The organism is Sporosarcina sp. SAFN-010, from assembly GCF_059415065.1.
In genome coordinates this window covers 70504-128174 of record NZ_JBPFDS010000008.1, presented here as the reverse complement: position 1 = coordinate 128174, position 57671 = coordinate 70504, and the positions used below count along the sequence as shown (strand labels likewise).

The following is a 57671-nucleotide window of genomic DNA, read 5'->3' as shown; positions in this document are numbered from 1 at the left end:
ATCAGTTGTACGGAAGTAGAACTGTGGGCGGTAGTTTGAGAAGAATGGAGTGTGACGTCCACCCTCTTCTTTTGATAGAACATAAACTTCAGATTTGAAGTTTGTGTGTGGAGTGATAGTACCTGGCTTAGCAAGTACTTGTCCACGCTCGATGTCTTCACGTGCTACACCACGAAGCAATGCTCCGATGTTGTCGCCAGCTTCAGCGTAATCAAGAAGTTTACGGAACATTTCTACACCTGTAACAGTTGTAGCTTTAGGCTCTTCAGTCAAACCAATGATGTCAACAGTATCGCCGACTTTAACTACTCCACGCTCAACGCGTCCAGTAGCAACTGTACCACGTCCTGTGATTGAGAATACGTCCTCAACAGGCATCATGAATGGCTTATCAGTGTCGCGCTCTGGAGTTGGGATGTAGCTATCAACTGCGTCCATAAGCTCAACGATTTTTTCTTCCCATGCTTCTTCGCCTTCAAGTGCTTTAAGTGCTGAACCTTTGATAACAGGAATGTCATCGCCAGGGAAGTCGTATTCAGAAAGAAGATCACGAATTTCCATTTCAACAAGCTCAAGAAGCTCTTCGTCGTCTACCATGTCACATTTGTTCATGAAGACTACTAGGTAAGGTACACCAACTTGACGTGAAAGAAGGATGTGCTCACGAGTTTGTGGCATTGGGCCGTCAGCTGCAGATACAACTAGGATTCCGCCGTCCATTTGAGCAGCGCCTGTGATCATGTTTTTAACATAGTCAGCGTGACCTGGGCAGTCTACGTGTGCGTAGTGACGAGTTGCTGTTTCGTATTCAACGTGTGAAGTATTGATTGTGATACCGCGTTCTTTTTCTTCTGGTGCGTTATCAACGTCAGCGTATGAACGTGCTTCACCGCCGCCTTTTTTTGCAAGTACTGTTGCGATTGCAGCAGTCAAAGTTGTTTTACCGTGGTCAACGTGACCAATTGTACCAACGTTAGCGTGTGTTTTGGACCGATCGAATTTTTCTTTAGCCATTTTGGAGTTCCTCCTCTAAATTGAGTATGATTTTAGTTTTATAGATATGGAATGAAGGCCGCGCGACCTCCGTTCCATAGCTTACAAGGTAGTTATACTTGATTTATAGCCAAATTTCAATTATTGGCCTTTATTTTTCTTAATGACTTCTTCTGCAACTGATTTCGGCACTTCTTCGTAGTGGTCGAAAGTCATTGAGAAGACGCCGCGTCCTTGTGTGTTCGAACGGAGAGATGTCGCATAACCGAACATTTCTGCCAAAGGAACCATAGCACGAACGACTTGTGCATTACCACGTGCGTCCATTCCTTCTACGCGTCCACGACGAGAAGTGATGTCACCCATAATATCTCCCATGTATTCGTCTGGGATGATGACTTCAACTTTCATTGTTGGCTCAAGAAGTACTGGATCACATTTAGCTACTGCGTTTTTCAAAGCCATAGATGCTGCGATTTTGAAGGCCATTTCGTTTGAGTCAACATCATGGTAAGAACCGTCAAATAGACGAGCCTTAATGTCGATCAAAGGATAACCTGCAAGAACACCGTTATTAAGGGAGTCACGTACACCTGCTTCGATTGCTGGAATGTATTCACGAGGAACTACACCACCAACGATGTTGTTCTTGAATTCAAATCCTGCGCCCTCTTCGTTTGGTTCGAATTCGATCCAAACGTGTCCGAATTGTCCACGTCCACCAGACTGACGTACGAATTTACCTTCGACTTCAGCGCCCTTGCGGAACGTTTCACGGTACGATACTTGAGGAGCACCAACGTTTGCTTCCACTTTGAACTCACGACGCAGACGGTCAACGATGATATCCAAGTGGAGCTCACCCATACCAGCGATAATGACTTCACCAGTCTCCTGGTCAGTGTGTGCACGGAACGTTGGATCTTCTTCTTGAAGTTTACCTAGAGCTTGTCCCATTTTGTCTTGGTCAGCCTTTGTTTTCGGCTCGATCGCAACAGAGATAACTGGCTCAGGGAATTCCATAGATTCAAGAATGATCATAGCTTTGTCGTCACAAAGCGTATCGCCAGTTCCTGTATCTTTAAGTCCAACAGCAGCAGCAATTTCTCCTGCGTGAACTTCGGAAATTTCTTCACGGTGGTTAGCGTGCATTTGTAGGATACGACCTACACGCTCACGCTTGTCTTTTGAAGAGTTCTTGATATAAGAACCCGACTGCAAGACACCTGAGTAAACACGGAAGAATGTAAGTTTACCGACGTAAGGGTCAGTCATAACTTTGAACGCAAGTGCAGAGAAAGGTGCTTCATCGCTAGCTTTACGTTCTTCTTCTTGTTCAGTTTCAGGGTTGATCCCCATCATTGGTGGTAGATCAGTTGGAGCTGGCAAGTAGTCGATGACAGCATCTAGTACAAGTTGAACTCCTTTATTTTTGAAAGCAGTACCACAAACAACTGGGTAGAATTCTACAGCCAATGTTGCTTTACGGATTGCATTTTTAAGTTCTTCGACTGAGAGTTCTTCTCCGCCAAGGTATTTTTCCATGAGTACTTCATCGAAATCTACGATAGCTTCAACCAAACGCTCGCGAGCTTTTTCTGCATCCGCACGGTATTCTTCAGGAATTTCTTTGACTTCAACGTTCATACCAGTATCATCCGGATAGAAGTTAGCTTTCATTTCGACTAGGTCGATGATTGCTTCGAAGTCATCTTCCGCACCAATTGGTAATTGGATTGGGTGAGCATTCGCTTGAAGACGGTCATGGAGTGTGCCAACCGAGTAAAGGAAGTCAGCTCCAGTTTTGTCCATCTTGTTGACAAATACGAGACGTGGAACGCCGTATGTTGTCGCTTGACGCCAAACTGTTTCTGTCTGTGGTTCAACACCAGATTGTGCATCAAGAACCGTTACAGCACCATCAAGTACACGAAGTGAACGTTCAACTTCAACTGTGAAGTCTACGTGTCCTGGAGTATCGATGATGTTTACACGGTGGCCTTTCCAACTTGCTGTTGTCGCAGCCGAAGTGATTGTGATTCCACGCTCTTGCTCCTGCTCCATCCAGTCCATCTGAGACGCACCTTCGTGCGTTTCTCCGATTTTGTGGATACGACCTGTGTAATAAAGGATCCGCTCAGTCGTTGTTGTTTTACCAGCATCGATGTGAGCCATGATACCAATGTTACGAGTATTCTCTAAGGAGAACTCTCTACCCATTTTGTATTGCTCCTTCCATATAGGAATAACGAATTAATGAACGAATGGATTTTACCAGCGGTAGTGAGCGAATGCTTTGTTCGCTTCTGCCATCTTGTGCATTTCTTCACGACGCTTAACAGATGCGCCTGTGTTGTTTGATGCGTCAAGAATTTCGTTCGCAAGACGTTCTTCCATTGTCTTTTCACCGCGAGTACGTGAATAGTTCACAAGGTATCGAAGACCAAGAGTTGTACGTCGCTCTGGACGAACTTCAACTGGTACTTGATAGTTAGCTCCACCTACACGGCGTGCGCGAACTTCAAGAACTGGCATTACATTGTTAAGTGCTGCTTCAAATACTTCAATCGGATCATTTCCAGAACGTTCTTTAACAAGTTCGAACGCACCGTATAAAATTTTCTGAGAAGTACCTTTCTTACCGTCTACCATCATTTTGTTGATGAGGCGGCTGACAAGCTTCGAATTATAAATCGGATCTGGCAAAACGTCACGTTTTGCTACTGGACCTTTACGAGGCATGGTGTGTTCCTCCTTTCAAAATAGTTGCTAATTTATTATTTTTTCTCTTTTGGCTTTTTCGCACCGTAGTGTGAACGACTTTGCATACGGCCAGTTACACCAGCAGTATCAAGTGCTCCACGTACGATGTGGTAACGTACACCCGGTAAGTCTTTTACTTTACCTCCACGGATTAGAACAACACTGTGCTCTTGAAGGTTGTGACCTTCACCAGGGATATAAGCGTTAACTTCCAATGTGTTTGTCAAACGTACACGAGCATATTTACGAAGAGCCGAGTTTGGCTTCTTCGGAGTCATTGTGCCCACACGTGTGCAGACACCTCGTTTTTGTGGCGAGTTGACATTAGTCATTGACTTTTTGAAACTGTTATACGTTTTTCCAAGTGCCGGAGCTTTTGAACCGCTAGTATTCGACTGGCGAGGTTTGCGGACCAATTGGTTAATTGTAGGCATCGGTTTTTCCTCCTTCCAACTTCTTTTTAAGACCACACATCCAGGTGGTTCATTTTTTGGGTAAAAACAAAGGCTTTGCACATTTTTTGCGCAAAAACCGTTAATCAGTGATGACGACCACTGATGCAGCTACTTGAATGCCACATGCTTTTCCAAGTTCATTCCGAGAATCAACATATGATAATGGAACTCCTTGACGAGCTGCTTCTTCAATTACAGGAGTGGTTACCCGCTCTTCTGCATCTTGTGCAATGAAGACTTCATGCGCCTTATTCAGACGAATCGTTTTCACCGCTTGCTTTGTACCGATGATCAGCTTCTTTGCCTGAGTCACTTTATCATAAGACATGATGACATCCTCCAAAGTACAGACATTCAACTATCAACCTTTTGTATAGTACCATCTGTAAGAGTTCGTGTCAACAGTAAAAAGAAAAACGGGAGGAGTTATCCCCTCCCATTTTCAATTTCATTACTCAGCTGGTACTGCATCCTCTTCTACTTCGTCACGATCCATTTCAATCCCACGATAACGTTGCATACCAGTTCCTGCTGGAATGAGCTTACCGATGATAACATTCTCTTTCAAGCCGAGAAGATCATCAGTTTTACCTTTGATGGCAGCGTCCGTCAATACGCGTGTTGTTTCCTGGAACGATGCTGCAGAAAGGAATGATTCTGTTTCTAGCGATGCTTTTGTAATACCAAGGATTACAGGACGCGCTGTCGCTGGAAGTTTATGAGCTTTAAGAACTTTTCTGTTGGCATCCGCAAACTGATGGATGTCGAGTAATGAACCTGGTAGCAAGTCTGTGTCACCAGCTTCAATGACGCGAACTTTGCGCATCATTTGACGAACCATGACTTCAACGTGCTTATCCCCAATTTCAACACCCTGCATCCGGTATACTTTCTGTACTTCTTTAAGAAGGTATTCCTGAACAGTTGAAACGTCTTTAACAACGATCAATTCTTTAGGATCAATCGAACCTTCAGTCAATGCTTGACCGCGTTCGATCTCATCTCCAACATCAACTTTCAAACGACCATTGTATGGAGCAAGGTATTTACGTGTTTCCACGTCACCTTTAATTGTGATTTCTTTCTGCCCTTCACGAATCTCATCGATATCTGTAACGACACCTTTGATTTGTGAAATAACAGCTTGCCCTTTAGGATTACGTGATTCGAAGATCTCCTGGATACGCGGAAGACCTTGTGTAATATCGTCTCCTGCTACACCGCCTGTGTGGAACGTACGCATTGTAAGCTGTGTACCTGGTTCACCGATTGACTGAGCTGCAATAATTCCAACTGCCTCTCCAACTTCAACCTCTTCTCCAGTTGCCAAGTTAATGCCGTAACATTTCTTACACACACCGTGTTTAGTATTACATGTGAACGCCGAACGGATCGACATTGATGTAATGCCTGCACCGATGATTGCCTGGGAGATATCCGCTGTAATAAGCTGATCTCTTTCCACTAAGACTTCCCCTGTTTCAGGATGAAGTACTTTCTTCTTAGCATGACGACCTTCAATACGCTCATCAAGCGGTTCAATCATTTCAACACCTTCAGTGAGGGCTGAAATTTCAAGACCACGATCCGTGCCACAGTCGTCTTCACGAACAATGACATCTTGCGCCACATCAACTAGACGACGTGTAAGATATCCTGAGTCAGCAGTTTTAAGGGCTGTATCAGCAAGTCCTTTACGAGCACCGTGTGTGGAGATGAAGTATTCGAGTACTGTAAGTCCTTCACGGAACGATGACTTGATCGGCAATTCAATGATACGTCCTGCCGGGTTGGCCATCAGTCCGCGCATACCTGCGAGCTGTGTAAAGTTTGATGCGTTACCACGGGCTCCAGAGTCACTCATCATGAAGATTGGATTTGTGTTTTCCAAAGACTCCATCAGCTTGCCCTGGATGACATCTTTCGCATGGCTCCAGTAAGAAATAACACGATCGTAACGTTCTTCGTCTGTAATCAGGCCGCGACGGAACTGTTGTGTCACTTTATCTACTTTCGCTTGTGCGTCTTGCAAGATCTCATGCTTATCCGGAAGTACGACGATATCAGCGATACCAATTGTAATTCCTGCACGTGTCGAGTATTTGAATCCAAGATTCTTCATACGGTCAAGCATTTTTGAAGTTTCAGTAATGTGGAATCTACGGAAGATCTCAGCAATGATTTCACCAAGGATCGCCTTCTTGAATGGTGACACGATTTCTGCAGCTTGGACGTGTTTAGGAATATCCGTTGTGGCTGGCACAAAGTATTTAGCAGGTGTTTCAATTTGAAGATTGTTCATAGTTGGCTCATTAATATACGGGAATGATTCAGGAAGAATCTCGTTAAAGATTACTTTACCTACTGTCGTAATTAACAATTGGCTATTCTGTTCTTCTGTAAACGTAGGGTTTTTGAGAGAGCTCGCTGCAATCGCAATACGGGAGTGCAAGTGCACATGTCCATTTTGATACGCAATCAAAGCTTCGTTCATATTACTGAACGTTTTACCTTCTCCAACAACGCCTGGACGCTCAAGAGTTAAGTAATAGTTACCAAGTACCATATCCTGTGAAGGAGTTACAACCGGTTTACCATCCTTAGGGTTCAAGATGTTTTGTGCAGCTAGCATTAGAAGACGAGCTTCTGCTTGAGCTTCTGCTGAAAGAGGTACGTGTACAGCCATTTGGTCACCGTCGAAGTCAGCGTTATATGCTGTACATACGAGTGGGTGAAGCTGGATAGCGCGACCTTCAACAAGCATCGGTTCGAACGCCTGGATACCAAGACGGTGAAGCGTTGGGGCACGGTTCAAGAGAACTGGGTGCTCCTTAATTACTTCTTCCAAGACATCCCATACTTCCGAATGCAATCGCTCGATTTTACGCTTCGCGCTCTTAATGTTGTGCGCAAGACCGCGTTCAACGAGTTCTTTCATAACGAATGGTTTAAACAACTCAATCGCCATTTCTTTCGGAAGTCCACACTGATACATTTTCAAGTTAGGTCCTACGACGATAACTGAACGACCAGAGTAGTCAACACGTTTACCAAGTAAGTTTTGACGGAAACGTCCTTGCTTACCTTTCAACATGTGAGAAAGAGATTTCAATGGGCGGTTACCCGGTCCAGTTACAGGACGTCCACGACGGCCGTTGTCCACGAGAGCATCGACTGCTTCTTGAAGCATACGTTTCTCGTTTTGAACGATGATTCCTGGCGCACCAAGATCCAATAGACGCTTCAGACGGTTGTTCCGGTTAATCACTCGACGATACAGGTCATTCAGATCGGAAGTCGCAAAACGACCACCATCTAATTGAACCATCGGACGTAGTTCAGGCGGAACAACAGGAAGTACTTCAAGAACCATCCATTCAGGATGGTTTCCGGAGTTACGGAATGATTCCACAACTTCCAAACGACGGATCGCACGTGTGCGACGCTGTCCTTGAACTGTCTTAAGCTCTTCTTTCAAGCTCTCTGTTTCTTTATCTAAATCTATAGCAGATAAAAGTTGTTCAATAGCTTCAGCACCCATAAGTGCTTGGAACTTGGAGCCGTACTTTTCACGATACAACCGATACTCTTTTTCAGAGAGTAGTTGCTTGCGCTCAAGTGGCGTATCCGCTGGATCAACCACTACGTAAGAAGCAAAATAGATTACTTCTTCCAGTGCGCGTGGAGTCATATCCAGAATTAGTCCCATTCGGCTAGGGATACCTTTGAAGTACCAAATGTGTGTTACTGGTGCTGCAAGTTCGATGTGACCCATACGTTCACGGCGAACTTTCTGACGTGTGACTTCTACGCCACAACGGTCACAAACGACACCTTTATAACGAACACGCTTATACTTACCGCAATGACATTCCCAGTCCTTTGTAGGTCCGAAAATACGCTCACAGAACAACCCATCTTTTTCAGGCTTCAATGTACGATAATTGATTGTTTCAGGCTTCTTTACCTCACCATAAGACCAAGATCGGATCTTATCAGGAGAAGCTAGCCCTATTTTCATATACTCAAAATTATTAACATCTACCAAGGAGCCTACCTCCCTCTTGTCTAGTCGCTGACTTGCCGGCCCTGTTATACCATTTAAAAAAGGGGGACAGTGCCCCCATTTATTAACTTTCGCTTACGAATCAGACTGGCTGGTCTTCCTTCATAAGGTTTAACGCATCCGTTGGCTGCATATCATCGTCTTCTTCTAAGTCACGTAATTCAATTTCCTCGAAGTCTTCGGATAGCATTTTAACATCCAATCCAAGACTTTGAAGTTCTTTAATTAGAACTTTAAAGGATTCTGGTACGCCTGGTTGAGGAACGCTGTCGCCTTTTACAATTGCTTCATACGTTTTCACTCGACCTACAACGTCATCCGACTTCACTGTCAAGATTTCTTGAAGTGTATAAGCCGCACCATAAGCCTCGAGTGCCCAAACTTCCATCTCTCCGAAACGCTGTCCACCGAACTGTGCTTTACCGCCGAGTGGTTGTTGCGTAACCAATGAGTATGGTCCCGTAGAACGGGCGTGAAGTTTGTCATCAACCATGTGGGCAAGTTTGATCATGTACATGATTCCGACAGAAACACGGTTGTCGAACGCTTCACCAGAACGACCATCATAAAGAACAGTCTTTCCGTCGCGATCCATTCCCGCTTCTTCCATCGTATCCCATACATCTTGTTCGTTCGCACCATCAAATACAGGAGAAGCCATGTGAACGCCTAGCGCACGGCCAGCCATTCCAAGGTGCATCTCGAGTACCTGTCCGATGTTCATACGTGATGGTACACCTAGTGGGTTAAGCATGACATCTACTGGTGTTCCGTCAGGCATAAATGGCATATCAGATTCAGGTAGAATCCGTGAGATAACCCCTTTGTTACCATGACGTCCGGCCATCTTATCTCCAACAGAGATTTTACGTTTCTGAACGATGTAAACACGAACTAGTTGGTTTACGCCAGGTGCGAGTTCATCGCCATCTTCACGATTGAACACTTTCACATCAAGAACGATACCACCCGCTCCGTGAGGTACACGAAGTGATGTATCACGAACTTCACGCGCTTTCTCACCGAAGATTGCATGTAGAAGACGTTCTTCTGCAGTTAGTTCCGTTACACCCTTAGGCGTTACTTTACCAACCAAGATATCTCCATCATGAACTTCAGCACCAATACGGATAATTCCACGGTCATCTAAGTTGCGAAGTGCATCTTCACCGATGTTCGGAATATCACGTGTGATTTCTTCTGGTCCAAGTTTTGTATCACGAGCATCTGATTCATATTCTTCAATATGGACAGAAGTGAAGACGTCATCTTTAACAAGACGCTCACTCATGATGATTGCATCCTCGTAGTTGTAACCATCCCATGTCATGAAAGCAATAAGGATATTTTGACCAAGAGCCATTTCTCCATTTTCCATTGACGGACCGTCTGCGAGAATATCTTTCTTAGAAACCCGATCCCCAACACTGACGATTGGACGTTGGTTGTAACAAGTTCCTTGGTTTGAACGAATGAAGTTCGATAGACGGTAGACGTCAAGGTCACCCTTAACTTCTTTTCCTTCAATCGTGTTAATACGACGAACGCGGATTTCTTTCGCTTCAACGTGTTCAACGATTCCTTCGTGCTTCGATACAACGGCAGCTCCAGAGTCACGTGCTGATACGTGCTCCATTCCTGTACCTACGAAAGGTGCTTTCGGGTTCAGAAGTGGTACTGCTTGTCGTTGCATGTTCGCTCCCATAAGCGCACGGTTGGAGTCATCATTTTCCAAGAACGGAATACATGCTGTTGCCGCAGAGACAACCTGCTTTGGAGATACGTCCATGTAATCAATCTGATCACGCTTGAATACAGTGTTATCACCTTGGAAACGTCCTACTACTTCTTCATTAACAAATGAACCGTCTTCGTTCAGAAGTGCATTGGCTTGAGCAACTACATAGTTATCTTCCAAGTCAGCAGTTAGATAGTCGATACGTGATGTCACGCGTCCAGTATCCGGATCTACTTTCCGATAAGGAGTCTCAATAAATCCAAACTTATTTACTTTCGCAAATGTAGAAAGGGTATTAATAAGCCCGATATTCGGTCCCTCTGGCGTCTCGATTGGACACATACGACCGTAGTGGGAGTAGTGAACGTCACGTACTTCCATTCCAGCACGTTCACGTGTTAAACCACCGGGTCCTAGTGCAGATAGTCTACGCTTATGCGTCAGCTCTGCGAGTGGGTTTGTTTGGTCCATGAACTGGGATAACTGAGAGCTACCAAAGAACTCTTTAATAGACGCGATAACAGGTCTGATGTTAATCAGTTGTTGAGGTACAATCGATTGCGTGTCATTAATGGACATACGTTCCTTGACCACGCGTTCCATACGAGACAAACCGATACGGAATTGGTTTTGCAGAAGTTCCCCGACAGAACGGAGACGTCTGTTCCCTAGATGGTCGATGTCATCAGTTGCGCCTACTCCGTGTAGCAAGTTGAAGAAGAAGCTGATGGAAGCGATGATATCCGAAGGTGTAACATGCTTAATAGAATCGTCAATTACGCCATTAGAAATGACATTAATGATTTGTCCTTCTTCGCCTTTTGGAGCGTAGATTTTCACAGATTGAATGCGAATGTCGTCTTCTAACACGCCGCCCATCTGTTTCAAATCTTCTACTCCCACCCCTTTTTCAAAATAAGGAAGTAATTTATCCAACATACGACGATCAATTAGTTGTCCTTTTTCAATGAGAATTTCTCCTGTTTCAGGGTCCGCAAGAGTTTCTGCAATTGTTTGGTTGAACAAACGATTTTGAAGGTGTAGTTTTTTGTTCATTTTATAGCGACCGACATTTGCTAAATCATAACGTTTAGCGTCAAAGAAGCGAGAAAACAGTAAGTTTTTCGCGCTATCTAAAGTCGGTGGTTCACCCGGACGTAAACGCTCATAAATTTCAAGAAGTGCTTTCTCCGAGTTTTCCGTATTATCTTTTTCAAGAGAGTTTCGGAGGTATTCATTATCACCGATTAGATCGATAATCTCCTGATCACTTGAAAAACCAAGGGCACGTAAGAGGACAGTAATTGGCAGTTTGCGAGTGCGATCGATCCGAACATGAACAACATCTTTTGCGTCTGTTTCGTATTCAAGCCATGCTCCACGGTTAGGTATGACTGTTGCACCAAATCCGCGTTTACCATTTTTGTCTGTCTTATCGTTGAAATATACGCTAGGTGATCGGACGAGCTGAGAAACGATAACCCGCTCAGCACCATTGATAATAAAAGTACCATTCTCTGTCATTAACGGGAAATCACCCATAAAGACATCTTGCTCTTTGACATCATCAGTTTCTTTATTGTGCAAACGGACTTTCACCCGAAGTGGCGCAGCGTATGTTACGTCGCGTTCTTTTGACTCATCCACTGGATATTTAGGCTCGCCAAGCTGATAATCGACAAATTCCAATGACAGATTTCCGGTAAAGTCTTGGATAGGAGAAATATCGTGGAACATTTCCCGCAGTCCCTCTTCCAAAAACCACTCATAAGATTCCGTCTGAATTTCAATCAGATTCGGCAGATCAAGTACTTCGCTAATTCTCGCGAAACTTCTGCGCTGACGGTGTTGACCATACTGAACTAAGTGATTTGTCAACTCTTTCACCCCTCATAAGACATTAATAGAGCTAGTTTAGTCCCCTGGCAATTTCGGGCCGGTTCGAAATTAGCGCCAAGTCTAACCAAACACCTCATAAAAGTCTTTTCGAAATCAAAAAAATAGTGTATGATATCGAAAAAACAAAAAGAAAACGAGTTCCGGCTAGAGCTCATTTTCGATTTACCAATCTTTTATCCAACGTCAGTATACCTAACATTTTCATTACTTATGCAAATGCATAAAAAGGCACACGAATGCAGTATATTTATTGTTGCATTTCATAATGCTATCACAAGGCTTACACGGCGTCAATGTTTTTTTGACTTAATGATGTAATAGCCCTTGCTTTTCTCCACAATTTCTGCATTACCGAATAACTCCTCTAATCTCGCAATAGTTGAAGGAGCCCCCTGCTTTTTCTGAATAACCACCCAGAGTTCGCCACCAATAGCTAAGCGCTCACTTGCTTGATCATAAATTTTAAAAACAGTTTCTTTCCCAGCTCGAATCGGAGGATTCGTTAATATCGAAGCGAACTCTTTTGTTTCAACATCATCTAACGCATCACTGGCATAAATTTTGACGTTTTCAATATTATTTTTTTGGGAATTGGTCCGGGATAGAGCTAATGCACGTTCGTTCACGTCCACCATCTGGATCGTCCGGTCTTTTAACAATGAAGCAATAGAAATTCCTACTGGTCCGTATCCACACCCCACATCAAGAATATCCCCCTCAATGTCCGGAGCACAGAATGCATCGATGAGTAGACGTGAACCAAAGTCCACTTCCCCTTTACTAAATACGCCTGCATCAGTTACAAAAACAAAGCTAGTTCCGCGCAAATTCGTTTGCCATTGTTTCGGCTCGCTTTTCACATCGGGATTTTTCGAATAGTAATGCTCAGCCATCTGAATGCCCCCTACTGTTCACTTATTAAATCCGGGTATAAAAAAAACGAAGAAAAACCCGTCGACAAAGACGAGGTTTTTCTTCGTAGTCCACTAATTACTTAACTTCTACAGAAGCGCCTACTTCTTCAAGCTTAGCTTTAAGTTCTTCAGCTTCAGCTTTTTCTACGCCTTCTTTGATAGCTTTAGGTGCGTTATCAACAACTTCTTTCGCTTCTTTCAAGCCTAGGCCAGTGATTTCGCGAACGACTTTGATGACTTTGATTTTTTGGTCTCCAGCTGCTGCTAGAACTACGTCGAATTCAGTCTGCTCAGCTGCTGCTTCTCCAGCACCAGCGCCAGCCATAGCTACAGGAGCTGCAGCAGTTACGCCAAATTCTTCTTCGATTGCTTTTACTAGGTCGTTAAGTTCAAGAACTGTCATTTCTTTGATAGCGCCTAAGATTTGTTCGTTAGTCATTATAGTTCCTCCTAATGGGTATGTTTTGCGAGTTAGCTCGCTAATTGGTCAAGATGCGATATTACGCGCCTTGTTCTTCTTTTTGGTCTGCAACGGCTTTTGTAGCCAATGCGAAGTTGCGCATTGGAGCTTGAAGCACGCTGAGTAGCATAGAGAGAAGTCCTTCGCGTGAAGGAAGAGTCGCCAATGCTTTTACTTCTTCAACAGAAGCAAGTGCACCTTCGATGACACCAGCTTTGATTTCCAAAGCTTCGTTGTCTTTAGCGAAGTTGTTGATGATTTTTGCGGGTGCGATTACATCTTCAGTTGAAAACGCGATAGCGTTCGGTCCTGTAAGATGCTCGTTAAGTCCTTCAAGACCTGATGTTTCAGCCGCACGGCGAGCCATCGAGTTTTTGTAGACTTTGAATTCAACGCCTGCTTCACGAAGTTGCTTACGAAGTTCAGTTACTTGCGCAACGTTAAGACCACGATAGTCAACAACGACCATTGAAGCAGATGCTTTCATCTTGTCCGCGATTTCAGTTACTACTGCTTGTTTCGCTTCTAATACTTTGCTCATCTTGACACCTCCTGTTTAGTGTAGGGGCATTTATACCATATGCATAAAAAACCCTCCGATCTGACTAGCAGACGGAGGGTTGGAAAGTCGTCATCTTTTTACTGTTAAAAAGAGCGTCTTGTCCCTCGGCAGGAATATTAAGTGGATGCCCACTCCTGCTGTCTGCGGTACAAATCGTATATTGCAACAAACGTTATCCTACCAAACGATAGGGCGTATGTCAACTAATTATTTTACATTTACTGAAGAAGGGTTGATCTTTACAGCAGGTCCCATTGTAGTTGTTAAGTTAACAGACTTCATGTAAGTACCTTTTGCTGCAGCCGGTTTAGCCTTCTGGATTACTTCAAATACAGTTGAAAGGTTTTCTGCAAGTTTTTCGTTATCGAAAGAAACTTTACCGATTGGAGCGTGGATAATTCCAGCTTTGTCCGCACGATATTCAACCTTACCTGCTTTGATTTCTTGAACTGCTTTTGTAACGTCGAATGTCACTGTGCCAGTTTTCGGGTTCGGCATAAGACCTTTTGGTCCAAGTACACGTCCGATTTTACCAACTTCACCCATCATATCAGGAGTCGCTACGATTACATCGAAATCGAACCATCCTTGTTGGATTTTAGTGATGTATTCAGCATCGCCTACAAAGTCAGCGCCTGCTGCTTCAGCTTCTTTAAGCTTTTCACCTTTAGCGAAAACGAGTACACGTTGTGTTTTACCAGTTCCATTAGGCAGTACAACTGCTCCACGGATTTGCTGATCATTTTTACGCGTGTCGATTCCTAGACGGAAAGCCACTTCTACTGTTGCATCAAAGTTTGTCGTGCTTGTCTTTTTAGCGAGTTCGATCGCTTCTGTTAAGTCGTATGCCGTTGTGCGGTCAACAAGCTTTGCAGCTTCTACGAACTTCTTACCTCTTTTAGCCATCAGATATTTCCTCCTCGATTGTGGTTTTAGCGGAATAAACCTCCCACGATTAAGGGTTGCCGTGTTCTATAGAACAACCGCAACCCCCATAAAAACATACAATAGAATTAGGTTTCAGATCAGTCTTCGATCGTGATTCCCATACTGCGAGCAGTACCTTCAACCATTGCCATCGCTGCTTCAACTGATGCAGCATTCAAATCTTGCATTTTTTGTTCAGCGATTTCTTTAACTTGATCACGTTTCACGACAGCAACTTTCTTCTTGTTCGGTTCGCCTGAACCCTTTTGGATTTTAGCTGCAACCTTCAACAATACTGCTGCTGGCGGAGTTTTTGTGATGAATGTAAATGAACGATCTTCGAATACAGTGATTTCAACAGGAATAATAAGACCTGCTTGGTCAGATGTACGCGCATTGAATTCTTTACAGAATCCCATGATATTGACACCTGCCTGACCGAGCGCCGGCCCGACTGGCGGTGCTGGATTTGCTTTTCCTGCTGGAATTTGCAATTTCACAAGCTTGATTACTTTTTTAGCCACGAGACACACCTCCTTAAGTCCGTGATGTGGTATTTGGGTTGCCCCTCCCACTCAATATGTGCCTGCCGGCAAATGCCGGTAGAATTTTGTTAAGACGTTCAGACATTTCTATGTCTGACCTTTGAAATAATATCACTATTCCACAGGATTTGCAAGAGGGAACAAATTAATTTTTTCAGCTTGTTCGTTCAACTTGTTCAAAGTCGAGTTCCATATTCGTTTCGCGACCGAACATGTCTACAGATACTTTGACTTTCCCTTGGTCAAGTTCGATTTCTTCAACTTTACCTTGGAACCCAGCGAATGGTCCTTCTAATACCTCAACCATTTCACCAATTTCAAAATCGACTTCCAATTTACGATCCTTCACACCCATTTGTTTCAAGATGAATGTCACTTCTTCAGGAAGTAATGGTGTCGGTTTTGCTCCACCACCTGATGAACCGATGAATCCTGTGACTCCTGGAGTGTTCCGCACAACATACCACGAATCATCCGTCATTATAATTTCTACAAGAACATAACCAGGGAAGGTTTTACGCATTATCGTCCGCTTTTTACCTTCTTTGAAATCTGTTTCTTCTTCTTCTGGAACAATCACGCGGAAGATCTTATCTTGCATCCCCATTGTTTCAACGCGCTTTTCAAGATTTGCTTTCACTTTGTTTTCATACCCTGAGTACGTATGGACGACGTACCAATTTTTCTCCATTTCCATATCGATGAGGACTGCTCGTCCGTCCCTCCTTTTTTGTTCAAATGAAAAAACCCGCTCTTTCAGTTAGACGGGATATTTTCAGTATGCGATTCAAAGTACTCTATTATAACGAAACATACCATTCCATTACTCGTGACAAGCCAAGATCCACGAGACCAAAATAGACGGCCATGAAAACTACTGTACTGATAACCACGATAGTGTAGCGAGTCAGTTCTTTACGTTTCGGCCAGCTGACTTTCCGCATTTCCGTGACAACATTTTTAAAGAAACTTGTTATCTTACCCATTCTTTTACAAACCTCCGAATAGTAGATATGACGGCCTCAAGTCTAGCCAGACCCTCACGCTGTTTGTCTGTGTAACGTATGCTCGTTGCAATGACTGCAGTGTTTCTTCAGAACCAGCCGTTCAGTTGTTTTATTACTGCTAGCCGGAAGTGAATAGTTTCTGGAGCCGCATTTTTCACAGCTTACTACAATTTTTTTAGACATATCTAGTGAACACCTAGTCTTTCCATAGTCTTGATAAAGAGTACCACCTAACCTATTCCCTGTCAATGCAAGGATAGTCAGAAAATTGGCGATGCTTCACGTAACAACATCAACCTGCATGTATCTTTCGAGCTTCCGTTTAATGCGCTGTAATGCATTATCCACCGATTTGACTTGACGATTTAGTTCTTCAGAGATTTCTTGATAAGACTGACCATCCAAATAGAGACCGAGCACTTCTTTTTCAAGACTGCTCAAGACTTTGTTCATCTCCACTTCCATTTGAACAAAGTTCTCTTTGTAAATCATTAAGTCTTCAGGATCATCGTTCACTGAACCCGTCAGAACATCCATTAACGTACGATCTGATTCTTCGTCATATACAGGCTTGTCCAAAGATACAGATGAATTAAGAGGAATGTGTTTTTGCCTAGTAGCTGTTTTTATGGCCGTGATGATCTGCCGTTTAATACATAGTTCAGCAAATCCTTTAAACGAGCTAAGCCGATCTTCACGGAAGTCACGAATTGCTTTATATAACCCAATCATACCTTCTTGGATTATATCTTCCTTGTCCCCGCCCATCATGAAGTAAGAACGCGCTTTCATCCTAACAAATGATTGATATTTAGTAATGAGAAAGTCGAGTGCATCTGTGTTTCCTTCTTGAATAATCCCGATTAATTGTTCATCGGAAAAGGTACTGAAGTCTACTGTTCTAGGTGCATAAGCTGTCTTTTCCGCCATTCCCCATCACTCCGGTTTATCATACTAGTTAGTCAATTATAGCGTAAAGGATTTTTTTGCGTCAACCGCTCATCCGTTCCCCCTGCGCCATTTTTCAAAAACTTCCGCCACTTCCTGTGATAATTGTATCTTGGAAAAGGAGCGATCCTCTTGGATTTCACGCACTTTCGCTGAAATGATTTTATGAATTTCCTGCATTTCAATCTCTAATTCGCGTGCAGAAATCCTTAAAGCCCCTTGACCAAAAATGATCCATTGTTCGGTAAGATCTGAAGTCGCCACATGAAGTTGGACGGTCCGTTTAGATAATTCAGCAACTAATTTTTCGATACGTTCATCAGCAGTTTCATTCTCTCTTGTAAAAACAACTTCTACTCTGGAACGTTTCTCTTTGTTTTCAATTCCCGGCACAAGATATGCATCAAATACCAAAATTACTCGCCAACCTTTAAATGCTTGGTATTCTGCTAGTTGATCAATTAAACGGTCACGCGCCTCTGCAAGTTTGAGGCTTTTTAACTCCCGCAATTCTGGCCACGCACCAATGATGTTATAACCATCGACTAGCAGGATGTCTTTTTTCATGGGGTCGACGGGCTCGGTAACCGCTTGCGTAACACTTCGTACATAAGCAGTGAAGCCGCTACAGAAGCGTTAAGTGACGTGACATGACCACGCATTGGCAAATGGTACAGAAAATCACATTTTTCTTTCAGTAAACGAGACATTCCTTTTCCTTCACTACCAATAATGACGGCAAGTGGAAGTGTCGCATCCATTGTTCGATAATCTGCAGATCCTTTTGCATCTGTTCCAGCAATCCAGACGCCTTTCTTCTTCAACTCATCCACGGTTTGCCCTAAATTCACAACACGAACGACTGGTACATGTTCAATCGCACCTGTCGAAGCTTTTGCAACAACACCAGTAAGACCAACTGATCGTCTCTTCGGAATGATGATTCCGTGTACACCGACAGCGTCAGCGGTACGTAGAATCGATCCAAGGTTATGAGGATCTTCTAATTCATCCAATAACAAAATGAACGGGTCTTCGCCGCGTTGCTCCGCGATTGAAAAAATATCATCAAGCTCGGCATACGTATATGCAGCAACCGAAGCGACGATGCCTTGATGATTCACATCCAACAACTGGTCAAGCTTCTTTTTAGGGACGGCTTGTACAACTACACCCGCCTTTTTAGCAAGCGTTGTAATCTCTCCGATACTTTGCTTATTTAAACCTTCAGCAATCCAGATCTTATTCAACTCTCGTCCTGAACGTAATGCTTCTACAACCGGATTTTTGCCTCCGATCATTTCAGTTGTTTCAGTTTCTGACACGGTCTTCTCCTCCTTCAACAAATTCAATAGCCTTACAAATGAATTCTGCCGTTCTTTCTCTTTCTTCCAACAAATATAAATAACCGACGACCGCTTCAAATGCAGAACTGTGATTGTACGTAATAACATCTGTATTTTTGGGCACTGATCCTGATTTCGCGTTTCTCCCTCGTCTCATGACCGCCATCTCTTCGTCAGTTAAAAAATTCTCATCTATCATTGCACGCAAAATGGCTGCCTGCGCTTTCGCAGAAACAAATTGGGTCGCTTCCTTGTGTAGGATATTCGGTTTTACACGACCTGATCGCAGGAGATGCTCTCGCACCGCCTGCTCATAGACCGCATCTCCCATATAGGCAAGGGATAGTGCTTTTAGCTGACGAACGTCTGCTGGACGTAGACTGTAGTCACTCATGATCGTTTCCACCGAACACCTTGTGCAGTATCTTCTAACAGGATGCCCTGATCTTTCAATTCATCACGGATTGCATCTGCACGAGCGAAGTCACGATTTTTGCGCGCTTCTAAACGTTCCTCAATCAACTGATCGATCGCTTCATCATGCAATTCATCTTTCTCCTTGAACGGCAACCCAAGAACACCCATCAACTGATTGAATGTATTCAAAAATGCTTCCAGCACTACTTTTTCAGTATTCTTTTCGAGTAGATATACGTTCGCTAAGCTCGCAAGTTCAAAAACCACTGCAACACCATTAGCCGTATTGAAGTCGTCGTCCATCGCTTCTTCAAAAGCAGCCTGCTGCTCTTGGATTTTATGGAGCCAAATGTCATGCTGGTCCCCATTATCCGCAGATACGTCTAAACGGTGTTCAACATTTTGATAGGCAGTTCGTATACGATCCAAGCCATTCGATGCACTCTCTACTAAATCCTGAGAGAAGTTAACTGGAGAACGGTAGTGAACGGAAAGCATGAAGAATCGCAGCACTTGCGGGTCAATCTGTTGAATGATGTCGTGAACTGTTACAAAATTCCCAAGTGATTTAGACATTTTTTCATTATCAATATTTATATAGCCGTTGTGCATCCAATAGCGTGCAAACGTTTTGCCTGTCAGTGCTTCTGATTGGGCGATTTCGTTTTCGTGATGAGGGAACGTCAAGTCTTGCCCACCAGCGTGAATATCAATCGTATCACCGAGAAGCTGTCTTGCCATTACCGAACACTCGATATGCCAGCCTGGACGGCCTTCTCCCCAAGGGCTGCTCCATGAAATCTCACCAGGTTTTGCGGATTTCCATAAGACAAAGTCAAGAGCATCCTGTTTGCGTTCACTCGCTTGAATACGAGCACCGACTTTTAATTCGTCAATCGACTGATGCGATAACTTTCCATATCCATCAAACTTTCGAGTACGGAAATAGACGTCTCCTTCTGACTCATACGCATATTCTTTTTCGATTAATAGCGAAATGAAGTCAATTACATCTTGGATGTGATCGGTTACTCTGGGGTGCATATCCGCTTTCTTACAACCCAGTGCGCCCACATCTTCAAAATACGCTTGGATAAATCGTTCAGTTAACTCCGGTACTTCTTCACCAAGCTCATTTGCCGCTTTAATAATTTTGTCGTCCACATCTGTAAAATTAGAGACGAACTTCACGTTATAACCTCGATATTCCAAATACCTGCGGACCGTATCAAAGGCGATGACCGGACGGGCATTCCCGATATGAATGTAGTTGTAGACAGTCGGACCACACACGTACATTTTCACTTCTCCTTCAGTGATTGGAACAAACGGTTCTTTCTTACGTGTCAACGTATTGTATAGTTGGATTGTCATCGGTCCTCATCCTTTTCATCACGAATTTGTTTTTCTATTTTCAATTCAATTAGTTGCTGTTCTAATTGCGAAATCCTGTCTTCCATGGAGGAACACAATTCAGAGACAGGGTCAGGCAAATTATGATTCAGTCGATCTTTTACACGGACGCCGTTGGAAATTACAACTTTCCCTGGAATCCCAACAACTGTCGATTCTGCTGGCACATCTTTTAACACGACAGAACCGGCTCCAACTTTACTGTTTTCACCAATAATAATATTTCCAAGCACTTTAGCACCCGTAGCGACTAGAACTTTGTCATGGAGAGTCGGGTGTCTTTTCCCTTTTTCCTTACCTGTTCCACCTAACGTGACACCTTGATAGATAGTGACATCATCGCCTATTTCACATGTTTCACCAATCACAATGCCCATACCATGGTCGATGAATAATCTTTTCCCGATCTTAGCCCCAGGGTGGATTTCAATCCCCGTAAAGAAGCGGCTCATTTGGGAAAGCACCCTGGCTGCGAAGTGCATATTCCTTTTAAACAGAGCATGTGCGATACGATGTGACCATATGGCATGTAATCCTGAGTAGGTCAGCACGACCTCGATCGTACTCCGAGCAGCGGGGTCTTGATCAAAGATGCAACGAATGTCTTCTTTCATTCTGGAAAACATATCGGTCCCCCTTTTCTGTAAAAAAAAATACGCCCCTGTCTAATGACAGAGACGCAGATATTGCGTGGTTCCACTCTTTTTTTGAAAAGGAACAGGTAACTTCCTTTTCACTCGACGTCTGTAACGCAGACGATACGTCCGGCTTACTGAATTTCAGCCTGGCGCTCAAAGGTGCATTTCTGTAAAACGGATGACCCAGATCTCTTTCAGCCAATGGAGATCTTCTCTGAAGGGTGTGTTTTACATACTTCTCCTCTTCAACGCTTTATTTATAATCGATACGTTCTTAGATTACTCTTATTGTACACGGCAGTTTCCGCTTGTCAACAAAGGCTTACTGAACAAACTTCTCAACGCGTGCAAGTGTCTTTTCCAAACCAAGCAATGCAATCGATTCCGGCAATTCGGGACCGTGTGCTTGACCAGTTGCGACTACACGAATTGGCATGAACAAGTTTTTCCCTTTATGGCCCGTTTCTTTTTGCACCGCTTTAATCGCCCCTTTGATCGATGGAGCATCGAATGTCTCAAGGTTCTCAAGCTGTTGCTTGAAAGAGGCCATCACTTCAGGAATTTGTTCCCCAGCCAAGATTTCTTTTGATTGTTCATCATACTCAACTGCGTCACTAAAGAATTGGGCAGAAAGCTCAACAATTTCAGCACCGTAACTTAACTGGCTATGATAAAGTGCGATTAAGTCATGAATCCATGCACTTTCTTCCGCTGTCATCTCTTCACTTACACGGCCCGCTTTCACTAGGTGCGGCAAAGTCAACGCCACGACTTCGTCAAGGCTTAGCTTTTTAATATATTGGTTATTCATCCACGTCAGTTTCTGCTTATCGAACATAGAAGGTGATTTCGATAGACGGCTCTCATCAAACTGTTCGATGAGCTCCTCTTTCGTGAACAACTCTTCTTCTCCAACAGGAGACCATCCAAGTAGCGCAAAGAAATTGAACATCGCTTCCGGTAAGAATCCAAGATCTTTATATTGAGAAATGAATTGAATAATGGACTCATCACGCTTGGACAACTTTTTGCGATCTTCATTGACGATGAGCGTCATATGCCCATAACGTGGTGCTTCCCATCCAAATGTATCAAATACCATGAGCTGTTTTGGCGTATTCGTCAAATGCTCTTCTCCGCGGAAAACGTGAGACATTTTCATCATATAGTCGTCAATGACAACTGCGAAGTTATACGTCGGAATACCGGTCGCTTTCACAAGTACCCAGTCGCCAATGTCCTTGGATTCGAATTGGACACTACCACGAACAAGGTCATCGATTGTGTACGTTACGTTTTCAGGAACACGCATACGAATTGTATAAGGCATACCCGCTGCTTCTTTTTGCACAACTTCTTCTGCGCTCAAATGACGACAAGTTCCTTTGTACATAGGTGCTGCAATACCTGAAGCTTTTTGTTTTTCTCGTTCTTCCTCAAGTTCCTCAGTTGTACAGAAACATTTATAAGCCGCACCCTTTTCAAGCATCTCTTCTGAATACTTCTTATACGTATCCAGACGTTCCATTTGACGATAGGGACTATACGGTCCACCGATATCAACAGACTCGTCGTGCTCGATTCCGAGCCACTTCAAATTTTCAAGCTGTGACAATTCCCCAGCTTCAATATTGCGAACCGTGTCAGTATCCTCAATCCGTACTATGAATTTCCCGCCGTGATGGCGAGCGAACAAGTAGTTGAATAATGCGGTACGAGCTCCTCCGATATGTAAATGGCCTGTCGGGCTCGGCGCATAGCGCACACGTACTTCTGCTGTCATGACTAGACATCTCCGTTCTGTTAGTTCAAATAATAATTACTTGTATAGACTAGTTTACCAAAAACTTAAGCTTTCACCAAAAGAATCGCCGCAAGAGATGCAATTCCTTCTTCTCTTCCGACAAACCCTAATTTTTCTGTTGTAGTCGCTTTGACATTCACTTGACTAGGATCTGCATGCAGTAAAGAGGCTACGCGGTTTTTGATGGTTTCAATATGCGGAGCCATTTTAGGTTGCTGTGCCATGATTGTACAATCCACGTTACCTAGCGTATAACCTTCTTCTTCTACCAACTTCCAGACTTCTTGAAGTAGAACTGCTGAATCAGCATCTTTAAAAGCGGCATCTGTATCTGGAAAGTGATGACCAATATCCCCTTTACCAATCGCTCCTAGTGCTGCATCTGTAATGGTGTGCAATAGGACATCTGCGTCTGAGTGACCGATTAACCCTTTAGTATGGGGAATTGTAACCCCACCGATAATCAGTGGGCGCCCCTCTGCAAATTCATGTACGTCAAAACCTTGTCCAATTCGTATCATTATACCGTCTCCTCAAGCCTTTTTTTCAACAAGTATCCACCATAAGCAAGATCCTCTGGTGTCGTCATTTTAATATTATCGTACGTACTTTCAACGATGCGAACTTCATAGCCTGCATGCTCTGCAAGCATCGCTTCGTCTGTCCCTAAAAAGCTTTCTTGTTCAGCTTTTTGAGAAGCGTCTTTCAAAACTTCATAACGAAACGCTTGTGGAGTTTGAATGACCCATAAGCGTTCGCGATCTGCCGTTTCTTCAATTACGCCATTATTCACATACTTCATCGTATCTTTCGCCTTCACGCCAGCTACCGCGCCTCCATGCCGTGATGCACTAATCACAAGTTCATGGATGACATCTTGTTTGATGAAAGGACGAGCCGCATCATGAACGAGGACAATCCCATCGTTTTGATGGGATGTAAGACATGCTTTTACGCTATGTTGACGTTCGGTTCCGCCTTCAGGCAACGCACTTATTTTTGTTATTTGCTCTTGCTGGATTATCGTTTCAATTGTGGCGCGTTCAGTTTCTTTCACCGCTAAAATGATTCCTGTACACCAAGGATCCTGCTGAAACACCGCCAACGTGTGAGCCAAAATCGTTTTCCCTTCAAGTTCAAGGAAAAGTTTGTTATGCCCTGCTCCCATCCGCGTTCCACTTCCGGCAGCAGGCATCATTACAGTATAGTCCATCATGACTCCTTTCTACTGGTCGTTGTTCAGTAAGATTTGGTTTGTTTACCATTTTTAGGTTTTGCAAAGATCATGCGACCTGCTGAAGTTTGCAACACACTCGTAACCACAACTTCTATTGCATTTCCAATAAAGTTCCGTCCATCTTCAATTACAATCATTGTACCGTCATCTAAGTAAGCAACGCCTTGATTGTGTTCTTTCCCGTCTTTAATGACGACTACGTGCATTTCTTCACCGGGAATTACAACAGGTTTAACAGCATTCGCAAGGTCATTAATATTCAACACAGATACTCCGTGTAAATCTGCAACTTTATTCAAGTTGAAATCGTTTGTCACGACGAGTCCATTCATTTTTTTAGCAAGCTTCACTAATTTCAAATCGACTTCAGCTACATTCGGGAAGTCTTCATCCGTAATCAGGATTTTCTTGCCATCCCCTTCTTGCAAACGGCGAAGCACATCCAAACCACGTCTTCCTTTTGTCCGCTTCAACGTATCCGCAGAATCCGCAATGTGCTGGAGCTCAGTTAAGACAAACTGGGATACGACCAATACACCTTCCAAGAATCCTGTGTCAACAATATCTGCAATGCGTCCGTCGATGATGACACTTGTATCAAGCACCTTGTAAACTGGATCTGTAGAAACGCCTGCTTCGGTTTCAGTTTCTTTTTTTCGTCCAACATTGCGTATCGAGAAAATCGCCGTCAAAAATTCATCTCGCTTTTTAAACCCGACTTGAAATCCTAAATACCCGAACAGTGCTGATAATAGGATTGGAAGCACTGATGTCACAACCGGAATTTGGATATTACTTAAACCCCAACCTGCCAAAAATGCGACGAACAAACCGATAATCAGACCGATTGAACCAAATAGTAAATCTAGAATCGGTGCTTTCATGAGTAGATCTTCTAACCACTTTATAAAATTGACAATAGGATCTGTCAAAAATGTGCTGAACACAAAGAGGAATAGTGCTCCTAAAATGGCTGCGACATATGGGTTATTAATGAACGGGGTTGCTGTGAAAGAAGATAATTGGAATAAGTACGGAAGAAACAATACACCAAGTGTTCCACCAACCAATAAGAACATAATTTGCACAACTCTTTTCAGCATTCGATCCACCTCCTTTTAGTAGTCCTATTATACATGTATTCCCTATTGATTGCTTTCTTGAACCTCAAAAACAAGGAATCCTGAACCTATAGTACAGGACTCCTGAAAACGCACAAAGTTCCTATCTTTCTTTATCACTGTGGCAAACAAAGATCGAGTGCATCTCGCACAGTTTCAACTCCAACGACTTGAATACCTTCTGGATAGTCCCATCCGCCGATGTTAGAGGCAGGAATGACCGCTCGTTCAAATCCAAGTTTCGCTGCTTCCCCAACCCGTTGTTCAATTCTGGAAACCCTTCGAACTTCACCAGTCAGTCCTACTTCTCCCATATAACAGTCAGAAGCCCGTACTGCGACGTCACGATAGCTGGAAACGATACTCATCAGGACAGCAAGGTCAATCGCAGGTTCGTCGAGTTTCACGCCACCCGCCACTTTAATATACGCATCCTGAGCTTGTAATAGCATTCCCATCCGTTTTTCCAATACCGCCATCAAAAGTGATACTCGATTTTGGTCTAGTCCCGTCGCCATCCTCTTTGGATAATTAAAACTAGATGGCGTTACAAGTGCCTGAATCTCCACAAGAATAGGGCGTGTCCCTTCCATTGAAGCAACAATGGTTGACCCAGCACCACCTTGAGAACGTTCCTGTATGAACATTTCCGATGGATTCAACACTTCTTTCAAACCGGCTTGCAGCATTTCAAAAATCGCTATTTCATTTGTTGAACCGAAACGATTTTTCACACTGCGCAAAATTCGGTATGTATGATGCCGCTCCCCTTCAAAATAAAGGACGGTATCCACCATATGTTCCAGCAAACGCGGACCTGCGATTTGTCCATCCTTAGTGACATGTCCAACTAGGAAAATCGCGATACCTTGTGTCTTTGCTATTTTCATTAACTCCGCTGTACATTCCCTTACCTGCGATACACTTCCTGGAGCAGAGGCGACTTCCGGGTGGTGGATAGTTTGGATAGAATCCACAATGACAAACTTCGGCTTAACATTATCAATCGTATCGTGAATAAGCGCAAGATCCGTTTCTGCGTAAATATATAGTTCATCAGACAAGACACCTAGACGTTGTGCACGAAGCTTAGTTTGCCGAATCGACTCTTCCCCTGAAATGTATAATACGCGCTCCTGTTGGTTCGCTAAAAGCGCTGACACTTGAAGCAACAATGTGGACTTCCCAATCCCCGGATCCCCACCAATCAAAACAAGCGATCCTGGAACAATTCCACCACCTAGTACACGATTCAATTCTTCCATTTCTGTACGGATTCTTGGCTCATCCTCTATCGCGACTGCATTGATAGGCATCGCTTTTTGCTTAACAGCGTCAGAATGCTGAAATGCCCCACGAGGTCCTTTTTGTACAATCTCCGTCTCTTCATCCATCGTGTTCCATTCACCGCACCCTGGACACCTTCCCATCCACTTAGGCGACTCATATCCGCATGATTTGCAAACGAATTTCGTTTTCTTTTTCGCCATATGCATCCTCCAAACGACGAAGAGGACAGCCCCTCCCTTTTTTTATTACTAGGGATGAACTATCCTATTCCTCTACTTCTTATTAATTTTCCACCATTTCTTCTTGTTGCGTTTCTACCGTGAAGTTACTGTCTACATAGTCGACCGTCACTTTTCTTCCTGCGAGTGCGGTTCCTTTCAGTAGCTCCTCTGAGAGGCGGTCTTCCACATGCTTTTGAAGTGCACGACGAAGTGGACGTGCTCCGTATTCAGGATCATATCCTTCATCCGCAATCTTCAACTTCGCTTCTTGAGTTAACACAAGTTCGATATCTTGTTCAGCAAGACGTTTGCTCAATTCGTCTGCCATCAACGAAACAATCTCTTGCAACTGTTCTTTTTCAAGTGAATGGAAGACAATCATTTCATCTACACGGTTAAGGAATTCGGGACGGAATGCTTTTTTAAGCTCTTCCAACATCTTTTTCTTCATGTCTTCGTAATCTTGCTCACCATCTTGAAGATTAAATCCGACATATTTGTTCTTCCTCAACTCCTGTGCACCGACGTTAGACGTCATAATGATCACGGTGTTCCGGAAATCGACTGTACGTCCTTTGGAATCTGTTAAGCGACCATCTTCAAGCACTTGTAAGAGGATGTTGAATACATCTGGATGCGCTTTTTCAATTTCATCAAGCAAAATAACGGAATATGGTTTGCGACGTACTTTTTCTGTTAACTGTCCGCCTTCTTCATATCCAACGTATCCCGGAGGTGAACCGACTAAACGGGATGTTGTATGTTTTTCCATGTACTCGGACATGTCGATCCGAATCATCGAGTCTTCATCGCCAAACATTGTTTCGGCGAGCGCTCTTGCTAGCTCTGTTTTACCGACGCCAGTAGGTCCAAGGAAGATGAACGAACCAATCGGACGTTTCGGATCTTTCAACCCTGCGCGTGCACGACGTATTGCCCGGGAAATAGCCGCGACTGCTTCTTTTTGACCAATAACACGCTTATGCAACTCTTCCTCCATGTTCAACAGCTTCGCAGATTCCGTTTCAGCAATACGTGCAACTGGAATTCCTGTCCACATCGCCACTACTTCAGCTATGTCATTAACAGTGACTTCAGATTCTGTTTTGCCTTGTTTTTCTTTCCATTCCGTTTTCGTTTTCTCGAGCTCTTCTTTCATCTTCTGCTCTTTATCACGATATGATGCAGCTTTTTCAAATTCCTGGCTTTGAACTGCAGCATTCTTCTCAGAACGGATTGCTTCGAGCTTATTTTCAAGTTCTCTTAAGTTTGGTGGTGTTGTATAAGAACGTAAACGAACTTTCGAACCTGCCTCGTCGATTAAATCGATTGCTTTGTCAGGCAAGAAGCGGTCTGAAATATAACGGTCAGACATTTTTGCTGCCGCTTCAATTGCTTCATTCGTAATTTTTACACGGTGGTGCGCTTCATAACGATCACGCAGTCCTGTAATAATTTGAACCGTCTCTTCAACGGATGGTTCATCCACTTGAATAGGCTGGAAACGACGCTCAAGAGCTGCATCTTTTTCAATGTACTTCCGGTACTCATCGAGTGTCGTTGCACCGATACATTGCAACTCACCACGAGCAAGTGACGGTTTTAAAATGTTCGAAGCATCAATCGCGCCTTCTGCTCCACCAGCACCAATGAGTGTGTGCAACTCATCGATGAATAAAATGATGTTGCCCGCTTGGCGAATTTCTTCCATCACTTTCTTCATACGGTCTTCAAACTCTCCACGGTATTTAGTACCCGCAACGACAGTCCCCATATCTAACGTCATAACACGCTTATCGCGCAGGATTTCAGGGACTTCATTGTTAACGACTTGAAGTGCAAGCCCTTCAGCAATCGCCGTTTTACCAACACCTGGTTCACCGATTAGAACCGGATTGTTCTTCGTGCGACGCGCTAAGACTTCAATAACGCGTGTAATCTCTTTACCACGACCAATGACCGGATCGAGTGTCCCTTCTCGGGCAATTTCCGTTAGGTCACGTGCCAACCCATCTAATGTTGGAGTAGCCGCTGTTGCTGAAGCATTTTGACCACTTGCATTCGCAGTATCGTTACTTCCAAGGAGCTGCAATACTTGCTGACGTGCTTTGTTCAAACTAACACCTGCATTATTAAGAACACGTGCTGCCACTCCTTCTCCTTCGCGAATCAATGCTAGAAGAATATGTTCTGTCCCAATATACGAGTGACCCAGTTTACGGGATTCATCTACAGAAAGCTCAATGACTTTCTTCGCTCGTGGTGTGTAGTGCACGATTGGTCCTACGTCTTTACTTCCCGTTCCAACGAGTGTTTCCACACCTGTTTCAATCGTCTCGAAGCTGACTCCAATTGCTTCCAATGCTTTTGCTGCAATGCCGCCACCTTCACGGATTAATCCAAGTAGAATATGTTCTGTTCCAATTGCTTCGTGTTTCATACGAATGGCTTCTTCTTGAGCGAGTTGGAGTACTTTTTGTGCACGTTGTGTAAATCGATTAAACATCATTAACATTCCTCTCCTTCTGCAGAGAATAATTTTATTCGTACTACTTCTATCTATATTCTTCCGGACCATTAAACAATCGGTTTCCGGGTGAATTGACTTTGACCATCTTTGACTATTATATCGAATCAGTTAATAGGACGCAAAAGAGACGCTCAAGACTGGCCTTTCATTTCATCATTTTCTGATTAACTTTTTCGGAGTCGCTCCCGGAAAAGTTTAGCTCGACTAATGTCTAATTCTTCAGACGTCAATGCTTCTCCTTCATAATGTTGGAGAAATCCTGACTGCATGAAAATCATCAGTTCGTTCAATATGGTCATGTCCACATCTTCAATTAACTCGAGATCGATGCCGAGTCTAACGTCTGAAAGACATCGTGCTGCTTCTGCTGCAGGAAGTAGCCGTGCATAAGAAATTGTACCAAGCGCACGAAACACACGATTTTCAAGAGCGATTCGTGACTTTTCAAGAAGCAATTCACGAGATCTCCGCTCGTGGGCAATCAGTCGAGAAACAATGTTTGCAAGTTCTGCAAGAATCTCCTTTTCTGATTTACCAAGAGTCAGCTGATTAGATACTTGATAAACGTTCCCCGGTGCTTCGCTTCCTTCACCATAGCTGCCCCTCACAACCATTCCTAGCCTTGAAACAGCAGGTATAATGCGGTTGATTTGCCGGGTTATCGTAAGCGCCGGTAAATGTAACATGACAGAAGCCCGCATTCCGGTTCCTGTATTGGACGGGCAGCTCGTAAGATATCCAAATTCTTCATCAAATGCGTACGGTAATTTCTTTTCAAGTGCACGATCGGTTTCATCCGCCTTTTGATAGGCATTTTCTAGTTGCAATCCGGGATAGATGCACTGGATACGCAAATGGTCTTCTTCGTTTACCATAATGCTGATAGTTTCATCTTCCGATAGGAATACCGCTCCGAACTGCTCTGCTTCCGCAAGTTGGAGACTGATTAAATGCTTTTCTACTAGCGCTTGCCGGTCAAGCGTAGCTAATTCTTTCATCCTCGTATAGGAATACCCTTTTTCATCTGTACTAAGCAGTGCTTCGGAAACAATTCGACCGACCTCTTCTGCTTGCTCATCAGAGAACGCGATTGGGAAGCGAAATTCACGAAGGTTTCGAGCGAGGCGGATTCGAGTCGACATCACGATATCGGAGTGCTCACCATGAGGGACCATCCAGCCTGTGACAGCGTTTTGCATGTATCGATTATTCCCCATTCTCACTCCCTCCTTCCTCTTCCGTTTCTGCAGCGAGTTTTTGTTTCCAGTCTTTTATTTCATCCCGCAGCACAGCAGCATGTTCAAACTGTTCTTCTTGAATCGCTTCTTGCATACTCGAACGAAGTTCCTCGATTTTCTTTTTAATGGTCATCTTTTCATTGAAAGACGCAGGGATTTTACCTTTATGGATTGTATTTCCGTTATGCAGTTTGCCAAAGACTTTCGGGAGACGCTCGCGGAATGTTTCATAACACGTCGGACATCCGAACTTCCCGATTTCTAGAAAGCGGTGGAAGGTTAGACCACACTCTGGACACTCCGGCATCGTCTGAACTTCTCGCGTTTGCTGGTGTAGCGTTTCACTTCCACTCAACCACTGTGATAGAAATTGTTGAATGGACATCGGCTCCTGATTCGGGCTGATTGAAAACGTCTGTAAGTTAAATGCGCACTTCTCACACAAATTCCTTTCAATCGATCCATTTGGCGTATCTTGCATTAAGATAACGGAAGCTTGACGTTCTTTACAGTTTTCACAAAGCATGTTTTACCACCCCATCGTTTAGATAACTAGTCACTCCGATTGTTCGTATAGGAGTGAGATTAACATGGCCTGTAAAATCCGCGCACGGATTATATCCCGTTCAGGTAATGGATAATTTAGGACAGCAGGCTCGACAGCTGAAAGCATTAGACGGGCTTCTTTTTTAGAAACCACTTGTTCTGCTATTAACCGATAGATTACGTCTTCTGCCATTGTGTACGAAGCCCCTTGTCGCACACTTTCCAATACGTGATCCAATAGTTCTTTGCGTGAATTTGTTTGAACCCGGTATATGCGGATATACCCACCACCGCCACGTTTAGATTCGACCGCGTAGCCTCGCTCCAATGTAAATCGTGTTTTAATGACGTAATTGATTTGCGAAGGAACACATTGGAACCTTTCCGCCACTTCATTGCGCTTGATTTCCACGATTCCATTATCTTCATGTTCGATAATCGATTTTAAATACCCTTCTATGATGTCGGAAATATTACGCATCCTCTCACCTCTTTTGTTGGCACAGTCATTATGTTGACTTTGACTATCTTTGACTTAATTGTACCGTATTAAACAATAGGCACGCAAGAAATTTGCAAACCGTCGGATTAGGGGAGAAAAAAGTAAAATAGTTGAACATATTATGTTTAGTATGTTTATAATAGAGGTATAGAATGAAGTCGAGGATTTTTTTCTGACCTCTTTTTTCCTCTCTCTACGTTTGACCCTCAAACAAAAAGCTCCGGGTACACCCATACCGACGGAGGAGATTAAATCAATGAATTGGTACGAGAAACTAAGTGAGTATTTCCCAATCGAAGAAATGAAGTCAAAAGAGCATATGGACGCGTTGTTAAAGGATAAACACAATGTTTATCGCAAAGACGAAGGTCCAAAACACGTGCTCATGTACGTTGAAACAGAATCGTTTGTGTTTGTAGATTATTTGTTTGTTTCGTCCACTTCACGAGGTGAAGGTCTAGGCAAAAAACTGCTGACACAGCTGAAAGAAAAAGGTAAGCCGATTTTGTTAGAAGTGGAGCCTGTCAATTATGAAGACACGGACACAGAAAAACGCTTACGCTTCTATGCTCGTGAGAATTTCCATCATGCATCTCGCATCGGTTATAGCCGTCGTTCACTCGCAACTGGAGAACAAACCGACCTCGAAATCCTTTACTGGTCTCCTGAAGATGCAGAAGAAGAAACGGTATATGATGCAATGAAGATGACGTATGAAGAAATCCATACGTATAAGGATGATGAATTTTACGGTGAATCATACGACCCGATTGACAAAGTATTGACATTCCGTACAGAAGGTAAAACAAATATCCTAAAACCTTTTGCTACAGCTAGTGCTTAATTGACATTCGTCCTTCAATAAAACAACGAAAAAGCGGAAGCCATCTAAACGGCTTCCGCTTTTGTTATGGATTTTAAACGCATCTCGTTATTCCGTTAACGAGACATTTGTGAGTTCCTTGACAGGAAGAAAAAGTTCCCCTGTTTCTACATACGTAATCGATAATTTGTCGCCTTCTTGAATGTACACCGCTTCAGGAATCGTTTCAGACGAAACTAGGAAGTTCCGTCCGTCTTCTGATTTCACAGAAACCAAGGTAAAGTCACCAGCTCGTTCTTTGTAAACACGGTTTACAGTGATCGCAGCCTTCGCTTCTTCTGCTTCTGAGCTGCCATTCACAGAACTGCCCCCTCGTTGTAATGCAGTTTTATACAGTTTCAATGCATCATTCGGGGAGTTGCCAGATACAGATATTTCCGGATTCGCAGCAGACACGATGAAGTAGTTTTGTAGGAAGCCATTCGAGTCTAGCACTGGTGTCAACCAACTCGCTTCTCCATAGAAGTTATAAAGGACCGGCATTTCACCAGACCACTTTTTCTCGATGAATTTCTTTTCAATAATTTGCAAGGCTCCTTGTGAGTCCATGTAGGATTCTTCAAGATCCCCCGTGTAGTACGTTGCTTTACCTGTGCGCCCGTCTGTCAGCGCATAACCTAGCATTGAATCGACGCCTTCTTTCGGACTTGTAAAGTCTGTGAAGTAATACATATGTCCATTTTCATCGAAAATCGGACTAACGTTTGCCTCCGTTCCTTCATCGGAAGGCAGTTTGACATCTTTTTTACCGACAATTGAATTCCAGAAACCATGAACGTACTTTCCGAAATAGCTATTTTGCAAACTGACGACTTCCGGAGAGACAGCACCATCGATATAGTCTGGGATATCCGCAAGTGCAAACTTCTCAATTGCCCCGGTCATCGGATCCGTCATGACAATCCCTTTCACGTCAAATCCATTGCGGGCTGTGATAAATTCTCCGTAAGAACGGATGTAATGGGGATTACCTTCATCGTCGATTTCCAATTGAACATCTCCATAAAAAATCAGTTCAGGATATTGTAAACGCATATGACGGTCCACTTGCTTGTTAAAGAAAGACGTCTCGGTATACGTCATTTCCGACGATACAAACTTCGGATTATCCGCAGAGTCCGTGGCGCTCATGCGGAAATAACCAGGCGTCGTCTTGCCATTCCACCATTTGAAAAAACCTGAAAATTCGACTGGTGCAATATATACATAATCATCTTTCACCTTTTGAATTTGTAAATGACCAAGGTCGTAATAACTTGTATTCGGTACTTGCCCGAATGCTTTTTTCATTTTGTTACGTGCAAATTTAGGTGGCACGCTCGCTGGTGTCTGAGTTTCGTCAAATGCTTCAATTTCTATTTGCTGATCCATTTCAACCGCTTTGTACTTGGTGTCCGCATTTAATAATGGGGCGGTGAGGATATAAATGCCTGCAAGGATCGCGAGTCCTGCAACGATACCCTTTGCCTTCCGATACACCCCACCATCTAATATTGTTCCAAGTATCGCTGCAGCGAGTAAAAGAACCCATAACGAGGACCAATGCTGGTCTAGATTTGTTGTGTAATAGAAAATAGAGAGGCCTACCGCAATCACTACAGCAATAATAATGAGTAGTACTACCATGAAACCGGAACTATTTGCTTTTTCTTCCGAACCGACACGTCTATGCAGCGGGACGGCCAGCAGTGCGGCAATAATGCCTGCGATTAGAGAAAATAAGAGTAAGTGAATCATGCACATGTCTTCCTTCCGTTTTTTAAGGTCTTCCTCTTATACGGAAGACACATCTAAAACGTTTCATTTTTTGATAGGACACGAAAAAACCGATTTCTCTATAATTGAGAAATCGGTTTGCGTGGTTAAATAGAGCGACGCATTCTAAGAATGCGCGCCATTCGATGGCCGAACACTCCTGCCAATACAGAGAGAATAATGTCTTTAGGTAAAGGTGGCAGCATCCAAATCCATGCTATTTTGTACGTGAACGCATCCGGTGCCGCCGCCCATAGCTTGTACGCAGCAAACATCCAGTTTGTTCCGATCAGGTAATTAATGACACATCCGACAAGTGCCGCGATAACAAATCCTGTTACGGTGCTGTTCTTTTCTACAATCTTGCCGGCGATGTATGCAACTAAAATAAAAGAAAGGATAAATCCGAACAACGGGCTGACAATTTCACCGAAACCTCCACTAAATTTCGCAAATACCGGTGCACCTGCAAGACCTATTGCCATGTAGACTGTCATTGAGACCGCCCCATATCGGCTTCCGAGTAATAGTCCTGCTAATACAGCAAAGAAAGTTTGCAGTGTAATTGGCACGCCACTTACTGATAAGGCCGGTAAAAAGTATGTAATATTAGCTCCAATCATCATCAATGCGGCAAACATTGCTGAGTAGACAAGTCCAAGCGTTCCGATCATCGTCTTCGAACGGTTTGGTTTCATAGTTGCTGTTGTTCCCATTTATAACACCCCTTTTACTATATAGTTATAGAATAAAAGGAAGAACTCAATGTGTCAACCTAATATATTTTAAGGTTAACCCAAATCCGAGCAATAATAAAACTGACAGTCATTCTCTGTCAGTTTATCGTCTTTTCCCTTCATCTTTAGGGAATAGGAAAAAGGAAATGACACCACTCAAAACCATTGCGCCAAGTGTAATATAAAAACGAGACATGACGGGCACGTCTGTAAAGTTTTTGTTGAGCATAACCCAGGCAACTCCACCGACTAATAACACCATCGGGATAACAAATTTGAACGCCCTCATAGCAATCCCCTTTCCTGCATGTACGTACAGTTTACCACATACACTAGGTAACTCCCAGTTCACTTCACACATTATCTATTGACGGAACTCTCAAACAACGGTATGATATGTTAAATTATTCACACAACTTAATAGTCATTCTTATCAAGAGAAGCGTAGGGATCTGGCCCGTCGATGCTTCAGCAACCAGCCATATGGTCAGGTGCTACTTCCAGCGGATGTTTGTAGTCCGGCAGATGAGGAGGAGACAATCATTGATATGACAAAGCCTTCTTCGTACGTAGAAGGCTTTTTTATTATTCTCTGCTTCATCGCTCTGCCGTAAGAAAGGATGATAGGGAAATGAAATTACTTGAGCGATTAAAAACAGAAGTTCTGACAGCTGATGGTGCAATGGGAACGTTACTCTATGCGGATGGACTCGACTTTTGCTATGAACAATTAAATATAGAAAAGCCGGATGTTATTCAAGGAATCCATGAACAATATATACATGCAGGTGCAGACATTATTCAAACCAATACGTACAGTGCCAACTCTTATAAGCTTGCTCGCTATGGACTGGAGCATCGTGTAAAAGAATTTAACGAAGCTGGAATTGCGATCGCCAAGCGTGCTGCAGCTCCAGGTGGTCAATATGTGCTCGGTACAATCGGTGGCATCCGTAGTATTCGTAAAAGCGATGCAACCATAGATGAAGTCCTCTCAATTGTTCAACAGCAAGCGGAACCACTGCTTGCCGGTGATCCAGACGGATTATTGCTGGAAACTTATTATGACTTTGAAGAGCTTTCTGCAGTAGTTAAGCACCTCCGTCAACAGACCGATATTCCACTAATCGCACAAGTATCCATGCATGAACCTGGCGTCTTACAGAATGGGTTGCGATTGAATGACGCTTTACATCAGTTAGAAGCATTTGGCGCGGATGTCGTAGGTGTGAACTGCAGACTAGGCCCGTACCATACGATCCAAGCATTTGAAGGGGTCGAACTCCCTGAGAAGGCATTTTTATCTGCGTATCCAAATGCGAGTTTGCTAGACGTTGAAGACGGACGGATTGTCTATGTCTCTGAAACGGATTATTACGGTCGCGCTGCACGGTTATTACGGGATGAAGGGGTTCGGCTAATCGGTGGGTGTTGCGGAACGACTCCTGCGCACATTGTCGCTGTGAAATCTCAATTGGCGAATCTTGCACCCATTACGGAAAAAGCCGTTATTCCACATAAGCCGATTGTTATTCGAGATGCGGAACCGACTCGCTATGAGCCGTTACACATAAAGGCTCAGCGTGAGCGTACGATTCTTGTTGAATTGGATACGCCACGACACTTGGAAACTGAAAATTATTTCGAAGGAGCTCGTCAACTTCAAGCAGCTGGAGCACACGCTGTGACGATGGCCGATAATTCTCTAGCTTCCCCACGGATTAGCAATCTAGCTATGGCGTCTCTTGTAAAACATCAAGATGATGTCCGCCCTCTCGTCCATATCACTTGCAGGGATCATAATTTGATTGGGCTTCAGTCTCACTTAATGGGGCTGGACGCACTTGGCATACATGATATTTTAGCTGTGACAGGCGATCCAACTAAGATTGGGGACTTTCCTGGGGCAACAGACGTTTATGACGTTTCTAGCCTAGAACTCTTCCAACTCATTAAAAAGTTGAATGAAGGGATATCATTCTCCGGTCGTCCTTTACGTAAAAAGGCAAACTTTTCAGTAGCGGGAGCTTTCAACCCGAACGTCCGGGTCGTCGAGCGAGCTGTTAAACGTCTTGAGAAAAAAATTGAATGCGGTGCTGATTACTTCATCACACAACCTGTCTATACGAAAGAAAAAATTATTGAAATTCATGAAGCCGTCAAACATTTAGATACTCCGATTTTCATCGGAATCATGCCGTTGACGAATATTCGTAACGCTGAATTCCTGCATCATGAAGTACCAGGCATCAAGTTGTCTGATGAAGTGCTGGAGCGCATGAGAGCATGTGGGGATGATCGTGAAGCGGCGACTGCAGAAGGTATACAAATTGCTAGAGAACTCATCGACACAGCAGCTTCTTTATTTAACGGGATTTACTTAATTACTCCATTTTTACGTTATGACATGACTGTCGAACTCGTGCACTATATCAACCAGATTGACGCTATAAGAGAAAGAGAGGTGCACCATGCCACAACAAATTAAAGATGAATTGAAGAAACGTATTCTCGTGATGGATGGAGCAATGGGCACGATGCTACAAAATGCTGATCTAGCAGCGGATGACTTCGGCGGTGAAGAGTATGAAGGATGCAATGAATATTTGAATCTGACAAAACCCGATGTGTTGACCCGAATTCATAGAGAATACTTAGAGGCTGGTGCTGATATCATCTGTACGAATACGTTCGGTGGTACACCTGTCGTGTTAGACGATTATGATTTAGGTAGTGAAGCGGATGTGATTAACCGTCGCGGAGCAGAACTTGCGCGTGCTGCAGCAGATGAGTTTTCGACACCTGATCGTCCTCGATTCGTTGCGGGAGCCATGGGGCCGACGACTAAGACGCTGTCCGTGACAGGTGGGATTACGTTTGACCAGTTGGCAAACGATTTCTACGTTCAGGCGAAAGGGTTAATCGACGGAGGCTCAGATCTCCTCTTAATGGAAACCAGTCAAGACATGTTGAATGTCAAAGCTGGGACGATCGGAATCCGTCGAGCCTTTAAAGAAACTGGACGGGAACTCCCAGTGATGATATCCGGGACGATTGAACCGATGGGTACGACATTAGCCGGACAAAGTATTGAAGCATTTTACGTTTCAATAGAGCATATTAACCCCCTTTCAGTCGGACTGAACTGTGCTACGGGACCCGAATTCATGACAGATCATTTACGCTCGCTGTCAGAGCTCGCGACAGGATTCGTCAGTTGCTATCCAAACGCAGGGTTACCTGATGAAGAAGGTCATTATCATGAATCGCCTGAATCGCTATCGAAAAAGCTGGAAGGATTTGCGGACAAAGGTTGGCTGAATATTGTTGGAGGCTGTTGTGGGACGACACCTGCACATATTCAAGCAATCCGCCGGGCAGTAGATGGCAAAACTCCACGTCCGCTCCCTGCAGAAACGCATGGACATACCGTCTCAGGAATCGAACCACTTTTGTACGATCCAAGTATGAGACCTATTTTAATCGGAGAACGTACCAACGTCATAGGTTCACGTAAATTCAAACAACTTATTGTCGATGGTAAGGTGGAAGAAGCAGCTGAAATTGCCCGGGCACAAGTGAAAAACGGAGCCCATGTCATTGACGTTTGTCTCGCTAATCCAGATCGGGATGAGCTGACGGATATGACCGATTTTATGAAAGAAGTTGTGAAAAAGATCAAAGCGCCTCTCGTCATTGACTCGACAGACGAAAACGTAATTGAAGAAGCGCTGAAATACTCCCAAGGAAAAGCGATTATTAACTCCATAAATTTAGAAGATGGCGAAGAACGGTTCGACGCTGTAATGCCGATTGTGAAGAAGTACGGGGCTGCAGTCGTTGTAGGTACGATCGATGAAATCGGAATGGCAGTAACGAGGGAACGGAAACTTGAGATTGCGAAACGATCCTATGACTTGCTGACGAACAAATGGGGTCTTGCGCCTGAAGATATCATTTTCGATCCACTTGTATTCCCAGTTGGAACAGGAGATGTACAGTACATTGGCTCCGCAGTTGAAACAATTGAAGGTATCCGTCTGATTAAAGAACAGCTTCCGCGCGCGCTTACTGTTCTTGGTGTCAGTAACGTTTCGTTCGGACTTCCACCTGTGGGGCGTGAAGTATTGAACGCTGTCTATTTGTATCACTGCACGCAAGCAGGGTTGGATTATGCGATTGTGAATACTGAAAAGCTAGAGCGGTATGCGTCAATCCCTCAAACGGAAAACGATATGGCGAACGCGTTGTTATTTACAACGACCGACGAAACGCTCGCAACATTCACGGAGTTTTATCGTGGAAAGAAGAAAGAGAAAACAGAAGATGATATCCCGAAAACCGTTCCAGAACGCCTTGCCTATTATGTCGTTGAAGGAACAAAAGAAGGGCTCATTCCCGATTTAGATGCAGCGCTAGGTCAATATGATGAACCTCTCGACATTATTAACGGTCCACTTATGACAGGAATGGCAGAAGTCGGTCGACTATTCAATACGAATCAGCTTATTGTTGCTGAAGTCCTACAGAGCGCAGAAGTCATGAAAGCTTCGGTGTCCTATTTGGAACAGTTCATGGAGAAAAAAGAGGACGACAACGGCAAAGGGAAAATTGTCCTTGCCACTGTAAAAGGGGATGTCCACGATATCGGAAAAAACCTAGTTGAAATCATATTGAGCAATAATGGTTTCAAGGTGGTGGATATCGGAATTAAAGTGACACCTGCGCAGCTAATTGAAGTCATCCGAAAAGAAAAGCCAGACATTATCGGGCTATCCGGGCTCCTCGTGAAATCTGCGCAGCAAATGGTTTTGACTGCACAAGATTTTAAATCAGCAGGAATTGATTTGCCTGTAATGGTTGGTGGAGCTGCACTCACGCGACGTTTTACGGATACGAAAATTGCACCTGAATACGATGGTCCTGTCATCTATGCAAAAGATGCGATGCAAGGATTGGATCTCGCGAATCGACTGCAGAGTGATGGAAAAGACGCGTTGCTTCTCGAACTTGATCAGCAACTTGAAAAGCGAGTGGCGAATGATGCCATTAAAGCAGCTAAAGCAGCAGAAAAAGGCGGAGTCGCTATTGCAGTTGCCCCCCGTCCAGTGAAGACAGTTCGGACTGATACTCCGGTTTTTGTTCCGAATGATTGTAGGAAACGGGTGCTACGGGATTACTCAATTTCTCACCTCTCCCCTTACGTCAACATGAGGACATTGATAGGACATCATCTAGGACTCCGAGGATTTACGGATTCAACATTGCAAAAGCAAGAACCACGTGCTGTTGAACTGCATGAAATGGTGACTGGATTTTTAGAATCCGGAAAACTTGGTGCGTCAGGTCTGTATCAGTTTTTCCCTGCTCAAGCAGATGGAGATGATGTGATCATTTATGATCCACAAGATGGAAAAACTGAAATTGAGCGCTTTACATTTCCACGCCAACGAAGAGATCCATTCCTTTGCCTCGCTGACTATTTAAAGACTGTAGATAGTGGCGAAATGGATTATGTTGCGTTTATGCAAGTAACGGCAGGCCATGGAGTCCGGGCAGAAGCAGAGCGGTTGAAAGCGGAAGGGAAATTCCTTGAGAGTCATGCGTTTCAAGCGACTGCGCTTGAACTCGCAGAAGGCTTTGCGGAACGTGTACACCAAGAGATCCGCGATCAATGGGGGTTCCCTGATGCTACTGATTTTACGATGAAAGACCGATTTGCAGCGAAATACCAAGGACAGCGATTCTCCTTCGGGTATCCTGCATGTCCAAATTTAGAAGATCAGGCGAAGCTGTTCGGGTTGTTGAAGCCGGAAGAGATTGGCGTTCACTTAACGGAAGAGTTCATGATGGAGCCGGAAGCTTCCGTGTCCGCGATCGTCTTTGCTCATGCAGATGCACGTTACTTCAATGTTGACTAATAGACACAAAAGATCCTGCAGTAGAGTGAAGTCACTCTTACCAGCAGGATCTTTTCTTACATTATCATCTTCCCCAAGGCATTGGTCCAGGTCCCATCGGAGGTCGTTGAGAACCCCATTGCCCCATTCCCGGTCCGTAACCAGGTCTTGCTTGAACCGTCTGCCCCATCATTGTTTCATTCACTTCTGTGTAATAGTGGCGAGGGATTTGAACGGTATGTTGGCGGTTTACGTTGACGAACGGATGAACTACAGGTAACTCCTGTGGCATGAACGTATCGTGGTAACGGTATTGCGTCGGGCAGATAACCGGTTGTGCCTGATTGTTACAAGGTTGCATTGGTGGCATTGGTTGTGGCTTCATGCAGCATTTTTGATTCTGATGCATCATCTTCATCACCTCCTCCCTCCATTACATGCAAGTTACCGAGTAAGACACGGGCAAATGACTTTCTAAATTACGCATATTTATTTCGGGTGCTCGCATTTGGTTCTGGTTCGCGCGGATTCTCCTCTCTTCCGCTCGCATTTCGATGGCTTCCGCGCGCAAGGGCACTCCGGACGCGCGGATTTCTTCCGGCGCGCGCTTTTGGCTCTGGTTCGCGCGGATCCCCTCTCTTCCGCTCGCATTCAGATGACTTCCGCGCGCAAGGGAACTCCGGACGCGCAGATTTCATTGGGCGCTCGCATTTGGTTCTGGTTCGCACGGATCCCCCTCTCTTCCGCTCGCATTCTGATGACTTCCGCGCACAAGTGAACTCCGTACGAGCAGATTTCTTCCAGCGCGCGCTTTTCGCTCTGGTTCGCGCGGATCCCCCCTCTTCCGCTCGCATTCCGATGGCTTCCGCGCGCAAATGAACTCCGTACGCGCAGATTTCCTCCGTCGCGCGCATTTCGCTCTGGTTCGCGCGGATTACCCTCTCTTCCGCTCGCATTCCGATGCCTTCCGCGCGCAAGTGAACACCGCACGCGCCTATTTCTCCGGGCGCGCTTTTCGCTCTGGTTCGCGCGCTCTCAACTTTGGATTGCTGAATTTGACTTAATCTTAATCGCGATATAAATATCAGACTTATCCGACATCTAATGGTATAATAATGGAGATTGACACTATTAGAAATGAGGTGATTATCGTACTAATGAAGCCTCGGAAGCCTCCTTTAATACTAGATTCCTTATCGGCTGCAGTACGAAGAATTGTGCCATATCATCCCAAAGAACAAGCGTTGCAGTCAAGATTGTCTGCAGTTCAAGCGGGCTACGCGGGTGAACTGGTGTTGGATCGAGTCTTTGAGCATTATATGTTTACCTTTCCTCATGCGATTTTCCATGATCTATCCTTGAACTCTAGTACTCGTTTTCAAGTGGACACGCTGTTTGTTACTTCGTCACACGCGGTCGTTCTCGAAGTAAAAAATATCGCCGGCGCGCTGACTCTGAGAAATAATCCTCCGCAGCTTATTCGGACATTGGAGAATGGACAAATCAATAGTTTTGAAAGTCCGGTATCTCAGCTCGAGCGGAAAATTGAATTACTGCAGGATTGGCTAGTCTGCCGAAGCATCCATTTGCCCGTGAAAGGTGCTATTGTGCTAGCACATTCAAAACATGCCGTTTCTGCAGAAAACGCTGAAGTTCCTTTTCTGTATCCATCCGGAATCCCCTCATATCTCCGGCGTTTGGCCTCTTCAACGTCTGTACTACTTCCCGACCAGTTCTCCTTACTGAATGACCAACTCCTGCAAGGCCATCATGACTTCTTTCCACAACCTATTTGCGAAAGTTATTCCTTGACTGCTCAAGACTTTAGAAGCGGGGTTTTTTGTGAGACGTGCGCTGCTCCAACTATGTTAAAAAATCGCTTGAATTGGTACTGCTCTGTTTGTGAAGAAAAAAGCACAAGAGCTGGCGACCAAGCAATACGCGACTGGTTCCTGTTATTTGGTGGGATGATGTCTAATCAGCAGTGCCGTGACTTTCTTCATCTATCCAATCGGCACATGGCTTATCGGATTTTGAAAAAGATGAAGTTTCAAATAGTTGGCGGCAGCAAAAACCGTCAGTATTTCCGTTAAATATTCTGCTGTCAACGCCCACCTCTATTTGAATATGAGATGCTTGCCGTTTAGATCCATATCTTGTCGTGATGTTTCCAGATGAGCATCGTGAGATTTTTCAGCCAAACAAAAAACCTTCCAACTGGAAGGTTTTACTGATAGTCTCGAGGGAGTTCGTGCTCGTCGAACCCTATTTCTGAAGGAGATTCCGGACGATGGTCAAGGAATCTGCTAAAGTCTGGTGCACCTTCTCCGATCATTTGTAACATAGCGATGTAATCCATGTCGCCGCGTAAGTTCATTTCATCTGGATGAATGTTTTGACGTTCCACTTCGATCACCTTCCCTTGTTGTATTCACAGGCGGGGCAATAAACGATGAAGCGCTAAGAGGCCAAAAAACAACATTTTCTCACATATAGTCTAGCATGCTACCAATTTAAAGTAAAGAGTATTCTGTCTATTGTATATGTATTACAATAGTTCTGGATTGTTTCAGCTGTTTTGTTTTAGGTTATAGTATCTTTACCAAGCATTTTAAGGAGGTTCGTCCATGAAGCGAACAGTGTTATTCGATGGTGAATGCAACTTTTGTGATGCAAGTGTTCAATTCATTATAAAACGTGATCCTTATGAGTATTTTCAGTTTGCTTCTCTTCAAAGCGAAACTGGACAGCAACTTTCCAAAGACTTTGGGATCCCGGATGCTGTAGACAGTTTAGTTCTCGTTGAAAAGGGCAAAGCTTATACAAAATCGGGGGCGGCACTCCGTATTGCCAAGAAGCTTGATGGACTGTGGCACCTTGCGTTTTTATTCATCATTGTGCCTGCTCCTATACGAGACAGAGTCTATGATTTTGTTGCACGCAATCGCTATAAGTGGTTCGGGAAAAAAGAAGAGGTCTGTATGCTTCCGACGGCTGCGGATCGAAAACGTTTTCTATAATCCCCTTTTAATAAAACAAAGACGGCGCCCATTATCCGGGTGCCGTCTTTGTTATGTTTGGAGCTGTTCAACCTCATCAGTTGTAAATGCGCGCGAACGGGTGAGAAACCGTTTGCCTTCGACTCCTTCAAGTGAAAACATACCGCCTCTTCCATCCACGACGTCAATGATCAGTTGGGTGTGCTTCCAGTACTCAAATTGACTACGTAGCATATAGAATGGAACACCGCCAATAAACCCGAGAAGCACATCTTGATCCCCTACGATTAAATCGCCCTCCGGATAACACATAGGTGATGAGCCGTCACAGCATCCTCCTGATTGGTGAAACATTAACGGACCGTGTTTCTGTTCGAGTTGCTTGATCAGCGCTAGCGTTGCTTCCGTCGCAATAACCCGCTCTGTCATTTGCTACTCACCTCTCTATTTTGCTTAAAAGAATCCTTGCTTTTGTTCACTGTAGCTAACTAGCATATTTTTCGTCTGCTGGTAATGCTCGAGCATCATCAAGTGGTTTTCACGACCGATACCGGATGCTTTATAACCGCCGAACGCAGAGTGCGCAGGGTAAGCATGGTAGCAATTCGTCCACACGCGACCCGCTTCGATACCACGTCCGAAACGGTACGCTGTATTCATATCACGTGTCCATACGCCTGAACCGAGTCCATATAATGTGTCGTTAGCGATTTCGAGTGCTTCTTCTTTTGTCTTGAACGTCGTAACTGCAACAACCGGCCCAAAGATTTCTTCTTGGAAGATGCGCATCTTATTGTGACCTTTGAAGACAGTTGGCTTCACGTAATAACCTTCCGCCAAGTCGCCTTCCAGCTTGTTTTGCTCACCGCCCGTTAGACACTCGGCGCCTTCTTGCTTTCCGATGTCTAGGTACGACAAAATTTTCTCAAGCTGTTCCGTAGACGCTTGTGCCCCCATCATGACTGTCGGATCGAGAGGATTCCCAACTTTGATGGCTTCTACGCGAGCTAACGCTTTCTCCATGAATTCATCGTAAATTGACTCTTGGATAAGTGCGCGTGAAGGGCATGTACATACTTCACCCTGGTTCAATGCAAACATGACAAATCCTTCTACCGCTTTGTCCAGGAAGTCGTCGTCTTCTGCCATCACATCTTCAAAGAAGATATTCGGTGACTTGCCGCCAAGTTCGAGTGTGGCTGGGATAAGGTTTTGGGAAGCATACTGCATGATCATTCGACCCGTCGTCGTCTCCCCAGTAAACGCGATTTTTCCGATTCGCGGGTTGGATGCGAGAGGCTTTCCAGCTTCAAGACCAAATCCGTTCACGACGTTCAATACGCCTGCTGGCAATAAGTCTTCAATCAATTCAACAAGTACAAGAATCGATGCCGGAGTTTGCTCTGCCGGCTTGAGGATCACACAATTCCCCGCAGCGAGTGCAGGAGCAAGTTTCCAAACCGCCATCAGGATCGGGAAGTTCCAAGGAATAATTTGTCCGACGACTCCTATTGGCTCGTGGAAATGATAGGCAACCGTATCATTATCAATCTGGCTGACGCCACCTTCTTGAGCACGGATTGCAGATGCGAAATAACGGAAATGATCAATTGCTAACGGTAAGTCCGCATTTAGCGTTTCCCGAATTGCTTTCCCGTTCTCCCACGTTTCTGCTACCGCAAGCATCTCTAGATTTTCTTCAATCCGGTCTGCAATCTTCAAAAGAATGTTAGAGCGTTCAGTTACCGACGTCGTCCCCCATGCATCCTTTGCAGCATGTGCTGCATCTAGAGCCAGTTCAATGTCCTCCGCAGTGGAGCGTGCTACTTGTGTAAACACCTTTCCTGTTACAGGAGACGGGTTGTCAAAGTATTCTCCATTGACAGGGGCTGTCCATTTACCATTTATGAAATTATCGTATCGTTCCTTGAAATTCACCTTTGCGCCTTCTGTGTTCGGGTTTGCGTAAACTAGATTTTCAATTTGTTGTACCATTTCCATTCCTCCCATTTCTGCAAGTTTTGTAGAAAATCGGTGCATGTACATTGCACACATGAACACTCTATGTCGGGTTGTCCTCGAGCATGAATGATGTATGCGCTTTCATTTGAAAATAAAAAAATTTCCATTTCACTATAACTATATCTGACTAGTTCGATTATTTCAATTTTATTCTACTATAGAATTAAGTCTACTACGATTAATAACTTGTTAACGTCTCGGTAATAATTTGTTCATAAGTTCGATTTACACTTACTTTATCAACAGTAGATAAAGGAGCGATGGACAATGAATTCATCAAAAACTAAATGGCTATTATCCACAGTAGGCGCAGGAGTGCTTGGCTCGGCATTAACACTGGGGGCAGTCGCAAATACAGACATATTGAAGCAGGACAGCAGTCTTCAATCAGCTGCACAACCTGAAACGTCTACTCCCTATAACGTGCAAAACACTGGCGCTCAATCTCCAAACTCTCTATCTGATATGGTAGCAGATGCCTCTAAAGCGATTGTCGGTATCGATAATTATCAGTCCGCTGGCAATCGGTTTGCCGGTACATCTGAATCTCAAAATGTTGGAACGGGTTCAGGGGTCGTCTTCAAAACGGAAGGATCAGATGCATATATCATTACAAATAATCATGTGATTGAAGACGCGACTAAAATCGGGATCACAACAGCAAGCGGTGAAAAAACGGAAGCTGTCCTTGTCGGTACTGACCCTCTCACTGATTTAGCAGTTATTAAGATGGATAAAAAATATGCAGAAGGCACATTATCATTCGGAGATTCTTCGAAACTTCGCGCAGGTGACGCGGTTATTGCAATCGGGAATCCACTCGGGCTCGACTTTTCAGGTACCGTTACTCAAGGGATTGTAAGTGCGCCAACTCGTTCTATCGACGTCGACACATCCGCTGGGAAGTGGGAAATGAATGTCATTCAGACAGATGCAGCCATTAACCCTGGTAACAGTGGTGGTGCGCTAGTAAACGGATCCGGTGAATTGATCGGGATTAACAGCTTGAAAATCGCTCAAAACGGAGTCGAAGGATTAGGCTTCGCCATCCCGAGCAATGATGTAAAGCCGCTTGCTGAAAAACTAATGAAGGACGGCAAAATCACACGTCCATATATCGGAATTGGTCTCGTCGACCTTGCAGAAGTTCCAGAAATGTATGTACAGAATATCCCAGACAGTGTGAAAGGTGGAGTCATGGTCGGTAGTGTGGACCCTAATTCACCTGCTGGAAAAGCAGGATTCAAAGAACAAGATGTCATCACTAAAGTGAATGGACAAGTAATCGACTCTTCAACCGCTTTACGCAAAATTCTCTACACGGATCTAAAAGTTGGAGACCAAGCGAAATTCACCATCTATCGAGAAGGCAAACAACAAGTTGTGAACGCGACACTTTCGAGTAATGCCGATGTCGAGAAGTAAGTTGTAGAACAGCTGTCCAGTACCTACTAGTTGGGTTCTGGGCAGCTTTTTCGTATTGGACAAATGAGTTGCATGAATAGGAATTTCCCGATAGCTTTAAAGCAAAGGAGGCGAACTTCGTTGAAGATTCTTGTCATTGAAGATAATGAAAGTGTGTCGCAGATGATTGGCTTGTTTTTTGAAAAGGAAGGCATTGATGGCGAGTTCGTCTTGGACGGAAAAGTGGGATTAGAACGAGCCCAACAAGATTCGTGGGACTGCCTCATCATCGACTGGATGCTTCCTTCAATGGATGGCGTGACGATTTGTAGAACCCTTCGAAAAGCAGGTAACGACGTCCCAATCATTATGCTCACCGCAAAAGATGGCGAGTCCGATCAGGTGCTCGGTTTAGAAATGGGAGCAGACGATTATGTAACGAAACCATTCAGCCCACTTGCTTTAATGGCACGCATTAAAGCCGTAACACGCAGACGACCTACAAAAGAGAAGGAAACGAATCCCATGCTTGAAACGGTTCATTTCCGTGTGGATGAAAACGCTCGTGAAGTGTTCGCAGATGGTGTCGCTATCGAAAACCTAACTCCAAAAGAATATGACTTACTCGTCTTTTTCATCCGACATCCAAAACAGGTTTTCTCACGGGACCAGCTGCTTGACCGTGTCTGGGGATTCGATTTTTACGGAGATGATCGGACGGTGGATGTTCATATTAAACGGCTACGAACGAAAATTTCAGGAATCGGAACAGCAGTGATCCATACCGTTTGGGGAGTCGGTTATAAGTTTGACGAATCGGATGAGGCATCCTCATGAAAGTGAACTACTTTACTCAACAGTTAGTCAGCCATGTGAGTGTAATTGTTGCCGCAGTCCTTCTAGTCGGGTTGCTGTTTTCCCATTTCTTCGAGCAATATGTGTACGATACGAAAACTGACGAGCTCACACAATATGGACGTGCCCTTCTAACAGATATCGATCGCAGTCCGAAGCCTTCCCAACAAACTCTTCAATCCTTTGGTCAGGTGCTGAATAGCAGGGACATCGAGTATAGTTTGTTCGATGAAGACTCGAAAATTATCTACTCGACCGGGCTTAAAACTCCACTAATTGAACTTAATGAATCAGAGTGGGCGCAGCTTCAAAGTGGAAAAACTGTTACGGTACGCCAAGAGCAACGTCGTTTTGATCAGGCCGTCACTTTTGTGTTGCTCCCTTACTTCCAAGGACCTCAGTTTGTCGGGGGTGTTTTACTCACCTCCCCTATTGAAGGGCCTCGAGCCATCATTTCACAGATGAATCGTTATTTGTTCTACGCCGCCCTCGCTGCATTAGCGGTTGCTGTCATTCTAAGCGGATTGCTGTCCATCTATCACGGACGACGTATTAAGCGACTTCGTCTAGCTACTGCGGCGGTCTCTACAGGTGACTATACCATCCGGATTCCTGAAAGCGGACGGGATGAAATCGACGCACTGGCTACCGATTTCAATACGATGGTGAGTGACCTGTATACTTCCCATGAAGAAATTGAGAATCTAGAAAATCGTAGACGCCAGTTCATGGCAGATGTCTCCCACGAACTCCGAACGCCGCTAACGACAATCCGTGGAACGATTGAAGGGTTGCGGAGTGATCTGATTTCTGAAAATGAAAAAGACAAAGCGCTGCAACTTGCAAGTGGAGAAACAAAACGGTTGTTACGCCTCGTTAACGAAAATCTTGACTATGAAAAAATCAGATCGAACCAAATTACATTGATCAGGCAACCAATTCTGGTTTTGGAATTATTCGAAGTGATTCGTGAGCAGTTGGAACCGGCAGCTGAACAACGTGGGACAACAATCGAAGTGCAAGCACCTGAAACATTGACCGTCTTCGCCGATTACGATCGTCTCACTCAAATCTTGTTGAACATTACAAAGAATAGTATCCAGTTCACGGAGAAAGGAGAAATTTCGATATTAGCGAAAACAGATAGTCATCACGTCATTTTAGAAATTCAGGATACCGGCATCGGAATGGATTCGGATGAAGTCGAAAAGATTTGGAGCCGTTTTTATAAAGCGATTGACTCACGGACATCCAATCCATACGGAGAATTCGGCCTTGGTCTTTCCATTGTGCGCCAACTCGTAACGCTACACGGAGGAACTATTGACGTCACAAGCAGGAAAGGACACGGATCGTTATTTACAATTCGCCTTCCCAAAGAACCTATATAGTTCTGCAATGAGTTATTTAGGTTGTTTAAACATATTCTGCAACAGCCATTTATTGTCGTGACTCCCCGTGATAGACTATAGAGATGCAGTACACCGTAACGAATCTGCAACTTTTTATAAGGGAGTCCACAATAATGGCATCATACTTAAAACAGCATTGGTTCTCGAATGTTCGAGCCGACGTCCTCGCGGGCATTGTCGTAGCCCTTGCGCTAATTCCTGAAGCCATCGCTTTTTCAATCATCGCAGGCGTTGACCCGATGGTTGGTCTATATGCTTCCTTCATCATCGCTGTCGTGATTTCATTTACAGGCGGACGCCCAGGAATGATTTCCGCAGCAACCGGCTCAATGGCTTTGCTCATGACCCCACTCATTCGTGAGTATGGGCTTGATTACTTACTTGCTGCGACAATTCTTACCGGGGTTATCCAAGTGATTTTCGGGATTTTTAAAGTTGCAAAGCTGATGAAGTACATACCAAATGCAGTCATGATTGGATTTGTGAATGCCTTGGCAATTCTCATTTTCATGGCGCAAGTTCCTCACTTTCTAGGAATCTCAACGATGACATATGTTTTCGTAGCAGTGACGTTGCTCATCGTTTATATTTTACCAAGATTTTTCACAGCGATTCCTGCCCCCCTTATCGCTATTGTCGCACTTAGTATCGTCGCGATTTACTCAGGGGCCGACTTACGAACTGTTGGAGACCTCGGTGCGATTACAAAATCGTTACCGAACTTTCTAATCCCAGACGTACCATTTACGTTTGAAACCTTGATGATCATATTACCTTATTCCGTTGCATTGGCGATTGTCGGCCTGCTTGAAACATTGCTCACTGCAACGATCGTAGACGACATGACCGCAACAGACAGTGAAAAGAATAGGGAATCCCGCGGACAAGGAATTGCCAATGTCATTAATGGCTTTTTTGGAGGTATGGCTGGTTGCGCAATGATCGGTCAGTCCGTTATTAACGTTAAATCCGGAGGTAGAACACGACTGTCCACATTTGTAGCAGGTGCGTTCCTCATGTTTCTGATTATCGTTCTGGGTGACTTGGTGGTTCAAATCCCGATGCCTGTTCTTGTGGGGATTATGATTATGGTTTCAATCGGGACATTTGACTGGAGTTCGTTCTCCTATATTCGAAAAGCGCCTAAATCGGATGCGCTCGTTATGCTGACAACCGTTATTATTGTTGTTGCAACGAATGATTTGTCTAAGGGTGTTATTGCAGGAGTCGTGTTGAGTGCCGTTCTCTTCGTTGCTAAAATCTCTAAGATACATGTAGAGCGCATTGTTGAGGATGACTCCATCCGCTACGCTGTGAAAGGTCAATTATTCTTTGCATCCGTTGAGAAGTTCCATGAAGCATTTAGTGGAGATGAAGCGGCTAGTCGGATCATCCTGGATTTCACAGATTCCCAAGTATGGGATGATTCCGCAGTTGTTGCCGTCACAAAAGTAACTGAATCCTATCGTAGTCGTGGTGTGAATGTAACGATTATCGGATTAGGGGAATCCAGCAGGCGTCTGCTCAATGAGCTTATGACCTGACTCTATTGATAAATGAGGTGGCAACGATGTATCAGAAAATCATGCTCGCTGCAGATGGATCTGATAACTCCATTCGTGCAGCTAGAGAAGCTGCACGGCTTGCTAACTGTTCGGATGACTCTACGATTACCATTGTGTTCGTCGCGGATTTTGACAAAGCAAAAGAATCCGTATTGCACGCAAAGAGTAAGGATTCGCTAGAACTGACACGTAAAAAGCAACTCAAACCAATCGAACTGGTCTTGCGGGAATACGATGTGCCTTACGAAGTCCAAATCCTCCATGGAGATCCAGCGCCTGTGCTAATCGACTATGCGCATACAGAGTTGTTTGACCTCGTCATCATTGGTAGTCGCGGGCTCAATTCTTTCCAGGAAATGATTCTTGGCAGTGTCAGTCACAAAGTGATGAAGCGTCTTAGTTGTCCAGTATTACTCGTAAAATAACAAAACCGTCACCCAATCGCGGGTGACGGTTTTGTTATTTTACAGAACTATCTAGATCACTCCATATGCTGAAGTGCTTTTGCTACGGACACTGTTCTCTTCGCTTGGTAATCTACAGCTGCTTGAATGGCTTTACGGTCTGTCTTCATTTCACCGTCCGGGCCAACAGCGACACTTGTTCCGTATGGGTTACCTCCCGCTGCAAATAACACAGGATCTGTATACCCGGGTGCTACAACAATTGCTCCCCAATGGTACATCGTCGTATAGAGTGATAAAATCGTTGCCTCTTGCCCACCGTGTTCGTTTTGTGCGGATGACATCGCGCTTACTGCCTTGTTGGCGAGTTTGCCTTGTGCCCATAGACCTCCAACAGTGTCGATGAAGCTTTGCACTTGTCCAGGAATATTACCAAAGCGTGTTGGAATGCTAAAAATGATTGCATCCGCCCATTCCAAGTCTTCCGGTGTCACTTCTGGAATATCTTGCGTTGCGTCATGATGTTTTTTCCACGCTGCATTCGATTCGATTGCAGCTGCTGGTGCCGTTTCTTTCACTTTCAACATCTTCACTTCAGATCCTGCTTCTTCAGCGGCTGCTGCCGCCCATTCAGCTAGCTGATGATTCGTGCCCGTTGAACTGTAGTAAACGATTGCTGTTTTTGTCATATTTATCTCTCCCTTTTATCTTGAATAGAATGATGCTGTCACAATAGGTAACTGAGTTAATTGATATTGGAAAAACGCCAATACTGATAAGCCGTAACTCCACTCATATAAGCAAGTCCTTCACTTCTGCTTTGATGAACAGGAATCCATCGATTGGTTTCCCCTTTTCTTAAATAGATTTCATGATTCGGTGACTGGTCATGGAAACCAGTGAGGTCATACGTTCCATTCCTTCTTAGGACTGCCTGGACTTCATAGTTTATATCTGGAGCTGTCGTCAATGGGTTGCCCACTGCGTGTTCTAAGTTAAATCTCGTTTCATCTCTTCCATAATCAAACTTTTTCATAATAATTTTTTTATCGGATGCCGTTTCGCGGTCGCGTATTTTTTTATCCAATCCATAGGCAACACTTTCACCTATTCTTTTTGTGAACGTAAGGGGATCATCCGGGTTGTTCGTATGGATTTCAATGTCTACAAAAGTTCGAAAGGCATCGGACTCCGGGTCAAATTGTCGATCGTCACCTTTAAAATACCGATTAGGGGAGAGTACATTCGGGTTCTCAACTAGGTCGGCCTCAAGAAACGTTTTGTATCGGAAGTTCCATTGGTTGACGGTTGCTGGTTTTTGATAATCATAAATTGAAGTCAATAACGCAGAGGGGCTATCAATAGATTTCAACATCGTGAACCCTTCAATGTAGGCTGGTTTTTCCTTGTCTTTTGGTAAAAACAATCCCAAGGCTTTAGCGATGAAAGATCTCGCATTGTTGAAGGTCACTTCAGATTGAACAATGGACCGCTCACAATAGATCGCGTACGTAATTGGTTCATCCATCTTAAAGTCCCTGTCGATAAATCGATTAGTATCCACCTGGTCTAGCTGTTCTCCATTGCGATAAATGATATACGTCTCTGTGTCACTCAAACGTTCCCAAGACAATGCGATTTGAGTTCTAGCGATGATTGTCGTCGTGACAAGTGACTGAAGAGGATTGCTTTTGTTTTTCTCCATGGAAAATGTGGAAGTCTGCATGACGACCACGTCCTTCACTTCATCATTTACATATCGTTCGATTGTATATTTATAAAACGTGTCCGCTAAAAGATCAGTATCTTGAAAATCAGGGGATGTACCTTCATAAATGTGCTCGCCGTCTTTATACACGTGGTACATTCCACCTGCATCATCCCACTCAAATGCAATTCGACCAACTTCATGGGTGACAGATGTGATTTCAAAGCGATCCGGCATGTACATGGCCTCCTTTCACGTAGTAGTTGTATTTTGCCCTTATTGCCAATTTTTAAAACTATGATATAGTGAGGGAGAAAACTGAAAACGATTGCCCACTGGGGGAGTCTTTGTAAAAGACTGAGACGCGTATAGATATGCGGACCCTTGGAACCTGATCTGGCTCATACCAGCGGAGGGAAGTGGATCGCACATGGACGAGTCTAGTTCTTTATAGATTCCTTGAAATTTCCTATTACGCGAGCCGCTCCTTCGACTGATGAGTCGATAGGGGTGGCTTTTTTTCGGTTCATTCATCGAAAGGGGCGGTTTTAAATGACATTTTGTGAAGAAGTTCGTGAGCTTTGTAATGAAAGCTGGGAGGCTAGTTTTAACCATCCGTTTGTTCAACACTTGGCAGCTGGGACACTACCTGAAGACATTTTCAGATTTTACGTTCTCCAAGATTCGTATTACTTGAAGCATTTTGCAAAAGTCCATGCACTGGCTGCTGTGCAAGCAAAAGATTTAGCAACAACTCAACGCTTTGCACAGCATGCGGAAGAAACATGTGGGGCTGAGATTTCGCTGCACGAAGGATTCTTTGAATTACTCGACGTTACTGATGAGGACCTCAACTCGTTTGAGGCAGCGCCAACAGCTTATGCCTATACTTCTCATCTGTACCGAACAGCCATGAATGGGGACATTGCGGATACGCTAGCAGCACTACTCCCCTGCTATTGGTTGTATTACGAAATTGGTGAACGATTGAAAAACGCTACGCCAAATCATCCCATTTACGATAAGTGGATCGCGACATACGGATCCGAATGGTTTGAACAAGCGACCCGCGAACAAATTAACCGCATGAATGAACTGGCGGATTCTGTTTCATTAGAAAAACGTGAAGAACTGAAAGCCCACTTCGTGAAAAGCAGCCATTATGAATTGCAATTCTGGGAAATGGCTTGGACTCAACAACAGTGGGCAGCCGATTCTAAAACGGAGGTAAAGCTTTGATGCGACAGCATACCATTCTCACAGACCTGAGACAGACCAAACCATTAGTACACTGCATCACGAATATTGTGGTGGCTAATTTCCAGGCGAATGGCTTGTTGGCTCTCGGAGCTTCTCCAATTATGGCGGATTCCTTGAAAGAAGCTGCAGATATCGCCGCAATTTCTTCTTGTACCCTTCTGAATATAGGGACATTAGATTCGACAACTGTCGATTCGATGATTGCTGCTGGAAAGAGTGCTGTACAACATGGACATCCCCTCGTGCTTGACCCTGTAGGTGCGGGTGCAACTGGATTTCGTAAGCAAACAGTTGATCACCTGTTAGACACGTTGGATTTTACACTGATCCGAGGAAATGCAGGCGAAATTGCAGCGATTGCTGGTGTTGCATGGAATGCCAAAGGTGTTGACGCCGGAAGTGGTGACGTTGATATTACAGATGCAGCAAAGCAAGTTGCTCGACAGAATAACTGTTTAGTCGCTGTAACGGGTGAAACGGATCTGGTTACTGATGGAGAACGAGTGATTCGGATATCTGGCGGACATGAACTTATGACGCTTGTAACCGGTTCAGGGTGTCTCCTCAGTGCAGTGGCTGGAGCATTTTTAGCAGTTAGTAATGGGGATACCCTTCAAACAGTAGCTGAGAGTCTTGCATTCTATAAAAAGTCTGGAGAAATCGCAGCTGAACAGTCATTTGGCCCTGGCGATTTTGCTATGAACTTTTTAAATACGCTTCATTCCATAGAATCTCAAGATGTTGCCGACAATCAATTCCAGTACGAACAGGAGGTGATTTCGTGACCTCAGTAGCGTTAACGATTGCGGGTTCTGATAGTGGCGGCGGCGCGGGCATTCAAGCGGATTTGAAAACGTTTCAGGAACTCGGAGTCTTTGGTACGTCAGCACTGACTGCGATTACCGCGCAAAACACACTTGGTGTGCACGCTGTACAGCCAGTTGATGCAGGGATTGTTGCAGCACAAATACAGGCGGTGCTCACTGATTTTCCGGTAAAAGCGATTAAGACCGGAATGTTATTCTCTGCTGAAATTATTGAGACAATCGCGATTGAATTAAGGGGATATCCAACAATTCCTTTGGTCATCGACCCTGTCATGATCGCAAAGGGCGGCGCTTCTTTGTTGCAGAACGAGGCAGTTGTAGCATTAAAAAATCACTTACTCCCTGTAGCGACGCTCATTACACCGAATATTCCAGAAGCAGAAGTATTGACGGGTCAAACAATTTGTTCAGAAAGTGATATGGAACTCGCTGCGAATACACTGCTTTCCATGGGAGCTTCTGCAGTTCTATTAAAAGGGGGCCATCGTGAAGATGTTCCTTATGCGGAAGATTTGTTCATGACAGCAAGTGGAGAGCACTTTTTAATGCGATCCAAGCGGATTGTGACGCAGCATACACACGGAACGGGTTGTACGTTTGCAGCGGCGATTACTGCGGAGTTAGCGAAGGGTCATTCATTGGGAGAAGCGGTTGTAACAGCAAAGCATTTTATACAACTAGCGATTGAGGACGGAATTGAGCTTGGGCATGGGCATGGACCTACGAATCATGCAGCATTCCGGAAGAGTGGTCAGTTGAAGACTAAGGAGGTGGAACTTATTGAGAGACGTTGACTTACGTGTGTATTTTATTATGGGTTCGTTTAACGCTCCTAATGGGGATCCCTTACAAGTGCTTGAACAAGCGTTACACGGCGGGATTACGTGCTTTCAATTACGCGAAAAAGGACCGGATGCGTTGCAAGGGATTGAAAAACTGGCATTCGCAAAAAGTTGCCAGCAGTTATGTAAGGCATTTGGAGTCCCATTCATTGTGAATGATGATGTGGAGCTTGCAGTTCTGATTGACGCTGATGGTGTACATGTTGGTCAAGAAGACTTATCTGCATCTGTAATACGCAGTAAAATCGGTACAGAGAAATTGTTAGGGGTTTCGGTACATTCCGTTGTAGAAGCAACCATTGCTCTCGCTACTGGAGCAGACTACATAGGGATGGGACCCGTGTATCAAACCGTTTCCAAATCAGATGCGAGGTCAGTGTCAGGTACTTCAAAGATTTCAGAAGTGGCTGCAATCTTTCCCGAACTTCCGATTGTCGGCATTGGTGGGATTACCGCAACTAATTTGGACGTTGTGATGAAAAGCGGAGCATCTGGAGTTTCCGTCATTTCAGCAATTGCGCGTGCAAAGAATCCAGAAGCAGCTGCTCGTTCAATCGTTGAGGCAGTTCAGCATGTCGAGGTGAGTATCTAATGGGTACACGCAAACTAGCAATCATGGGGTTACTCGTTTCGATTGCGGTTGCAGGTTCCGTATTTGTTTCTTTCCCTGCTGGAATAGCGCGAGCATATCCGATTCAGCATGCCGTTAACGTGGCTGCCGCTGTATTTCTCGGTCCCGTTCCTGCAATTATGATTGCTTTCGTGACTGCGGTTATCCGAATTCTAACAGGAACAGGATCATTGCTCGCATTTCCAGGCGGAATGATAGGTGCAGTCTTTGCTGGCATTCTGTTTCAGAAAACTGGTCGAGTTTGGACAGCCGCGGTAGGAGAGATGATTGGAACTGGTCTCATCGCTTCTCTGTTTGCAGTACCATATGCTGCTATTTTGATGGGAACGTCCGTGGGGGCTTTCTTCTTCCTCCCCCCTTTCCTCGTTTCCAGCGTGAGCGGGGCAATTATTGGTGGGGTTCTTGCGGCACGTTTGCTGCACCATCCAATTGGAAGACGACTACAACATTTGTGAATAAATACTGCTGGACTGTGAGCTATTGGCGTTACTGTCCGGCAGTTTTTTGTTTTAGATGGTTGTGGTTTATTTGTGGATGTTTATGCGGACTAGGTTTATGAGCACTTTCCCACTTTTATGATCACTTCTCATGCTTTATGAGTACTTTCCTGCTTTTATGATCACTTCTCATGCTTTATGAGCACTCTCCTGCTTTTATGATCACTTCTCATGCTTTATGAGCACTTTCCTGCTTTTATGATCACTTCTCATGCTTTATGAGCACTTTCCTACTTTTATAATCACTTCTCATGCTTTATGAGCACTTTTCTGCTTTTATGATCACTTCTCATGCTTTATGAGCACTTTCCTACTTTTATGATCACTTCTCATGCTTTATGAGCACTTTCCTGCTTTTATGATCACTTCTCATGCTTTATGAGCACTTTC

The 57671-nt window shown here is 44.3% G+C and carries 54 protein-coding genes, 2 riboswitches and 2 other annotated features (1 of these 58 running past the window's edge); of the genes, 15 read left to right on the top strand and 39 right to left on the bottom strand.

The window, feature by feature from the left end:
- The 30 genes from tuf to ACR65F_RS10675 form a co-directional block, all read right to left on the bottom strand.
- Positions 1–1014 carry the 5' portion of an elongation factor Tu gene (tuf, locus tag ACR65F_RS10820; RefSeq protein WP_039043316.1) on the bottom strand. The gene continues 174 nt to the left of window position 1, outside the view, so 1014 of the gene's 1188 nt are visible here — the first part of the coding sequence; the start codon lies at positions 1012–1014; the stop codon falls past the left edge of the window.
- Between the two features lie 120 nt (positions 1015–1134).
- Entirely contained in the window at positions 1135–3213 is a 2079-nt protein-coding gene (gene fusA / locus ACR65F_RS10815; protein WP_039043317.1) for an elongation factor G, read from the bottom strand.
- Between the two features lie 51 nt (positions 3214–3264).
- Positions 3265–3735 carry a 30S ribosomal protein S7 gene (rpsG, locus tag ACR65F_RS10810; RefSeq protein ID WP_025782820.1) on the bottom strand — a complete coding sequence of 157 codons (471 nt, stop codon included), beginning with the start codon at positions 3733–3735 and terminating at the stop codon, positions 3265–3267.
- A gap of 35 nt (positions 3736–3770) precedes the next feature.
- Positions 3771–4190, bottom strand: a complete 420-nt coding sequence (rpsL, locus tag ACR65F_RS10805) for a 30S ribosomal protein S12 (protein WP_025782821.1) — start codon at positions 4188–4190, stop codon at positions 3771–3773.
- A 100-nt stretch (positions 4191–4290) separates the two neighbouring features.
- Entirely contained in the window at positions 4291–4539 is a 249-nt protein-coding gene (locus ACR65F_RS10800; RefSeq protein WP_039043318.1) for a ribosomal L7Ae/L30e/S12e/Gadd45 family protein, read from the bottom strand.
- 123 nt (positions 4540–4662) lie between these two features.
- Positions 4663–8259, bottom strand: coding sequence for a DNA-directed RNA polymerase subunit beta' (gene rpoC / locus ACR65F_RS10795; RefSeq protein WP_039043319.1), 3597 nt, complete (start codon positions 8257–8259; stop codon positions 4663–4665).
- A 100-nt stretch (positions 8260–8359) separates the two neighbouring features.
- Positions 8360–11902: a DNA-directed RNA polymerase subunit beta gene (gene rpoB / locus ACR65F_RS10790; protein WP_197054107.1), complete on the bottom strand. Its 3543-nt coding sequence runs from the start codon at positions 11900–11902 to the stop codon at positions 8360–8362.
- Between the two features lie 302 nt (positions 11903–12204).
- On the bottom strand, positions 12205–12807 hold the full coding sequence (locus ACR65F_RS10785; protein WP_039043321.1) for a class I SAM-dependent methyltransferase: 603 nt from the start codon (positions 12805–12807) through the stop codon (positions 12205–12207).
- 97 nt (positions 12808–12904) lie between these two features.
- On the bottom strand, positions 12905–13267 hold the full coding sequence (gene rplL / locus ACR65F_RS10780; protein WP_039043322.1) for a 50S ribosomal protein L7/L12: 363 nt from the start codon (positions 13265–13267) through the stop codon (positions 12905–12907).
- Positions 13268–13328: 61 nt separating this feature from the next.
- Positions 13329–13829 (bottom strand): 50S ribosomal protein L10, encoded by a 501-nt coding sequence (gene rplJ / locus ACR65F_RS10775; RefSeq protein WP_039043323.1) that lies wholly within the window; start codon positions 13827–13829, stop codon positions 13329–13331.
- Between the two features lie 37 nt (positions 13830–13866).
- Positions 13867–14015 (bottom strand) — a sequence feature (ribosomal protein L10 leader region).
- Between the two features lie 42 nt (positions 14016–14057).
- On the bottom strand, positions 14058–14756 hold the full coding sequence (gene rplA / locus ACR65F_RS10770) for a 50S ribosomal protein L1 (protein WP_039043324.1): 699 nt from the start codon (positions 14754–14756) through the stop codon (positions 14058–14060).
- A 119-nt stretch (positions 14757–14875) separates the two neighbouring features.
- The gene (gene rplK, locus ACR65F_RS10765; protein WP_025782829.1) at positions 14876–15301 is read right to left on the bottom strand and encodes a 50S ribosomal protein L11; all 426 of its coding nucleotides are present in this window, start codon (positions 15299–15301) and stop codon (positions 14876–14878) included.
- Positions 15302–15476: 175 nt separating this feature from the next.
- A complete protein-coding gene (gene nusG / locus ACR65F_RS10760) occupies positions 15477–16013 on the bottom strand; it encodes a transcription termination/antitermination protein NusG (RefSeq protein ID WP_440504445.1) in 537 nt (178 codons plus the stop codon).
- Positions 16014–16122: 109 nt separating this feature from the next.
- Positions 16123–16308, bottom strand: a complete 186-nt coding sequence (gene secE, locus ACR65F_RS10755; protein ID WP_025782831.1) for a preprotein translocase subunit SecE — start codon at positions 16306–16308, stop codon at positions 16123–16125.
- A 54-nt stretch (positions 16309–16362) separates the two neighbouring features.
- Positions 16363–16512, bottom strand: coding sequence for a 50S ribosomal protein L33 (gene rpmG, locus ACR65F_RS10750; RefSeq protein WP_081759986.1), 150 nt, complete (start codon positions 16510–16512; stop codon positions 16363–16365).
- Between the two features lie 96 nt (positions 16513–16608).
- Positions 16609–17259 carry an RNA polymerase sporulation sigma factor SigH gene (gene sigH / locus ACR65F_RS10745; protein ID WP_025782832.1) on the bottom strand — a complete coding sequence of 217 codons (651 nt, stop codon included), beginning with the start codon at positions 17257–17259 and terminating at the stop codon, positions 16609–16611.
- A 69-nt stretch (positions 17260–17328) separates the two neighbouring features.
- Complete coding sequence (locus ACR65F_RS10740; RefSeq protein ID WP_039043325.1) at positions 17329–17844, bottom strand: NYN domain-containing protein; 516 nt, start codon at positions 17842–17844, stop codon at positions 17329–17331.
- Positions 17841–18578, bottom strand: coding sequence for a 23S rRNA (guanosine(2251)-2'-O)-methyltransferase RlmB (gene rlmB / locus ACR65F_RS10735; protein WP_440504444.1), 738 nt, complete (start codon positions 18576–18578; stop codon positions 17841–17843). The genes ACR65F_RS10740 and rlmB overlap by 4 nt, the downstream gene beginning before the upstream one ends.
- Before the next feature lie 10 nt (positions 18579–18588).
- Positions 18589–19017 carry a Mini-ribonuclease 3 gene (locus ACR65F_RS10730; protein ID WP_440504424.1) on the bottom strand — a complete coding sequence of 143 codons (429 nt, stop codon included), beginning with the start codon at positions 19015–19017 and terminating at the stop codon, positions 18589–18591.
- Entirely contained in the window at positions 19014–20414 is a 1401-nt protein-coding gene (gene cysS, locus ACR65F_RS10725; RefSeq protein WP_440504423.1) for a cysteine--tRNA ligase, read from the bottom strand. Before cysS ends, ACR65F_RS10730 begins: the two co-directional genes overlap by 4 nt.
- Entirely contained in the window at positions 20411–21079 is a 669-nt protein-coding gene (gene cysE, locus ACR65F_RS10720; RefSeq protein WP_039043328.1) for a serine O-acetyltransferase, read from the bottom strand. Before cysE ends, cysS begins: the two co-directional genes overlap by 4 nt.
- Before the next feature lie 44 nt (positions 21080–21123).
- Positions 21124–21349 (bottom strand) — a binding site (T-box leader).
- Between the two features lie 64 nt (positions 21350–21413).
- A complete protein-coding gene (gene gltX / locus ACR65F_RS10715) occupies positions 21414–22874 on the bottom strand; it encodes a glutamate--tRNA ligase (protein ID WP_039043329.1) in 1461 nt (486 codons plus the stop codon).
- Positions 22875–22939: 65 nt separating this feature from the next.
- A complete protein-coding gene (gene ispF / locus ACR65F_RS10710; RefSeq protein WP_039043330.1) occupies positions 22940–23416 on the bottom strand; it encodes a 2-C-methyl-D-erythritol 2,4-cyclodiphosphate synthase in 477 nt (158 codons plus the stop codon).
- Positions 23416–24108 (bottom strand): 2-C-methyl-D-erythritol 4-phosphate cytidylyltransferase, encoded by a 693-nt coding sequence (gene ispD, locus ACR65F_RS10705; RefSeq protein WP_039043331.1) that lies wholly within the window; start codon positions 24106–24108, stop codon positions 23416–23418. The genes ispF and ispD overlap by 1 nt, the downstream gene beginning before the upstream one ends.
- A 26-nt stretch (positions 24109–24134) precedes the next feature.
- Positions 24135–25235 carry a PIN/TRAM domain-containing protein gene (locus ACR65F_RS10700; RefSeq protein WP_039043332.1) on the bottom strand — a complete coding sequence of 367 codons (1101 nt, stop codon included), beginning with the start codon at positions 25233–25235 and terminating at the stop codon, positions 24135–24137.
- 134 nt (positions 25236–25369) lie between these two features.
- Entirely contained in the window at positions 25370–26743 is a 1374-nt protein-coding gene (gene radA / locus ACR65F_RS10695) for a DNA repair protein RadA (RefSeq protein WP_039043333.1), read from the bottom strand.
- An 82-nt stretch (positions 26744–26825) separates the two neighbouring features.
- The gene (locus tag ACR65F_RS10690) at positions 26826–29273 is read right to left on the bottom strand and encodes an ATP-dependent Clp protease ATP-binding subunit (RefSeq protein ID WP_039043334.1); all 2448 of its coding nucleotides are present in this window, start codon (positions 29271–29273) and stop codon (positions 26826–26828) included.
- Between the two features lie 185 nt (positions 29274–29458).
- Positions 29459–30511 (bottom strand): protein-arginine kinase McsB, encoded by a 1053-nt coding sequence (gene mcsB / locus ACR65F_RS10685; RefSeq protein WP_039043335.1) that lies wholly within the window; start codon positions 30509–30511, stop codon positions 29459–29461.
- Positions 30501–31058, bottom strand: a complete 558-nt coding sequence (locus ACR65F_RS10680) for a UvrB/UvrC motif-containing protein (protein WP_440504422.1) — start codon at positions 31056–31058, stop codon at positions 30501–30503. Before ACR65F_RS10680 ends, mcsB begins: the two co-directional genes overlap by 11 nt.
- A gap of 30 nt (positions 31059–31088) precedes the next feature.
- Positions 31089–31559: a CtsR family transcriptional regulator gene (locus ACR65F_RS10675; protein ID WP_039043337.1), complete on the bottom strand. Its 471-nt coding sequence runs from the start codon at positions 31557–31559 to the stop codon at positions 31089–31091.
- A 277-nt stretch (positions 31560–31836) separates the two neighbouring features.
- Here ACR65F_RS10675 and ACR65F_RS10670 point away from each other — a divergent pair, with 277 nt between their 5' ends.
- Entirely contained in the window at positions 31837–32424 is a 588-nt protein-coding gene (locus ACR65F_RS10670; protein ID WP_039043338.1) for an N-acetyltransferase, read from the top strand.
- An 87-nt stretch (positions 32425–32511) separates the two neighbouring features.
- On the opposite strand, the gene ACR65F_RS10665 is transcribed toward ACR65F_RS10670, so the two are convergent.
- The 3 genes from ACR65F_RS10665 to ACR65F_RS10655 all read right to left on the bottom strand — a co-directional run bounded on the left by ACR65F_RS10665 (position 32512) and on the right by ACR65F_RS10655 (position 35244).
- Complete coding sequence (locus ACR65F_RS10665; protein ID WP_440504421.1) at positions 32512–34200, bottom strand: hypothetical protein; 1689 nt, start codon at positions 34198–34200, stop codon at positions 32512–32514.
- 125 nt (positions 34201–34325) lie between these two features.
- Positions 34326–34934, bottom strand: coding sequence for a biotin transporter BioY (locus tag ACR65F_RS10660; protein WP_440504420.1), 609 nt, complete (start codon positions 34932–34934; stop codon positions 34326–34328).
- Positions 34935–35058: 124 nt separating this feature from the next.
- A complete protein-coding gene (locus tag ACR65F_RS10655) occupies positions 35059–35244 on the bottom strand; it encodes a hypothetical protein (protein WP_025782849.1) in 186 nt (61 codons plus the stop codon).
- A gap of 138 nt (positions 35245–35382) precedes the next feature.
- Positions 35383–35487: riboswitch (SAM riboswitch) on the top strand.
- Positions 35488–35586: 99 nt separating this feature from the next.
- Between ACR65F_RS10655 and ACR65F_RS10650 the strand changes: the two genes are divergently transcribed.
- Both ACR65F_RS10650 and metH read left to right on the top strand, forming a co-directional pair.
- Complete coding sequence (locus ACR65F_RS10650; RefSeq protein WP_440504419.1) at positions 35587–37443, top strand: bifunctional homocysteine S-methyltransferase/methylenetetrahydrofolate reductase; 1857 nt, start codon at positions 35587–35589, stop codon at positions 37441–37443.
- On the top strand, positions 37427–40876 hold the full coding sequence (gene metH / locus ACR65F_RS10645; RefSeq protein ID WP_440504418.1) for a methionine synthase: 3450 nt from the start codon (positions 37427–37429) through the stop codon (positions 40874–40876). Before ACR65F_RS10650 ends, metH begins: the two co-directional genes overlap by 17 nt.
- 64 nt (positions 40877–40940) lie before the next feature.
- Here the strand turns inward: metH and ACR65F_RS10640 are convergent, their stop codons facing one another.
- Positions 40941–41267 (bottom strand): hypothetical protein, encoded by a 327-nt coding sequence (locus tag ACR65F_RS10640; protein WP_025782852.1) that lies wholly within the window; start codon positions 41265–41267, stop codon positions 40941–40943.
- A 745-nt stretch (positions 41268–42012) separates the two neighbouring features.
- On the opposite strand from ACR65F_RS10640, the gene ACR65F_RS10635 reads away from it, so the two are divergent.
- Positions 42013–42948, top strand: a complete 936-nt coding sequence (locus tag ACR65F_RS10635) for a nuclease-related domain-containing protein (RefSeq protein ID WP_440504417.1) — start codon at positions 42013–42015, stop codon at positions 42946–42948.
- Between the two features lie 134 nt (positions 42949–43082).
- On the opposite strand, the gene ACR65F_RS10630 is transcribed toward ACR65F_RS10635, so the two are convergent.
- Complete coding sequence (locus ACR65F_RS10630) at positions 43083–43262, bottom strand: hypothetical protein (protein WP_039043344.1); 180 nt, start codon at positions 43260–43262, stop codon at positions 43083–43085.
- A gap of 220 nt (positions 43263–43482) precedes the next feature.
- Here ACR65F_RS10630 and ACR65F_RS10625 point away from each other — a divergent pair, with 220 nt between their 5' ends.
- Positions 43483–43875, top strand: a complete 393-nt coding sequence (locus ACR65F_RS10625; protein WP_440504416.1) for a thiol-disulfide oxidoreductase DCC family protein — start codon at positions 43483–43485, stop codon at positions 43873–43875.
- A gap of 51 nt (positions 43876–43926) precedes the next feature.
- Here ACR65F_RS10625 and ACR65F_RS10620 read toward each other — a convergent pair whose 3' ends face one another.
- A complete protein-coding gene (locus ACR65F_RS10620; protein ID WP_039043346.1) occupies positions 43927–44283 on the bottom strand; it encodes a DUF779 domain-containing protein in 357 nt (118 codons plus the stop codon).
- Between the two features lie 24 nt (positions 44284–44307).
- Positions 44308–45849: an aldehyde dehydrogenase gene (adh, locus tag ACR65F_RS10615; RefSeq protein ID WP_440504415.1), complete on the bottom strand. Its 1542-nt coding sequence runs from the start codon at positions 45847–45849 to the stop codon at positions 44308–44310.
- 294 nt (positions 45850–46143) lie between these two features.
- Between adh and ACR65F_RS10610 the strand changes: the two genes are divergently transcribed.
- The 5 genes from ACR65F_RS10610 to ACR65F_RS10590 all read left to right on the top strand — a co-directional run bounded on the left by ACR65F_RS10610 (position 46144) and on the right by ACR65F_RS10590 (position 51537).
- A complete protein-coding gene (locus ACR65F_RS10610; protein WP_440504414.1) occupies positions 46144–47301 on the top strand; it encodes a S1C family serine protease in 1158 nt (385 codons plus the stop codon).
- A gap of 120 nt (positions 47302–47421) precedes the next feature.
- On the top strand, positions 47422–48117 hold the full coding sequence (locus ACR65F_RS10605; protein WP_440504413.1) for a winged helix-turn-helix domain-containing protein: 696 nt from the start codon (positions 47422–47424) through the stop codon (positions 48115–48117).
- On the top strand, positions 48114–49526 hold the full coding sequence (locus ACR65F_RS10600) for a sensor histidine kinase (RefSeq protein ID WP_440504412.1): 1413 nt from the start codon (positions 48114–48116) through the stop codon (positions 49524–49526). The genes ACR65F_RS10605 and ACR65F_RS10600 overlap by 4 nt, the downstream gene beginning before the upstream one ends.
- Positions 49527–49660: 134 nt before the next feature.
- The gene (locus ACR65F_RS10595; protein WP_440504411.1) at positions 49661–51091 is read left to right on the top strand and encodes a SulP family inorganic anion transporter; all 1431 of its coding nucleotides are present in this window, start codon (positions 49661–49663) and stop codon (positions 51089–51091) included.
- A gap of 26 nt (positions 51092–51117) precedes the next feature.
- Entirely contained in the window at positions 51118–51537 is a 420-nt protein-coding gene (locus tag ACR65F_RS10590; protein WP_039043351.1) for a universal stress protein, read from the top strand.
- Between the two features lie 56 nt (positions 51538–51593).
- On the opposite strand, the gene wrbA is transcribed toward ACR65F_RS10590, so the two are convergent.
- Both wrbA and ACR65F_RS10580 read right to left on the bottom strand, forming a co-directional pair.
- Complete coding sequence (gene wrbA / locus ACR65F_RS10585; RefSeq protein WP_039044544.1) at positions 51594–52205, bottom strand: NAD(P)H:quinone oxidoreductase; 612 nt, start codon at positions 52203–52205, stop codon at positions 51594–51596.
- A 56-nt stretch (positions 52206–52261) separates the two neighbouring features.
- On the bottom strand, positions 52262–53461 hold the full coding sequence (locus ACR65F_RS10580) for a DUF3238 domain-containing protein (RefSeq protein ID WP_440504410.1): 1200 nt from the start codon (positions 53459–53461) through the stop codon (positions 52262–52264).
- Between the two features lie 90 nt (positions 53462–53551).
- A riboswitch (TPP riboswitch) is annotated at positions 53552–53659 on the top strand.
- A 117-nt stretch (positions 53660–53776) separates the two neighbouring features.
- Between ACR65F_RS10580 and tenA the strand changes: the two genes are divergently transcribed.
- The 5 genes from tenA to thiW are packed head-to-tail and all read left to right on the top strand — an operon-like array spanning position 53777 to position 57239.
- Entirely contained in the window at positions 53777–54463 is a 687-nt protein-coding gene (gene tenA, locus ACR65F_RS10575; RefSeq protein WP_440504409.1) for a thiaminase II, read from the top strand.
- Positions 54463–55269, top strand: coding sequence for a hydroxyethylthiazole kinase (thiM, locus tag ACR65F_RS10570; RefSeq protein ID WP_440504443.1), 807 nt, complete (start codon positions 54463–54465; stop codon positions 55267–55269). The genes tenA and thiM overlap by 1 nt, the downstream gene beginning before the upstream one ends.
- On the top strand, positions 55266–56105 hold the full coding sequence (gene thiD / locus ACR65F_RS10565) for a bifunctional hydroxymethylpyrimidine kinase/phosphomethylpyrimidine kinase (RefSeq protein ID WP_440504408.1): 840 nt from the start codon (positions 55266–55268) through the stop codon (positions 56103–56105). The genes thiM and thiD overlap by 4 nt, the downstream gene beginning before the upstream one ends.
- Positions 56092–56745, top strand: coding sequence for a thiamine phosphate synthase (gene thiE, locus ACR65F_RS10560; protein WP_440504407.1), 654 nt, complete (start codon positions 56092–56094; stop codon positions 56743–56745). Before thiD ends, thiE begins: the two co-directional genes overlap by 14 nt.
- Positions 56745–57239, top strand: coding sequence for an energy coupling factor transporter S component ThiW (gene thiW / locus ACR65F_RS10555; protein WP_052246023.1), 495 nt, complete (start codon positions 56745–56747; stop codon positions 57237–57239). The genes thiE and thiW overlap by 1 nt, the downstream gene beginning before the upstream one ends.
- Positions 57240–57671 lie beyond the last annotated feature (432 nt).

Coding starts and splice junctions, on each gene's coding strand:
- fusA (WP_039043317.1), bottom strand. CDS start 3,213: ATGGGTAGAGAGTTCTCCTTAGAGAATACTCGTAACATTGGTATCATG.
- rpsG (WP_025782820.1), bottom strand. CDS start 3,735: ATGCCTCGTAAAGGTCCAGTAGCAAAACGTGACGTTTTGCCAGATCCG.
- rpsL (WP_025782821.1), bottom strand. CDS start 4,190: ATGCCTACAATTAACCAATTGGTCCGCAAACCTCGCCAGTCGAATACT.
- ACR65F_RS10800 (WP_039043318.1), bottom strand. CDS start 4,539: ATGTCTTATGATAAAGTGACTCAGGCAAAGAAGCTGATCATCGGTACA.
- ACR65F_RS10785 (WP_039043321.1), bottom strand. CDS start 12,807: ATGGCTGAGCATTACTATTCGAAAAATCCCGATGTGAAAAGCGAGCCG.
- rplL (WP_039043322.1), bottom strand. CDS start 13,267: ATGACTAACGAACAAATCTTAGGCGCTATCAAAGAAATGACAGTTCTT.
- rplJ (WP_039043323.1), bottom strand. CDS start 13,829: ATGAGCAAAGTATTAGAAGCGAAACAAGCAGTAGTAACTGAAATCGCG.
- rplA (WP_039043324.1), bottom strand. CDS start 14,756: ATGGCTAAAAGAGGTAAGAAGTTCGTAGAAGCTGCAAAGCTTGTTGAC.
- nusG (WP_440504445.1), bottom strand. CDS start 16,013: ATGGAGAAAAATTGGTACGTCGTCCATACGTACTCAGGGTATGAAAAC.
- secE (WP_025782831.1), bottom strand. CDS start 16,308: ATGGGTAAGATAACAAGTTTCTTTAAAAATGTTGTCACGGAAATGCGG.
- rpmG (WP_081759986.1), bottom strand. CDS start 16,512: ATGTCTAAAAAAATTGTAGTAAGCTGTGAAAAATGCGGCTCCAGAAAC.
- sigH (WP_025782832.1), bottom strand. CDS start 17,259: ATGGCGGAAAAGACAGCTTATGCACCTAGAACAGTAGACTTCAGTACC.
- ACR65F_RS10740 (WP_039043325.1), bottom strand. CDS start 17,844: ATGAAAAAAGACATCCTGCTAGTCGATGGTTATAACATCATTGGTGCG.
- rlmB (WP_440504444.1), bottom strand. CDS start 18,578: ATGATCGGAGGCAAAAATCCGGTTGTAGAAGCATTACGTTCAGGACGA.
- ACR65F_RS10730 (WP_440504424.1), bottom strand. CDS start 19,017: ATGAGTGACTACAGTCTACGTCCAGCAGACGTTCGTCAGCTAAAAGCA.
- cysS (WP_440504423.1), bottom strand. CDS start 20,414: ATGACAATCCAACTATACAATACGTTGACACGTAAGAAAGAACCGTTT.
- cysE (WP_039043328.1), bottom strand. CDS start 21,079: ATGTTTTCCAGAATGAAAGAAGACATTCGTTGCATCTTTGATCAAGAC.
- gltX (WP_039043329.1), bottom strand. CDS start 22,874: ATGACAGCAGAAGTACGTGTGCGCTATGCGCCGAGCCCGACAGGCCAT.
- ispF (WP_039043330.1), bottom strand. CDS start 23,416: ATGATACGAATTGGACAAGGTTTTGACGTACATGAATTTGCAGAGGGG.
- ispD (WP_039043331.1), bottom strand. CDS start 24,108: ATGGACTATACTGTAATGATGCCTGCTGCCGGAAGTGGAACGCGGATG.
- ACR65F_RS10700 (WP_039043332.1), bottom strand. CDS start 25,235: ATGCTGAAAAGAGTTGTGCAAATTATGTTCTTATTGGTTGGTGGAACA.
- radA (WP_039043333.1), bottom strand. CDS start 26,743: ATGGCGAAAAAGAAAACGAAATTCGTTTGCAAATCATGCGGATATGAG.
- ACR65F_RS10690 (WP_039043334.1), bottom strand. CDS start 29,273: ATGATGTTTAATCGATTTACACAACGTGCACAAAAAGTACTCCAACTC.
- mcsB (WP_039043335.1), bottom strand. CDS start 30,511: ATGGGGAATAATCGATACATGCAAAACGCTGTCACAGGCTGGATGGTC.
- ACR65F_RS10680 (WP_440504422.1), bottom strand. CDS start 31,058: ATGCTTTGTGAAAACTGTAAAGAACGTCAAGCTTCCGTTATCTTAATG.
- ACR65F_RS10675 (WP_039043337.1), bottom strand. CDS start 31,559: ATGCGTAATATTTCCGACATCATAGAAGGGTATTTAAAATCGATTATC.
- ACR65F_RS10670 (WP_039043338.1), top strand. CDS start 31,837: ATGAATTGGTACGAGAAACTAAGTGAGTATTTCCCAATCGAAGAAATG.
- ACR65F_RS10665 (WP_440504421.1), bottom strand. CDS start 34,200: ATGATTCACTTACTCTTATTTTCTCTAATCGCAGGCATTATTGCCGCA.
- ACR65F_RS10660 (WP_440504420.1), bottom strand. CDS start 34,934: ATGGGAACAACAGCAACTATGAAACCAAACCGTTCGAAGACGATGATC.
- ACR65F_RS10655 (WP_025782849.1), bottom strand. CDS start 35,244: ATGAGGGCGTTCAAATTTGTTATCCCGATGGTGTTATTAGTCGGTGGA.
- ACR65F_RS10650 (WP_440504419.1), top strand. CDS start 35,587: ATGAAATTACTTGAGCGATTAAAAACAGAAGTTCTGACAGCTGATGGT.
- metH (WP_440504418.1), top strand. CDS start 37,427: ATGCCACAACAAATTAAAGATGAATTGAAGAAACGTATTCTCGTGATG.
- ACR65F_RS10640 (WP_025782852.1), bottom strand. CDS start 41,267: ATGATGCATCAGAATCAAAAATGCTGCATGAAGCCACAACCAATGCCA.
- ACR65F_RS10635 (WP_440504417.1), top strand. CDS start 42,013: ATGAAGCCTCGGAAGCCTCCTTTAATACTAGATTCCTTATCGGCTGCA.
- ACR65F_RS10625 (WP_440504416.1), top strand. CDS start 43,483: ATGAAGCGAACAGTGTTATTCGATGGTGAATGCAACTTTTGTGATGCA.
- ACR65F_RS10620 (WP_039043346.1), bottom strand. CDS start 44,283: ATGACAGAGCGGGTTATTGCGACGGAAGCAACGCTAGCGCTGATCAAG.
- adh (WP_440504415.1), bottom strand. CDS start 45,849: ATGGTACAACAAATTGAAAATCTAGTTTACGCAAACCCGAACACAGAA.
- ACR65F_RS10610 (WP_440504414.1), top strand. CDS start 46,144: ATGAATTCATCAAAAACTAAATGGCTATTATCCACAGTAGGCGCAGGA.
- ACR65F_RS10600 (WP_440504412.1), top strand. CDS start 48,114: ATGAAAGTGAACTACTTTACTCAACAGTTAGTCAGCCATGTGAGTGTA.
- ACR65F_RS10595 (WP_440504411.1), top strand. CDS start 49,661: ATGGCATCATACTTAAAACAGCATTGGTTCTCGAATGTTCGAGCCGAC.
- ACR65F_RS10590 (WP_039043351.1), top strand. CDS start 51,118: ATGTATCAGAAAATCATGCTCGCTGCAGATGGATCTGATAACTCCATT.
- wrbA (WP_039044544.1), bottom strand. CDS start 52,205: ATGACAAAAACAGCAATCGTTTACTACAGTTCAACGGGCACGAATCAT.
- ACR65F_RS10580 (WP_440504410.1), bottom strand. CDS start 53,461: ATGCCGGATCGCTTTGAAATCACATCTGTCACCCATGAAGTTGGTCGA.
- tenA (WP_440504409.1), top strand. CDS start 53,777: ATGACATTTTGTGAAGAAGTTCGTGAGCTTTGTAATGAAAGCTGGGAG.
- thiM (WP_440504443.1), top strand. CDS start 54,463: ATGCGACAGCATACCATTCTCACAGACCTGAGACAGACCAAACCATTA.
- thiW (WP_052246023.1), top strand. CDS start 56,745: ATGGGTACACGCAAACTAGCAATCATGGGGTTACTCGTTTCGATTGCG.